The organism is Streptomyces sp. NPDC053076, assembly GCF_044546845.1.
Classification (GTDB): Bacteria; Actinomycetota; Actinomycetes; order Streptomycetales; family Streptomycetaceae; genus Streptomyces.
In genome coordinates this window covers 1,664,796-1,722,196 of record NZ_JBITZL010000001.1, presented here as the reverse complement: position 1 = coordinate 1,722,196, position 57,401 = coordinate 1,664,796, and the positions used below count along the sequence as shown (strand labels likewise).

The window sequence follows — 57,401 nt, the reverse complement described above, 5'->3', positions numbered from 1 at the left end:
ATGGTGGCCAGCACGGTCAGGCCCTCCACGGCGCGGTGGTGGCCGCCGTCGCCGGGCCAGGCCCGTACGACGGGCGTGAGCCGGCGCACGGTGTCGTCGTCGCCGAGCCAGCCGAGCGCGTGCAGCGCCCAGCTGTCCTTGGGTGGCATGCCGGCCAGCCGCCACTGCTCGAACAGGCCCCAGGCGAAGCCGGCGAGGGAGTCGGCGGTGCAGTGCGTGGTCAGTACGTCGAGGCCCGGGTAGATCTCGCCGGGCTTGGACAGTGCCAGCAGCATCAGGGCGTTGCGGACCGCGTCGGCGGGCAGGGCACCGCCTTCGGTGAGGAGGATCTGCGGCAGCAGTGCCGGGTCCGCCCAGGCGGCGACCGCCGGCAGGCGCGCGGGCAGGGCGCTGACCAGCGGGTCGACGGCCAGCGCCTCCTCGATGATGCCCGCGGCCTCCTCCCCGCACCCGGCGGCGGCCGCCAGGACCGCCTCGTCGCCATGGGTGCCCGTCAGGAGCCGCAGCGCCCTTTCCGCACCGCGCCGGACCGCGCCGGCCGGCCCCACCGCGTGCGGCGCCAGGTAGGGCACCGCGTCCAGGCCGTGCCGGGTCAGCCAGGCACGGGCGGTGGCGTCGGCGGACTTCAGGCGGGCCAGCCATTCGCACACCAGCGCGGCGACCTCACCGTCGCGGTACGGCAGCAGCAGCTGCCCCAGGGTGCCCGGGTGCCGGGCGGCGGCCCGCCGCATCAGCGGCAGCGCGGCCGCACCGTGTCCGGCGGCGACCGGCTTCAGCGCCGCCTCGCCGCCCCAGTAGTGCTCGGGGGCGCAGTCGGCGAGCAGCGGTCGTACGACGTCTTCGGGGCCGTCGACGAACAGGCGCACGTGCCGGAAGCTCCCGAGCCGCCCGGTCTGCCGGAGGTACACGATCTCGCGGGACCAGTCATAGTCGCCGCGCCGGCCGCTGTACCAGCTGTCGGCCTCGGCCCAGGACTCCTGCTCGCCCGGCTGCCACACCACCCGGGTCTCGGGGGTCGCGGGGATCTCGGCGGCGACGCGCGCCTTGCGGGCCTTGCGCTTGCCTGCCCACGGCGGGCTGACCAGCAGTGAGGGCAGCGCCTCGGCGGGTGCCTCGGCCGTCCGGTCGGTGCGGGTGAGATGCGGCGCCACGAGGTCGGCGACCTCGGCGGGCAGATCCGGCAGCACGGCCGTGGTGAGAGCGGGGTGCGCCAGGACGTGCGCGGTCAGCAGCTGCCCGGTCATCGACGCGTTCTTTCCGGAGCCGGCCGCCGTGGCGCCCAGCAGGCGCAGTGCGCACACCGGGTACCGGCGCATCGCCTCCAGCAGGTACGGACGGACGTGCTTGTCGTCGATGCGGTCCAGGAGAAGGCGGAACGCCTCGTCCGTCGGCAGTTCGACCAGGGCGTTGGCGAAGTTCCTGGTCTGCTCGGAGCCGTAGGCGCGGTCGAGGGCCTCGTCGAGAAGCGGGGCGAATGCCTTGCCGGTGCCCTCGGCGAGAGTGGCGACGAGCGCCGTCGTCCAGCCGTTCCACACGAGGCCGGCCCGGCGGCCGAAGTGCTTCAGCTGCTCCGGGGAGTTCAGCGAGCACAGCAGCATCGCCCGCAGCGTCTCGTCGGCCTGCGGAACGTCGACGCAGCACTCGTCGACCCACTCCTGTTCCGTGGGCAGGAGGTAGGAGACGACGATGCGGCGGCGTACATCGGTCCGGCAGCCGGCCAGTGCGGCGACGGCCTCCCGGTAGGTGTCCTCGTCGGTCACGCACAGCAGGGCGCGTACGCGGTCGGCGAACTTCGACCGCGCCCAGTCGCCGCCCGTCGCGGCACCGGCGCGGAAGCCGATCCAGGCGTTCTCACGCCGGTCGCCCGTCTGGTGGTAGTGCGGCTCCACATCGAAGTACTCCACCACCGCCTGAGCGGCGAACACCAGGCCGTGTGCACGGACCCAGGCGTCGACGAAGGTGCCGTCCGGGTACTGCCAGTGGAACGTCAGCGACGCCAGCACCGCGGCGCCCACGGGGTTGTGACGACCGCTCATGTGGGCGCGGGTGTCCTTGACGATCCGCGGGTCGCTCTTGGGGGCGGTGAGCATGGTCTCGACCCAGTCGGCCTCCTCGTGGAGCCGGAACGCCGCGCGCCGCTCGGCCTCGGGATGCAACTCGGCGACGCTCCGCTCGATCCCGCCGCGCCGCGGATACACCAGCCGCCGCCAGGCGGCCGGCATCCGGAACGTCTCCTCGTCGGGCAGCGCGACCGGCCCGTGCTCCACCGCCGGCTGTCCGACGACCGCGGAAGCCCCTCCCCCGGCGTCACCGTACGCCGAGCCCTCCCCGACCAGCTCCCTGCGCTGCACAGCCCCTCCTCCGCCGACCCCTGGACGGGATCGGTCACTTGATCAGATGGCCGTCACGGTATCCGGGCCCACTGACAACGCCATCAGCGCCGGGAGCGCGACCGGCCGGCGGCGGCAGGGGCACCCGGCCGCCCCCGCGACCGGCGCCGGCGGCATGCCGACGTCCACCGCCCGGCGGCGACGAGAACGACGTGCGCGGCCGGGCGGCGGCGTACGGGGAGAGCCTCTGGTTTCCATCCGCGTGGCACGGATGGTCAAGCCGTCTCCTTGGCCGCAGTGCCTGGGCGGACAACCGGACAGGCGCCCAGCCGGGATCAGCGTGACCGCGGCCGTCGGCAGGCCGAAGGACCGGCTCAGGAGGCGATGGGGGCGCTGGTGTCCGTCTCGGGAATCAGGCGACCGTCAGGACGATCTTGCCGGTGGTGCGGCCCTGTTCCCCGATCTCGTGCGCCTTCGCGGCCTCGGCCAGCGGCAGGACCGTGTCCACCACCGGCTTCAACGCGCCCCGCTCCACCAGGGCGGCGATCTCGCGCAGGCCCAGGTGGTCGGGCTCGACCAGGACCCAGACCGCCCGCACCCCGTCCTGGGCGGCGGGGACGTCGTCCGGACCGGGCAGAGTGATCAGCCGGCCGCCGGTCCGCAGCACCTTCAGGGAGCGCTCGGCCGTCTCCCCGCCGAGCCCGTCGAGCACCACGTCGACGTCGGTCACGACGTCCTCGAACCGCACCGAGCGGTAGTCGATCACCTCATCCGCCCCCAGCTGCCGCACCAGGTCGTGCTTGCCGGCGCTGGCCGTGCCGATGACGTACGCGCCGCGGGCCTTGGCGATCTGCACGGCGAAGTGACCGACGCCGCCGGCCGCCGCGTGCACCAGCACCCGCTCACCGGGACGCACGTCCGCCGCGTCGACCAGAGCCTGCCAGGCGGTGAGCGCGGCGAGCGGCAGCGCCGCCGCTTCCACATGTGTCAGGCCGGCCGGCTTCGGGGCGAGGTGCCGGGCCGGCGCCACCACGTACTCGGCGTACGCGCCCGCCTGGCGCGGGAAGAGCGGCATCCCGAAGACCTCGTCACCGGGGCGGAACATCCCCACACCGGGGCCCACCGCCTCGACCGTGCCGGACACGTCCCAGCCCACGGCCGGTACGGCGCCCCACTCGATGAGGCCACCGCTGGCCCGGGTCTTCCAGTCCACCGGGTTCACTCCGGCCGCGTGCACTCGCACCAGGACCTCGTTCAGGCCCGGCTCCGGGCGCTCGACCTCACGCTCGACCAGGTTCTCGGGTCCGCCCCACTGCTCCACGACCACGGCACGCATGCTGTTCCGCCTTGCTCTATGTTTCGATCGGTTCGCCGGACCGGGAGGTCCCCGGCGCGACACAGTCCACGATCCGCCGCCGTGACCCCGCATGGTGTTGGCCGTCTGGCCACTATGTGACAGGATTCGGCCATGAGTGGAACGCGGCAGGTGACGGACGAGGACGAGCGGGCCCGGAGCGCGGAGCCCCGGCGGCACCGGATCGCCGTGCTCGCCCTGCCCGGGGTGCCGCCCTTCGAGCTCGGCATCCCCTCGCGTGTCTTCGGCAGCGTGGAGGACGCGGAGGGCCGCCCGCTCTACGAGGTCACCGTGTGCACCGCCGACGGCGCCCCCGTGCTCAGCGACGCCGGCTTCACCGTGCAGCCGGCGGCCGGCCCCGAGGCCCTCACCGCCGCCGACACCGTGATCGTCCCGCCCACGCACGCCATGCCCGAGCTGGGCCGGGGCGGCCCGCTGCCGCCCGACGTCACCGCGGCCATCGCCGGCATCCGGCCCGGCACCCGGCTCGTCTCCATCTGCACCGGGTCCTATGTGCTCGCCGCGGCCGGACTGCTCGACGGACGGCCGGCCACCACCCACTGGAACCTGGCCCCGGAGTTCCGCCGTGCCTACCCCAGCGTCAAGGTCGACGAGGAAGTCCTGTTCGTCGACGACGGTGACGTGCTGACCTCCGCGGGCGTGGCCGCGGGCGTCGACCTGTGCCTGCACATGATCCGTCGCGACCATGGCGCTGCCGCTGCCAACCGTGCCGCCCGCATGTGCGTCGTGCCGCCCTGGCGGGACGGCGGGCAGGCCCAGTACATCGACCGCCCGGTCCCCGAGCCCACCGTCGCCAGCACCAGCGCCACCCGCGCCTGGGCCCTGGAGCACCTCGGCGAGGCGCTGTCCCTTCCCCGGCTCGCCGAGCATGCCCGGATGAGCCTGCGCTCCTTCACCCGGCGCTTCCGCGACGAGGTAGGCATCACCCCGGTGCAGTGGCTCACCGCGCAACGCCTGGAACTGGCCAAGCAGTTGCTGGAGACCACGGACCTGTCGATCGATCTGGTCGCCCACCGGTCCGGCTTCGGCTCCGCGAACTCCCTGCGCGCGCACATGCGCACGGCCTTCGGAGTCTCCCCCGCCGCCTACCGTCGTACCTTCAGTCCCAACGACCCCGTGGCCAGAGCGGATTGACCACGCGTCAGGCGCAGGCCGGCGTCTGGACGTGGCCCTGTGCCACACCCGGAGCGGTCAACCGGCGCTGACGCCCACCACCGCCGCGGTGCCGTCGGACAGGGCGGTGATGCGGACCTGCCCGCGGGGAACGGATCGATCCCGCTGCCACCCCGGCTCCCGGGTCGGCTCTGATGCCGGCGTACCGCCCGGTCGGATGTCCGAGCATGGTTCGGACAGGCCCCCGGGGGAACTCGGCCTGGCATGATCAAGAGCCTTGTGCGCGGTGGCGCGGCAGGCGCCGCCGGGACAACCGTGCTGAACGCGGTGACCTACGCCGACATGGCACTGCGGGGCAGGCCGTCGAGCGAGGCCCCGGCCCGGGTCGTGGAGAAGATCGCCGGCGGTGTCGGACATCCGGTTCCCGGCTCGGGGGACGCCCGGGACAACCGGCTCTCCGGCCTCGGCGCGCTGTCGGGCATCGCCGTCGGGTGCGGCACCGGTGCGGCTGTCGCCCTGCTCCGCCACGCCGGCGTTCGCATGCCCTGGTGGCTGGGCGGGGCGGCCACCGGTGCCCTGGCCATGGCCGCGACCGACCTGCCCATGGCGCGGCTGGGGGTGAGCGATCCGACCACCTGGTCGGTGACGGACTGGGTGTCGGACGTCGTGCCGCACCTGATGTACGGGCTGGTGACCTACGGTGTCGTGACAGCGTCCGAAGACCGGTCGTGACGCGGAGCCGGCGGAACGGAACCTGCCCGGCCTGCCCCACCGCCCGGGAGCGTCGCCGCATCACCGGAATCGCCACCGTCCCGACGCCCGCGGCCTCAGGCGCCATCCGCCGAGGTGAACTCGGCATCCGCCGAGGTGAACTCGGCCGCCCGGTACGCCACGGCCTCGTCGTGCGCCCGCTTCTCGCCGGCAACGCCGGCGTCGTCGTTCAGCCACTCGAGGGCCACCCCCGGTACCCCGGGCGCGCTCCGCGTGGGCGCACGTCCCGAGGGTGGCCCCTGCCGCGGTGCGTGGCAGGGGCCGGCGTGTCAGCGGGTGCCGACGAAACCGGGGCGGCCGGCGACGAGACCGACCAGGAGTTCGGGCACGGTGCAGGCGATCAGGAGCAAGATCGGCGTGTTCCAGCTGCCGGTGAGGGCGTGCAGGATGCCGAAGGCCGCGGGACCGCAGCCGGCGAGGAGATAACCGCCGGTCTGTGCCATGGCGGACAGGCGTGCGGCCGTGGCCGGGTCGGGTGAGCGGAGGCCGAGGATCGTCATGGCCAGCGGGAAGGCGGCGCCGATGGCGACACCGAGGACTCCGGTCCAGGCCCATGCCTGCTGGGGTGCGAGGAGGATCCCGGTGAGGCCGGCCGCCTTGAGGGCGATCACCGTGACGATGAGCGGGCGCTGGTCGGTGACCCGGGCGGCGGCGACGGGAACGGCCAGGCCGAGCGGGATTCCGACGGTGAGCATGACGGACGTCATCGCGCCGGCTTCGGCCGCCGGGTAGCCCGCGTCGCGCATGATCTGGGGTGTCCACGCCACCAGGACGTAGAAGCACAAGGAGACGATGCCGAGTAAGGCGGAGACGGCCCACGCGAGCGGGGAGCGCAGGACGGACGCCCGGGGCGCTGTCCGGGCTGCGGGTAGCGGGCTCGTGGCCTGCGGCTGGTGTGGGGCGCGGTGGGCGGCGAGGACGGTCCAGGCGGTGGCGGCGGCCAGCGCGGGGGCCGCCCAGACGGTGAGGGCGGTACGCCATCCGCCGGCCGTGGTGAGGGGGACGGCGAGGCCCGCGGCGAGGGCACCGGTGGCGGCCATGAGGGTCATCACGAGACCCGTCATGGTGCCGATGCGGTCGGGGAAGTCGCGTTTGATGACCGCGGGCATCAACACGTTGCCCAGGGCGATGCCCGCCCCGGCCAGGAGGGTGCCGGCGAAGAGGGCGGCCTGGGTGGGCAGGGTGCGTACGAGGATGCCGGCGAGGATGAGCCCGAGGGCGGCGGCGAGGACGGTTTCGGTGCCGACGCGCCGGGCCAAGGCGGGGGCGACGGGGGCGAAGACACCGAGGCAGAGCACGGGGAGCGTGGTCAGGACGCCGACCTGTGCGCCGGTGAGGTGGAGGGCGGATTGGAGGGTGGCGAGGACGGGCGGGATGCCGGTGATCGCCGCGCGTAGATTCAGGGCGAGGAGGATGAGGCCCACAAGGGTGAGAGCGTCGGCGCGGCGGCCGGAGCCCGGGGCGGTGGTGGTGCGGGTGCGTCTGGTCCTGGTGCTGGACGGCACGGGTCGTTCCCTGGGGTGAGGTGCTGAGTGGCTCGGTCGGTGACATCGAGAAACGGCTCCCTCCGGGGTGCCGGTGCGGGGTGTGGTCCGCGTCGGTGTCCGGAGGGAGCCGTGACGGGGTGTGGCTGTGTCAGCTCAGACGCCGACGGCGGCCTTGTGAGCCTGGTGCCAGGGGCAGGCGTCCTTGCCGGCCGCGACCGCGGCGGCCGTGGCCGCGGTGGCCGTGGCCGCGGTGGCGGCGCTGCCCTTGTACGAGACCGGGTCGGCGGTGCCGTTGGTGCCGATCTGGTTGAGGATCTCCTCGGACAGCAGATCCTGGCGGCCCTTGAGGGCGGTGGCGATCTCGGCGTCGCTCGCGAAGACCATCTCGGCGGCGATGTTGTCCTGCACGATCCGGGCGAGGTTGTCCCGGGCGACGGCGATGGGGTCGCTGAGGGGCTCGGCGGTGGGGACGTCGATCAGGTGCGAGTCGACCTTGGACTGGTCCATGCACCGCTTGATGATGATGGACGCCTGGTTGAGGACGCTGGTGGTCCAGATGGAGAACACGACCACGTACAGGTCGCTCCACGCCGCCTCACCGAGCTTGGTGCGCCACTTCTTCAACTGGCCTTCGATGCCGTCGATCTGGGCCTTGGCCGAGAAGACCATGTTGGTGCGGATCTTCGGGTAGACCTTGTGGGAGAAGACGTCGTAACCGGGGATGTCGAACGACTGGTCGTGCAGGACCCCGTCGATGTAGCGGACCGCCTCGTCCAGGATGAACTTGCAGCTGTCGTGCAGGTCCTTGGGAAGACTCGCGGCGGTGAGCTTGTCACGGGCTGCGGTGAGGGTCGTCCTCAAGTTGGTGAGCGGGGTGACCCAGGAGTGGTCCGACTGACCCTTGGCGGCGACCAGGTCGAGGTCGTGGGCGTCGATGCGGTCCCGGTTGGGGACGTTGGGGACCTGGTCGCTGAGGTACTGGGCGAGGACGGAGTAGATGCCCAGCGGGACGTGGGCGATCGACTTGGCCAGTTCGAAGTACTCGGGGACCGGCTGCGCGGTCTCCGTCGTGCCGTTGTACAGGAGGGTGAACTGACCGCCGGTGGCCGTGTTCGTGACGACGATCATCGGCGACAGCCGCTTGGACAGGTCCGCCTTGAGCGCCGCGTAGTTGCCGCGCATGTCGGCGTTGACCTTGCGTATCGCGTCCCGGGCCTCTTTCTGGGCCGCGTTCGACGTCGTGGGAGTGTCCGGCCCGTCGGCGGCTGAGGCCCCGGTGGCGGCGCCGAGTACAGCGGCGGTGCCGACCGCGGTCGCACCCGCGAGGACGGTTCTTCGTGTGGTCACGTGAGGTGTGTTCCTTCTGCTCGATGGGGGCGCGGATCGGTCCGCACCGCCACCACGTGACCGTATTTGTACGGGAGTTGACCGGGCTATTAGTGGATCACACCGTAGTTCTCGCCACACACTGTGCAATCACCGGCCATTTTTCACGAACGGAAGTTCCGCTTTCGTTTCGGGCAAACGGAACATTACGTACCGATGGCCGTCGCGGGGACCGGCGCGCCCGGGGAACGAGACACGCGGCCCTCCACAACGACCTCCAACCGGCGTCAGCCGAACCGAGCCGCAGGCTCAACGGACGTCAGCCGAGCCGCGGGCTCATAGAACGTCAGCCGAGCCGAGCCGTCGGCTCAACGGGTGTCAGCCGAGCTGAGCCGCCGACGGCACCACGACGCCGTACAGGTCACCGATCGTGGCAAGGGCACCGAGGTGGAGGGCCTCGGCGGTCACCCCGGCGACCGAGGTCTGAAGCGGCCGGGTCGCGGAGGCGTCCGCCACCACGGTCGGCTGGTTCCCGCGCAGGAACGCACCCTGAGCGGTGAAGGCGACACACATGTGGGTCATGAACCCGGCGATCACCACGTCTTTGTTCCCGGCCGCGTCCACCAGGTCCCCGAGGTCGGTGTCCAGGAAGGCGTTGGGCTTCGTCTTGACGACGGTCGCCTCACCCTCGACCGGCGCGACCTTCGGGTGAATCTGACCGATCTCCGCCCGGATGTCGTACGGGGTGCCCTCGCCGCCGTCGTTGATGACGTGAATGACCTTCGCGCCGGCCGCGCGGGCCTTCGCGAGCAGCGTGGCGCCGGCGTCGAGAGCGGCCTCCCAGCCGGACAGCTCCATGACGCCCTGGGTGTAGGTGTTCTGGTAGTCGATCAGGATCACCGTCGCGGACGCGAGCGACGCGGGGGTGTCGTCGAAAGCGTTCAGCTGGCGCAGGGTGGTCGTAGGCATGCCTGTACCTCAAGTCATCTGTCTGGCAGTGGATTCGGGCCGTGTGCCGGGGCCCGACTGGAACGCTACGGGAGCGGGCGACGTGTCAGCAATGTCGTCCGACTTGCAGAAACCGACATCGGCGCGCCGCGCGACGGCCACCGAGCCGCAAGCACCGTCGCCCTGTCAGATCCAGCGGTAGTTGCTGTCGTCCAGGGGCGGCAGGAGGGCCTGGGCCGCGTCGATCGGCGCGGTCGGGGTGGCGAGTTCGGCGATCGGGACCGGGGGGAACAGCGCCTTGCCGGCCGTGTCCTTGTAGTGGCTCCAGACCAGATGGCCGGCACCGGCCGTGTCGTCGTACTCGACGGTACGCAAACGGGCTGGATGGTTGGCGTCCGGGCAGGCACCACGCTCACCTGTTGACCGGACTCCGCTCCGCGAAAGGCTCAAGTTCCGCTCAAAGCCGTCGTGTTCGCCCGGCGGCAGGCACACACTTCCTGGCAGGCACACGCTTCCCGGCAGGCACACGCTTCCTGCCAGGCAGGCCAACACGAGGGGAACTCGCATGCGGACCTTGCTCACCCGAGGCACGAATCTCGTCCGGGACATCGTCTCCGGTCGCCGGCGTCTCAGGAAGTACGACCACCCCGAGGCCCACCGCCTCGGTCACCACAACCGCGATGCCCGCCTCGCCTACCACTACATCCCCACCGCGCAGCAGATCCCCGTGAGCGGGCCCGGTGGCCTGTAGACCCGTCCCTCAGTAGACCGCCAGGGAACACTCGCCCTCCGCCGTGGCCGAACCGGTGCCGTCAGTCACCTGAAGGGTGACGGTGGTGGTCCGGGTGTGCGAGCGAGGGTGGCCGGACGGGCGAGGCCCCCGGCTCAGGACCTCGTGGGCGGACCACGCCCCTGTGGCGTCGGTTCTCCGGCGCACGTCCCCGGTGGTCACCGCGCTCCCCAAGCCGTACGGACCCTCGCCGGTGACCTTGTCCGGCCCGTACTCGTCGACGGTACGGACGTCGATCCGCGTGGTCACCGTCGAACCGGGGGCGTGTCCGGTGCTGCCCGCGGTGTACTGCACGCGCCATGAGTCCGGGTCACAACCGAGTCGGACCTCCGCCTTGACCGGGCCGGAGGCCGCCGCCGTCGTACCGGTCGGCAGCAGGGCGAAAACCGGCGCGAGTACGACAGATCCCGCGCGAAAACCGATCCGATGGAGCGAGGAAAGGTGCATGTTGCTCAGCCTATGAAGCGAGATCGTTCAGCGTGTACCTCCGGACGGGTGGCATCGAGACCTCACTTCGGATGCCTGCGGCAAAAACAGTAGCCATGTACATAGTAGCTATGTACTGTATTTGCTGTGCGGCCGGCAGCCGAGCGCGCCACGGCCCGGCACACGGTGCCGGGCGTCGCCGGACGGCACGCAGTGCTCCGCGGCGGGCCGTCGTGTCCGCGGGCTAGCCCATCGGCCGCGACGAGCTCGCCGCCGATCCCGTCCATGACCAGCTCGAACCTGGCGCGGTCCGCCCTCTCGCGCACCACCGCGTCCCCGGGCTGACTGCGGCCGCTGGAAACCCAGGTGGCCTCAGCACCCCATCCGGGTAGAGTCGGGCAGTGCCTGAGCTGAAGCGGCTGCATGCCACCCACGCCCCGGCGGTCCTGGCGTTCGAGCTGGCGAACCGCACCTACTTCGCCGCCTCGGTCCCCGACCGCGGCGACGACTACTTCAACCAGTTCACCGAGCGGTACGACGCCCTGCTGGCCGAGCAGCAGGCCGGCGTCTGCGCCTTCTACGTGCTCCTCGCCGAGGACGGCTCGGTTCTCGGCAGGTTCAATCTGGTCAACATCGAGAACCGCACCGCGGAGCTCGGCTACCGGGTCGCGCAGCACGTCGCCGGCCACGGCGTGGCCACCGCGACCGTCCGGGAGCTGTGCCGTCTGGCGGCGCAGCGGCACGGACTGCGCACCCTGCGGGCGGCCACCTCCCATGACAACGCCGCGTCCCACAGGGTGCTGACCAAAGCGGGGTTCGTCCCGATCGGGCCGGCCGGACGCGCCGACCTGGGCGGTAAGCGCGGCACCTGGTACCAGTGCGACCTCGCATTCCTGCCGTAGCCCCTCGCGCCGCCGCTGCGGCGTGCCGTAGCCCCTCGCGCCGCGGCTGCGGCATCACGCCAACCCCGCCATCCGCGGAGGGGGATCCCGCCGACCGGCGGGGGTAGTCCGGCCGCATGCCGGATGGTTGAAGCAGCATCCTTCCCGGATTCTGGTGACCAGTGGGACACTCCTCTGCCCCACCAAGTGGTTCACGAGGGGTGTCGCCTCCACCAAGCCGTCGACAGTCGGGCACGGGGCGCAGCGGACGCCGGATGACCGGCTGCCGGTGCTCCCGGATCCGCCGTCGCGGCCGGGGCGGATCGCTCCGGTGGACCCGCCGCTTCCGGGGTCCGCCGAAGTACCTGCTCTGAGCGCCGCCGAACCCGCCACTGAGCGTTACCGGGCCGGCGGGGTGCCGCCCCATCGCAGAAGGAGGTCGGATCGTGAGGATGCGACTGACGATGCTGTGCGCGACCGCCGCCGAAGGCCGCCATGACCAGGTCTTCGGGGACGGTGCGCTGAGTCACCGCGACCGGCGTGAGCTCATGACCGCACGAGCGGCGCTTCCGCCGTACTCACTGGCCTTCCGGGCGCCCACTGTCCGCTGCGCGCAGATCGCGGAGGCCCTTGCCGTCGAAGCCACGCCCGAGTACGCACTGCGCGATCTGGACTACGGCACATGGGACGGCCGCCCGCTCCGGGAGATCGCGGCCGAAGACCCCTACGGGCTGTCCACCTGGCTGACGGATCCCGACGCCGCACCGCACGGGGGCGAGTCCGTCGGTCGGCTGTGTCGTCGGACAGCGGCGTGGATGGAGTCTCTGCCCGCCGGCATGGGATCCGTACTGGCGATCACCGAAGGCTCCGTCATCCGGGCCGCGCTGGTCCACGCCCTGTCCGTACCGGCCCGCTCCTTCTGGCATCTGGAGGTGCCACCGTTCTCCGCGGTCACACTGGCGCTGCACGACGGCCACTGGACCGCCCGGCTCGGCCGCCTGACCGCCCCGCAGCACCGGGAGCCGACCGACGGCTCCGCATCCGTCGCGGTGCTGACCATACGGGCCACCCCACGGCAGATGTGCCTCACCGGCCGCGCGTGACTCCCCTGGACCCTTCTCGTCTCCACCGCAGGATCACGGCGGTGGGGTGACCCCGGGCAGGAGGACGCGGCGCACCCGCACCGAGGACACGGACGGCGCCGTCCGGTTCCGGGGACGGACCGCGCCGTACACCCCCGGACCAGCCGTCCCGACCTCCCGTCCCAGGGCGCCCAGCGGCGGAGCAGCTCCCGGCGTGGTACGAATCGGACAGTGGTCCGATACAAGCTGGAGCACACGTGATCCGGGTACTGGTGGTCGACGACGAAGCCCTGATCCGCACGGGCTTCCGGAGCATCCTCGACGCCGCCGACGGCATCGAGGTCGTCGGGGCGGTCTCCGGCGGTCAGGCCCTCCAGGCGGCGCGCGAGACGCACCCCGATGTCGTCCTGCTCGACATCCGGATGCCGGACGTCGACGGGCTCACCGTCCTGGGCGAGATGCGCCGGCTGCCGGAACCTCCGGTGGTGGCCATGCTCACCACGTTCGACATGGACGAGTACGTGGAGACGGCCCTGCGGTCGGGCGCTGCCGGTTTTCTCCTCAAGGACACCGACCCCGAGGCGCTGCCGCTGGCGGTGCAGAGCCTGGTCGAGGGTGGCACCGTGCTGTCCGCCAAGGTCACGCGGACGGTGGTGGACGGATTCCTGAGCGCAGGTGCGCAGGAGCGCCCGCCGAAGTCTCTCGACCGACTGACCGACCGGGAGCGTGAGGTCCTCATCCTCGTCGCCGAGGGGCTGTCGAACTCCGACATCGCCACCCGGATGCACCTGAGCACCGGCACGGTCAAGGACCACGTCAGCGCGATCCTCACCAAGCTGGAGGTCAGCGGCCGAGTGCAGGCGGCCCTCTTCGCCCAGCGGGCCGGACTGCTCAGGGAGGGCACGGGATGACCCGCCGTCCTTCCCCGCTGCTCCTGGACGGTGTGGCGGTGGCCATGGCCCTCCTCGACGTGTGGGCTCACTGGGATGTCCACGAGCCGTTGCGGATGGCCTTCGGCCTGGCCGCCGCCCTTGCCCTGCTGCTGCGCCGGAGAAGGCCGCTGCTCACCTTCCTCGTCACCCTCCCGGCCGTACTGCTGTCGGACGCGGTCTTCGCCTGCCTGGCGGCGCTGTACACGCTCGCTTCCTTCAGGCGGCCGCGGACGCTGCTGGTCCTGGGCACGCTCATCTTCGCCTTCAGCGACATCACCTCCCTGCCGTCACCGAACCTGGACCTGACCCGGATTTCGACGGTGATCGCGTTCGGCTACAGCGCCGCCACGGCGGCCGCCGCCGTCTTCCTGGGGCAGCTCGTGCAGACCCGCCGCGACCTGTCGCTGAGACTGACCGAGATCTCGCAGGCGCGCGACCACCAGCAGCTGCTGACCGCCCAGGCCGCGCTGGCCAAGGAACGCGCCCAGCTCGCGCGGGAGATGCACGACGTCGTCTCCCACCAGGTCAGCCTGATCGCCGTGCACGCCGGAGCACTTCAGGTGGGCACGAGCGACCCGGACGCCAAGGAGGCCGCGGCGACGATCCGGCGGCTGAGCGTGCAGACGCTCGACGAGCTGCGCCACATGGTCGGCGTCCTGCGTGCCTCCGGTGGAAACCCGACGGATCTGACTCCGCAGCCGGCCCTCGTCGACATCCGGAGGCTGGCCGACAACTGCGGCATCGAGACCGAGCTGAAGATGGACCTGCCCGAAGACCTTCCGCCCACCGTCCAACGCGCGGTCTACCGCACCGTCCAGGAAGCGCTGACCAACACACGCAAACACGCACCCGGCGCCACCGCGCGCATCGACCTGTTCCAGGCCGGCGGTTCCGTCCACGCCAGGGTCACCAACACCGCACCGACCCGGCCGCCCCTTCCACTGCCCGGCGCGCACCATGGCTTGATCGGCCTTCGACAGCGCGCCGAGCTGCTCGGCGGCACCATGACCTCGGGTCCGACGACCGATGGTGGTTACGAGGTCCGCGTCGTGCTTCCGGCAGAAGCCGCGGGGTGAGGGACCGGCGGGCCGCCCCTCACCCGTAGGGGTCCGCGGAGGCGATCTCGCCGCCTCGTGATGGTCCACGCAAGCCGTTGCGCTCTGATGCGCGACTTCTGCAAAAACCTCGCTAGTTTACGCAATTTATCGATTGCCCCGAGACCGGCTGAGCTCCCCTTCATGCGCCGCAAACACGGACCGGTGGGCGACAGGAGAGGTGCAGAATCGCCTCCTCCACGGCGACGCCGACACAGCCGGGGAAACTCGTGCTGCCGTAACCGTGGACGTACTCGCGAAGCGTCTGCAATATTGCGATGAATCAATGCAAGAAGCTGCGCACGGCTGTGCTCGATGTCCGCGACGCGTGCCTCCACCGGCTTCTCGTGGTCCCGGGAGAGGCCGGAGCAGCGCCTCCGGACGGACGACCCGTGCCGTCCTGATCCACCGCGCCACCGCTCTGCCCCGAAATGAGCCGCCCTCGCGTGCCCTCAGCGGGTACGTGGGCCCTGTGCAGGGAGTGACCCCGCATGACCCGATACAAACCCAGCTCGTGGAGACGGCGCACCACCACCGTCGCGCTGGTCTCCACCGTCATGGTTCTAGGGCTGCCGGCCCTGGACGCGCACGCCGCCGGCGGCCCCGACGCCGCCGCGGGCGCCGCGGCCAGGTCCGGCAGCGCGCTCGGCACGCACCTGGCCGCCAACGTGAACGACGGCGACACCAGCACCTACTGGCAGGCCGCGAAGAAGTCGGCGCAGTGGGTGCAGACCGACCTCGGGCGGTCCGAGCGCGTCCGGCAGGTTGTGCTGCGCCTGCCCGCCCCATGGCAGACCCGCAAGCAGACCCTCGCGCTTCGAGGCAGCGCCGACGGCAAGAGCTTCGCCACGCTCAAGTCTTCGGCGTCGTACGTCTTCAGCCCCGGCAACGGCAACACGGTGAAGATCTCCCTCCCGCCGACCCTCGCCCGCTACGTGCGGGCCGACTTCAGCGGCAACTCGGTCGGCGGCACCGCCCAGCTCGCCGAGATGCAGGTGCTCACGACCGACGCCTCGACGCCGAACCTCGCCCTCGGAAAACCCTTCAGCGAGAGCGGGCACGCCGACGTGTACGGCGCGGCCAACGCCGGTGACGGCAACCGCGCGACGTACTGGGAGAGCAAGAACAACGCCTTCCCGCAATGGGTGCAGGTCGACCTCGGCTCCTCCGTCAAGGTGAACCAGGTGACGCTGAGGCTGCCGAGCGGATGGCCCAGCCGCACCCAGACGCTCAAGGTCCAGGGCTCGGCCGACAACCAGAACTTCACCGACCTGACGGCGTCGAAGGCGTACACCTTCGACAACGGCAACGACCAGTCGACGACGATCAGCTTCGACACGACCACGACGCGGTACGTGCGCGTCCAGTTCACCGCCAACACGGGCTGGCCCGCCGGGCAGCTCTCCGAGCTGGAGGTGTACGGGCCGGCGACCGGTGACACCCAGGCGCCCACCGCGCCGGCGAACCTGAGCTACACCGAGCCCGGCACCGGGCAGATCAAGCTCACCTGGAACGCGTCCGGCGACGACACGGGCGTCACCGGCTACGACATCTATGCCAACGGCCAACTCCGGGCGAGCGTGGCCGGGAACGTCCTGACGTACACCGACACCCAGCCCACCGGCAGCGACATCACCTACTTCGTCCGCGCCAAGGACGCCGCGGGCAACGTCTCCGCCAACAGCAACAGCGTCACCCGCAAGGGTGCCGGCGGCGACACCCAGGCTCCCACCGCGCCCGGCGGCCTCGCCTACACGCAGTCCGGCGGCGACGTGAAGCTCACATGGCAGGCGTCGAGCGACAACGTCAAGGTCACCGGGTACGACGTCTACGCCAACGGCCAACTCGTGAAGTCCGTCGCCGGGGACGTCACGACGTACACCGACAGCCCACCGGCGACCTCCACCGTCACGTACTACGTGAAGGCGAAGGACGCCGCCGGCAACGCATCGGCGGCGAGCAACAGCGTCACCCGGCCCGGATCCTCCGGCGGCAACCTCGCCCAGGGCAAGCCCATCGAGGCGTCCTCGGACACGTTCACCTACCTCGCCGCCAACGCCAACGACGGCCTCACCAGCACCTACTGGGAGAGCGCCGGCGGTGCCTACCCGGCCACCCTGACCACCGAGCTGGGCGCCAACGCCGACCTCGGCCAGGTCGTCGTCAAGCTCAGCCCGGACGCCGCCTGGTCCAACCGCACGCAGAACATCCAGGTGCTCGGCCGTGACCAGGACTCGGCCTCCTTCACCACCCTCGCGGCGGCGAAGGACTACGACTTCTCCCCCGGCACCGGCAACTCGGTGACCATCCCGGTATCCGGCTCCGCCGCCGACATCCAGCTCAAGTTCACCAAGAACACCGGCGCACCGGGCGCGCAGGTCGCCGAGTTCCAGGTGATCGGCACGCCGTCCGCCAACCCGGACCTCAAGGTCACCGGTGTCACCAGCACGCCCTCCGCCCCGGTCGAGTCGGACACGATCAGCCTCACGGCGACCGTCACCAACAGTGGCAGCAAGCCGGCGAAGGCCACCGACCTGAACTTCACACTCGGCGGCGCGAAGGCCGCCACCGCGGGCGTCCCGGCTCTCGCGGCCGGCGAGTCGACGCCCGTCACGGCGAGCATCGGAACCCGGGACGCGGGCAGCTACCCGGTCGGCGCCACCGTGGACCCGTCGAACGGTCTCCTGGACCCCCTCCAGTGCCTCGGCCGGTGACGAGGTCAAGTTCACCGTCGCGATCAAGAACCAGGGGACGGCGGACTCGGCTTCCGGCGCCCACAACGTGACGCTCACGATCCAGGACGCCGAGGGCGCCACCGTGAAGACCCTCAGCGGGGCCTACAACGGCACCGTCGCGGCGGGGCAGACGACCGCCCCGGTCGGCCTCGGTTCCTGGACCGCCGGCAACGGCAAGTACACGGTCAAGACGGTCATCGCCGACGACGCCAACGAACTGCCGGTCAAGCGGGCCAACAACACCACGACCCAGCCGCTGTTCGTCGGCCGCGGGGCGGACATGCCGTACGACATGTACGAAGCCGAGGACGGCACCCTCGGTGGCGGCGCCAAGGCCGTCGGCCCGAACCGGACCGTCGGCGACCTCGCCGGCGAGGCGAGCGGCCGCAAGGCCGTGACCCTCACGGGTACCGGCCAGTACGTCGAATGGACCACCCGCGCGGCGACCAACACCCTCGTCACCCGCTTCTCGATCCCGGACGGCACCACGACGACACTCGACGTCTACGTGGACGGTCAGTTCCTCAAGGCCATCGACCTCACCTCGAAGTACGCCTGGCTCTACGGCAACGAGACCTCGCCCGGGAACTCGCCCGGCTCCGGTGCGCCGCGGCACATCTACGACGAGGCGAACCTCCTGCTCGGCAAGACGGTCCCGGCGGGTTCGAAGATCCGGCTCCAGAAGGACGCGGCCAACGCCTCCGACTACGCCATCGACTTCGTCAACACCGAGCAGACGACGGCGGCCCCGAACCCGGATCCGGCCGCCTACACGGTCCCGGCCGGCTTCTCGCACCAGGACGTGCAGAACGCCCTCGACAAGGTCCGCATGGACACCACGGGCAAGCTCGTCGGCGTCTACCTGCCCGCCGGTGACTACGAGACCTCCAGCAAGTTCCAGGTCTACGGCAAGGCCGTCAAGGTGCTCGGGGCCGGGCCCTGGTTCACCCGCTTCCACGCGCCTTCCTCGCAGGAGAACACCGACGTGGGCTTCCGGGCCGAGGCGAGCGCCAAGGGCTCCACGTTCGCCGGATTCTCCTACTTCGGCAACTACACCTCCCGGATCGACGGTCCGGGCAAGGTGTTCGACTTCTCCAACGTCTCCGACATCACCATCGACAACATCTGGGTCGAGCACATGGTGTGCCTGTACTGGGGCGCCAACACCGACAACATGACCATCAGCAACTCCCGTATCCGGGACATGTTCGCCGACGGCATCAACATGACCAACGGTTCCACGGACAACCACGTCGTCAACAACGACGCCCGGGCCACGGGTGACGACAGCTTCGCCCTCTTCTCCGCCATCGACGCGGGCGGCGCCGACGAGAAGAACAACCTCTACGAGAACCTCACCTCGACGCTGACCTGGCGGGCGGCGGGCGTGGCCGTCTATGGCGGCTACAACAACACCTTCTGTAACATCCGCATCGCCGACACCTTGGTGTACTCGGGGATCACGATCTCCTCGCTGGACTTCGGCTACCCGATGAACGGCTTCGGGACCGAACCCACGACGATCGAGAACGTCTCCCTGGAACGGACGGGCGGCCACTTCTGGGGCTCGCAGGTCTTCCCGGCCATCTGGGCGTTCTCCGCCTCCAAGGTCTTCCAGGGCATCCGGGTCAACGACGTCGACATCGACGACTCCACCTACGGAGGCGTGATGTTCCAGACCAACTACGTCGGCGGCCAGCCGCAGTTCCCGGTGAAGGACACGATCTTCACCGACATCTCCATCACCAACTCCAAGAAGAGCGGGGACGCCTTCGACGCCAAGTCCGGCTTCGGCATCTGGGCCAACGAACTGCCGGAACCCGGTCAGGGCCCGGCAGTCGGCGAAGCGACGTTCCGCAACCTGCGGATGAGCGGTAACGCCGAGGACATCCGCAACAGGACCAGCACGTTCAGAATCAACGTCGAATAGGCCCCGCCCCGCACGGTTCCGTCCCGGACGGAACCGTGCGGTTTCCTCTGCGGCGCCATGCCGTCCCTCCCCCGGGAGAGGATCAGAGCGCGTCGACTTCCGTGCCCCGTGCGTCACGTCCACCGGGTGCGCAGGGTGCCGGTCGCGGAACCGTCGCGCAGGTCTTCATGCCTCAGGGAGCCGGTCGAGGAAGCCGAGGACGGAGGTGATCCGGCCGTCCTCGGCCAGCGTGATCACGTCCGAGCCGGCGACCGGCGCCGAACCGTCGGCGGTGGACACCAGCTCCCAGCTGAAGCGCGCGATGTGGTGGTTGCCGTCCGTGTCGCCGGTCAGCCTGAACTCGAAGCCGGGGAACTGCTCGTGCGCGGTCTGGATGACGGCGGCGATCTGCTCGTGGCCGCACACGTCGGCCAGCGGGTCGGTGTAGGTGCCGTCCTCGGTCCACGCCGCGGCGACGGCCTTGGCGAGCGCGTCGGCGTCGGTGGCGTTCCAAGCCTCGAAGTAGCGGGTGACGGCGGCAGCGTAGATCGACATGGTGGGGCTCCCGTTCTGGGCGAAGTGGTCCGGTGTGCGATCCGGTTGGGCCGGGTTCCGGGCCGGAGTGCGCCGGCCCGGAACCCGATGGCTTCACCTTGCCGCGTCCTGTCGCGCGGCGCGATTACCGCCCAGGTAAGGAGGGCCGGTCCGCAGCCTCGGAGTGGAGGCCGCGCCGTGGAACCGCCGGCCGACATCGTCGAGCGCACGCTGCATACCGGCATCGAGCCGCTCAGGGCCGTCGAACTCCCACCGCTCCCGTGGATCACGGATGGTGTCGCGCTGCTGGCACGCCGGAACGCGCAGCGAGAGCGACGCACACCATGTTCCGCGCCGGGGAGGAGGGAGAGGAAGAAATCCAGCTGCCCGGGATCGGAAAGCACCGGTCGATCACGGGCGTACGGCCGGCGTCGGAGAGTTCGATTGCCGCAGCCCGCTGACCGGTGTCGGTCGCGTCAGGCCGCACGGCGGGGAAGGTCGAGGGAACGGCTTTCCTCGACGACTCGGTAGCCCGCGCTCGTGTACAGATTCATGGCCACCTCGTTGCCGCCCCATACGGTGAACATCAGCATCGAGTCGCGGGCCGCGAGCGTGGCCTGCTCGCCGGCCACCATCGCGGCCCGCCCGTACCCCCTTCCGCGGTGCTGTTCATGGATGAACAGCGAGTAGCCGTAAGTGACTCCCGGGAGATACCCGTGCTTCAGCCAGCCGGTGCCGATCTGCTCACCCGCCGCCTCGAGGACCAGCAGGGTGTTGTCGGGTGTCGCCAGGCCGTCGGGAAGCAGCTTCGCGAAGTCGCGGTCGGACTTGCGCACGGCTTCCTCAGGGCTCATGGCTCCCGCCCGGACGATGTCACCGGCGTAGGCGACCTTCTCGGAGGCGAGCCACTCGGGATACTCACCCGGTGTCATCGGCCGCGCGGTGACGCCGTCGAGTGGCTCCGGCGGGGAGACCACCCGGCGCGCTCTGATCTGCCCGCGGATGCTGTAGTCGGCGAACAGCTGCCCGTCGGGTTCGGTGAGCCGTACGTCGAGGCGCTGTGCGCCGCGCTGCGTGCACCACGCCTCGGCCCAGTCCCGGGCGGCCCGCTCGTGCCCCCGGCCGGCATGGGGCTCCTCGACGTGGAGGTCGCTGATCCGGCCGGCGAGTGCGCCGTCGCTCTCGTCAGCCACGGCCACGGCGACATGTCCCACTCGGGTCCCGGCGTCCTTGATCTCGGCGACGGTCCAGTCACCTATGCCGGCGCTCGTTTCCTCGAACCTGCGCTCCGCCGCAGCCGAATCGAGTCCGGCCGCCGTGTACGAGGCGCGTATCCGCCGCTCGAAATCCTTCTGCCATTCCGTGCTGTCACCAAGAATGCCGAATTCTGTCATGTGATCAAACTAGAGTCCGCCGCGGAATTGGATCAAGGGAGTATGTTGATCGCCGGTCGTCAGCCCTGAGGAGCTTGGCCTATGCCCTACTACGACCTCGGCAGCCACGGTCGGCGCGTGACGACGTCGTCTCCCGAGGCGCAGACATGGTTCGACCGCGGGCTGGTCTGGACGTACGCCTTCAACCACGAGGAGGCCGTCCGTTGTTTCGAGGCCGCCGCCGCCGCGGATCCCGCCTGTGCCATGGCCGACTGGGGCCTGGCCTACGCGCTCGGGCCCAACTACAACAAGCCCTGGGCGGCCTTCGACGAGCAGGAGCTGGGGCGGTCGGTGGAGCGTGCGCATGCCGCCGTGCGCAGCGCACACGCGAAGGCGGCCGGTGCCACCCCTGTCGAGCAGGCACTCGTCGGCGCGTTGGCGGCGCGCTATCCACGCGCCCAGGCCCCGGACGCCGAGAGCTGCGGCATGTGGAACGCCGCCTATGCCGACAGCATGCGGGCCGTCCACCGGCTCGCTGCCGACGACCTCGACGTCGCCACCCTGTACGCCGACGCGCTGATGAACCTCACGCCCTGGCAGCTGTGGGACATCCGCACGGGCCGGCCGGCCCCGGGCGCGCGCACCGCCGAGGCCAAGTCGGTGCTCGAACGGGCGATCGCCACGGAGGCGGGTGCGCGGCACCCGGGCCTGCTCCACCTGTACATCCACCTGATGGAGATGTCCCCGACTCCCGAGGCCGCCCTGACCGTCGGTGAACGGCTGCGCGGTCTGGTGCCGGACGCGGGCCATCTCCAGCACATGCCCTCACACCTCGAAGTGCTCTGCGGCGACTACCGCCGCGTGATCTCCGACAACACCGACGCGGTCGCCGCGGACGAGAGGTTCCACGCCAAGGCGGGGGCGATGAATTTCTACACCCTCTACCGGTGCCACAACTACCACTTCAAGATCTACGGTGCGATGTTCCTCGGCCGCTACCAGGACGCGATCGAAACGGCGGACCGGCTCGAAGCGGCCGTGCCCGAGGAATTGCTGCGTGTGGAGAGCCCGCCCATGGCGGACTGGCTGGAGGGCTTCCTCGCCATGCGGGTGCACGTGCTCATCCGCTTCGGCCGCTGGCACGACATCCTGGATCTGCCGCTGCCCGCGGACCCGCGGCTGTACTGCGTGACCACGGCCATGCTGCGCTACGCGCGCGGCATCGCTCTCGCGGCCACCGGCCGGATCGACGAGGCCGAGCGGGAGCGCGCCCTCTTCCGTGCCGCGGTCGCCCGGGTACCGGAGACACGGACGCTGTTCAACAACACCTGCGCGGACATCCTGACGATCGCCGCGCACATGCTGGACGGGGAGCTGAACTACCGCAAGGGCGAGCACGACAGCGCGTTCGCTGCCCTGCGCAGGTCGATCGAGCTGGACGACGGCCTTCCGTACGACGAGCCGTGGGGGTGGATGCAGCCCACCCGGCACGCATACGGCGCACTGCTCCTCGAACAGGGCCTGGTGAGGGAGGCCGAAGCCGTCTACCGGGCCGACCTGGGGCTGGACGACACACTGCCACGCCCACTTCAGCACCCGGGCAACGTATGGGCCCTGCACGGCTTCCACGAATGCCTCGTACGGCTGGGCAAGAAGGACGAGGCCCGCATCGTGGCCCAGCAACTGAAGATCGCGGTGGCCATGGCGGACGTACCGATCGAGGCATCCTGCTTCTGCCGTCTGGAGAGCGTCGGGCACCTGGAGCCCGACGGCTGCTGTGCCGAAGACCGGTGAGGGACCGGAGCCGTCCCCGAGGAGTTCGCCGAGGCACTGTTCCGGCGTCGTCCGCCAGTGGCTGACGGCGAACTCCTCACCGCCGGGAGGCTCCACCCGCTCATCGGGGTACGGCCCGGCACACCGTGCGCCGGACGGTCAGCGGCTGCCCGTCCAGTTGTGTGCCACGTCGATCACGAGGCGGTCGGGCAGTTGGACCACCCGGAACGGCAGGCGGGCGCGGACGCCGAGACCGATCTGCGTCTCCCCCTCGAAGCTGCCGGCGAACCGAGTGTCCCTGAAGGTGCGGTATCCACGGACGTCCACGCCCGGAAGGGTGTGGCCCACCTGTCCGGGGTACGTGGGCGTGCCGCTGTCCGGGTCGTAACCGGGCGCACCGACACGGACGTCGAGCACGGCTCCGCCGCCCACCGGGATGTGGCGGCCGGTGGCGTTCTGGGAGAGCCGGTCGACGTATCTGACGTGGTAGCCGACGGACCCGCCGCCGGGGACGTCGAAGACCATGCGGTCGAAGCAGTCGTGCCGGCCGGTCCTGATGTTCTCCAGCGGCACGGCTCCCGTCGCGGCGCCGCCCTTGGCTCCGCTGCCCCAGCCGGTCGGACAGGCCGTGACACCGGCGGTAGCCGCTGGTGCGGCGTCCGCCGCGGTCGACGCCGTTACCAGCCCGGCTCCCGCCAGAACGAGCGCCGCCATTGTCGCCCTTATTCGTCGCATGATGTCCCCCTTGGTCGACTGTCATGCTGTTATGGGATAAGACACGCAGGTTTCGCGGATGGTTGCACGCCGGATTCAGCAGACCCTTCGTCTCCGCGCGGCCTTGCGGATTCATGAATAATCCTCAGGTTTCCATGGACTCCTCGGCGGGGCGCTCCTAGGGTCGCGGCGGCGCGACCACCCATGTACGCATCCCGAGGAGCCGCATGTCCCGCAGACGCTCAGCCGGACCCTGGCCTTCGTCCTGGCCCTGGCCGCCGGTACGGCCGTGGCCGGGCCTTCACCCGCGCCGGCCGACCCGATCCCCAGGGCGCCCGGCCATCGTCTGGCCGATGCCTCCTCCGGCGCCCCGGCCGCCGCGCAGCCGTTGCCGGGCTGCCGTGGCCGGCCCCTGCTCTCCGGGGCGACGACCGCTGCCGGCCCGCGCCCTCGAACGAGCGGCCGGGCCCGTCGCCACGGGGGAAGGCGACGGGCCCGGCCAAGCACCACAGTCCCACACCGCCACCGGCGCGCGCACTCGATCGCCGAAGTCGGCCTGGAGTCGGCACCCGCGGTCCGCGCGGCCGTCGCCGGTCTCCGCGGCCACCGCATCCTCGGGTGCCCCTTGTCGGTCCTGAGGCTGCTCGTCCATGGCGTCGCTGCTCACCGACCGGTGTGGAGCAGCGGCGGCCGAAGACGCCGGACACAAGTCGCCCTGATCGCGCCTCGTCCTGTGGCCGGCGAGCGGGTCAGCGGCTCGTCCGCTGGGCCGCCACGATCGCGTCGACGGTCTTCTCGGCCCCCGCGCGCCGCTGGACTCGTTCGGCGAACCCCGGGAACTGAGACGCGATCTTGGTGAGGAGGCGCAGTTCGATCGGTGCGACGTTGATCTCGGCGACGTCGCGTTCGATCGCCCGCGTGACGCCCTTGACGACCTGCTGCGGTGCGACCGTACGGACGCCGCCGGGCGTGGTCGACCCCGTGTTGGCGAACATGCCGAGTTCCCGTACGAAGCCGGGCTGGACGATGGAGACGCCGACGCCGGTGCCGTGCAGGTCCTGACGGAAGGCGAGGGAGAGGCCGCGGAGCCCGAACTTCGTCGCGTTGTACAGGGACGACGACTTGGTGGCCGCCATGCCCGACAGTGATCCGACGAAGCAGATGTGGCCTCGTCCACGGTCCACCATGCCGGGAGCGAGCAGTCGCGCGAGCATCGCGGGCGCGCGCAGGTTCACCGCGAGCGCTCGGTCGATCTGCGCGGGCGTGTAGTCGAGCAGGTCCCCGCTGGAAGGCAGGGCCGCGTTGGCGATGAGGATGTCCGTACCGGCGGCTTCCTCGGTGAGGCGCCGGACATCGTCGTCGTCGCCGAGATCGGCGAGGATCGTCCGCGCGCCGTAGCGGTCGGCGAGGGGTTCCAGAGCCTCGCGTCGCCGCCCGGTGAGGATCAGATGGGCGCCGCGTGCCGACATCTCCGCGGCGATCGCGCCGCCGATACCGCCTGTGACCCCGGTGAGCAGAACAGTCGCCCCTGCGATGTGCACGAGTACCCTCCCAATCTGTTCGTTCGAACGAACAATAGAGAGCGCAGGGTTTCCTGTCCACCGACAGGCGGAGGAACGGCAACCGCCCCGTCCGGGGGTTCCGACCGGGTGCCGTCCGCATCGGCCGCCGCCGGACACGGTCCGAGGTGAGGGGCAGTTGATGGAACAATGCCTGACATGCCGAACGCCGCGTCCTCCGCCTCGACACGCCAGCGCATCATCACCGCCGTCCTGCAGATCATCGGCGAGGACGGGGTCGCGGCGGTCACCAACAGGCGGATCGCCCGGCAAGCGGGAGTGTCGCTCGGCTCGGTGACGTACCACTTCGAGACCCAGCACGATCTGTTGCGCGAGAGCCTGCTGCACTTCGTGCGCGAGGAGGCACGGCACTTCACCGAGCTGGCCGACCAGTGCCAGACGGACGGCATCGGGGTGGAGGACGCGGCGTCCCTGGCCGGCCAGGTCGCGTGCGGCACGGCGCTGGACAGTGCCCATCTGGCCCCGTTCGAGCTGTACATCCACGCCGGCCGCGACGAGCGGCTGCGGGAGGCGGCGGCGGAGGCGTTCAATGCCTACGACCGGCTCGCCACCCGGATCCTCAGCGCCCTGGGCGTTCCGGGCGCGGAGCGCCTGGCGGCCACCACGGTCGCCGTGGTGATGGGTCTGCAACTCCGGCGCCTGGCCACCGGGAGCCCGGCGGAGGACCTGGTCGACGCCCTCCTGCTGCTCGCCCGCGGGGCCGCCGTCCAGCCGGCCGAGCAGGACCTGCCGGCGTAGGAGGCGGCCGACAGGCGCCGTCGTCCGGACGCCGCGGCACATGCCTTGAAGAAGGACCTGCGGAGAAGGACCTGGCCGAGAAGGACCCGGCCCAGCAGCACTGATCAATCGCCGATCCCGCCGCCCCCGGGACGCGGTGTCCCGTCCCGGTCTGGTCTGGCCTGGCCGCGCCGGGACGGGACGGGACGGGACGGGACGGGACGGAAGAAACGCTCCGCGAGTGACGGGCGGCGAGGCCCGTCAGCGGGGGCACTCCGCGAGTGTCGGGGCGGCGGGGTCCGTCAGAAGCGGGGCGCTCCCGGGGTCTGCCGAGGTGTCGGGGCGATGCGCTGGTGCACGCCCGTGCCAGGGTCGACGGGCGGCTTGCAGGTGACGTCTCGTGCCAGCAGCTTTCCGCTGTTCAGGTAGGCGTTGACGGCGCGGTCGGCGCAGGCGCGCGGGTCCCCCATGTAGACGCCGTGGCCCTCGCCGCCCTTGACGTACACCATGCGGGAGCCCGTCAGCGCGCGGTGCATGCCGAGGCCGCTGACGAGGGGGGTCTGGGAGTCCCACTGGTTCTGGACGGTGAGCAGGCCGACGTTGTTGTGCACCGCGGTGACCTGCTCGGCCGGCTTGTCCCAGAACGCGCAGGGCGTGATGTTGGAGCCGAAGTCACCGTAGAGCGGGTACTTGGCCTTGTCCCGGATCGCCTCACGCCGGTACTGCTCGGGGTCGTGCGACCAAGCCGCGGTGTCGCCGCAGACCACGGCCCAGAAGGCGGCGGTGCCGTTGTCGGCCGGCGTCTGCCCGGCGGCGGCCGTGGGCCGGCGCGGTTCCTGCGGACGGTCCGGCAGGGACGAACGACCGGGAGCCGTGGCATGACCGCCGGCGGCCTTCTTGAGTTCGACGACCGCCTCGGCCGCGTACTCGGGGCTGAAGAACGCGGGGCGCAGGCCGGCCCGGATGTCGTCCCCGGTGAGCTTTCGACCACCGTCGTTGATGGGCGTGCGGTCGGCCCGGGCGATCAGGTCCCAGAACGTCTTCTTCACCTTGGCCGGTGTGTCGCCGAGTTTGTAGGTGCGGTGTCGCTGCGCGGTCCACTTCGTCCAGCGGGTGAACGCCGGCTCCGAGCCCTCCGCCCAGACCTGGATCATGCCGCGCCAGACCCGTGCCGGGTCGACCGCGCTGTCCAGCACGAAGCGGTCGGTGCGCTGGGGGAACATCTGCGCGTAGACGGCACCGAGGTAGGTGCCGTACGAGTAGCCCAGGTAGGAGATCTTCTTCTCGCCCAGGACGGCGCGGATGACGTCCATGTCGCGGGCGGTGTTGCGGGTGGTGATGTACGGGAGCCTGTCACCGTTCTTGGCACGGCACTTGTCCGCGACCGTCCGGGCCCACTTGACGTCGCGGCTGAACGTCTCGGCTTTGTAGGGGTGTTCGGTGTTCTGCTCCGTGGTCGTGAGTCCGCAGGTGACCGGGGTGCTGCGCCCCACGCCGCGGGGGTCGAACCCGATGAGGTCGTATCTCTCACGGACCTTCTTGGGCAACACGTCCTTCATCATGAATGGCATGTCCAGGCCCTCGCCGCCCGGACCGCCGGGGTTGAAGAGGAGCACGCCGTGCCGCTTGCCCGGGACGCTGGTCTTCACGCGGGAGATGGCCAGCTTGATGGTTTGGGAGTCGGGGCGGTCGTAGTCGAGCGGGACCTTGATCGTCGCGCATTGGAACGCGGCGGGCTGCGAGGTGTCGCATCTGTGCCACGCGGGCTGCTGGTTCGCGAATCTTGTCAGCGGCTCCGCCGCCGACGCCTGTGCCGGGGCGAGGGCGGGAACCAGAGTTGCCGTGACTCCCACGGCGAGCAAGGGCGCCATGCGTCCTATCCGCACGATGGCTGTTCCTTTCGATCAACTGCCAGGACAGGACGAGACTTTCGTGTCCGCCGAGGTGGGCGAATCCTTCTACGGGGCGGACTTGCTACGACTCCCGGCGTACGCGGAAAAAGACCTGCGGAGGAGAACCCGAACGGGTTGATCACCATCCGCACCGACGGATCCCGGCGAGGCACACGCCACGTCAAGTGCCTACCGGCACCGGACCGTCCGGTTCTGTCCGGCTCGACCCACCATGCGCGGCCGCTCTCCGACTGTGGGACATCGGACGGTCACGGTCCACGGGTCTGGCATCAGCAGGGGCGGGTCGGGCGGCTGGGCGGTGTGCGGATTGGTGGCTGGGCGGTGTGCGGTTTGGTGGCTGGGCGATTGGGTGGCTGGGCGGTTTGGTGGCTGGGCGGCTGTAGCCGTACGGCCCGGTGTTCAGGGGGTCGAGGCGCTGTCGGCGCGCAGTGCGAGTACGAGCCGGTAGTGCAGTTGCCCGAGGGCCGGCTCGTCCGCCGGGAGCAGCGGGGCGGCCAGTTTCCAGTAACGCGTCATCACGGGCCCGTCGTCGGCGGCGAGCAGTTCCACGAGCCGCCGCCGGAAGGCCGCGCCGTCCCGGGTGCCGAGCGCCGCGGCGTAGGCGGCGACGAAGCAGTCCAGCGCTCCCCCGCCCTCGGGCGGGCGCCCGCCTCGCGCCTCCGCACCCGCCAGGCCGTACGCCTCCTCCAGCCCCTCGTACAGGACGGTCGGCCGGTAGGTCTGCCCCGGGAGCGGCGGCCCCGGTCGCAGGGCTGGGACGCGGTCGAGCCGCGGATCGCGGACGAACGCGTGCAGCTGGGCGAAGGCGAGGACCTGCTCCGGGGCGGGCGCCGGCGGGAGTGGGGGCACCACCGCGTCGAGCACCCGGGACACCAGCCGTCCCGGCAGCCGGACCGGCAGCACCCGACGCCAGAATCGGACCACGGCGTCCGTGCCGGGAGGCAGTGCCACCGCCCCGAGCAACAGCAGCCGCTCGACCCGCTCCTCGGCCTCGGACTCCGCGAGCAGCCGCAGCGATGCCTCCCGCCACCGCAGCGCGGTCAGCTCCCCTTCGACGTCCCGCAGGCGTCCGGCGAGCACCTGCTCCAGCGCCTCGTCCTGGTCCATGACCCGCTCGACGTCGGGCACGGGCAGGCCGAGCGCACGCAACGACCGGATGATGCGGATCCGGTCGAGCGCCTCGGGCCCGTACCGCCGGTGCCCGCCCCCGCTGCGGCCGGCCTCCGGCAGCAGCCCCCGGTCCGAGTAGAACCGCACGGTCTTGACGGTCACCCCGGCCCGCTCGGCGAGTTCCCCGATGCTCCACAGCCCGTCCGGCTGCACGACGCGTCCCTCCCCCGGTGTCCCGACGTCCGAACGCCCAGCCTATCGAGGGAGTCCGGGGCCGCTGCGAAGGCGCTTGAAGCTCCCCCTGGGGGAGTTCCTAGCCTGCCGACCACCGCGAAGCCGCGCGGTGACGGCGTAGGAGGAGGCGCAATGGCGGCGTTCGTTCTGGTGGGAGGTCCCTTCACCGGCGACTGGGTGTGGGACGGGCCGGCCGGGCGGCTACGGGAGGCGGGCCAGGAGGTGTGGCCGGTGACGCTCGACGGCGATCCGGGCGCCGGACTGGGCACCCATGTCACCCAGTTGCTGGAGCTTCTCGACCGGATCGAGGAACCGCAGGTCGTTCTCGTCGGGCACGACTACGGCATCCACCCCGTCCTCGGGGCCGCCGACCGGCGTCCGGAACGGATCTCGCGCGTCGTGTACGTCGCGGCCGGCCTGCCCCGGGACGGCGACCCCGCTCTGCTGCTCGTCCGGGACGAGACCGTACGGGCCCGGCTCGGGCATGACCAGGCACCGGTGCCGCCGCCCCGGGGACGGGCATGGGAGTGCTGGGGCAGCACCGACGGCCTGTCCGCCGAGGCGCTCGACCGGCTCGACCGGCTGGCCGTGCCGCAGCCCGCCGGTACCCTCACCGAGCCGCTGCGGCTCACGGGCGCAGCGCACCGGCTGCCCGCCACCGGTGTCCTGTGCACCGCCGACGGACCCGGCATCGACATGGTCGAGACGCTCGTCCGGTCCGGCCCCCCACAGTTCAAGGAGCTGGCCGGACCGCGCGTGACGTTCTTCGAACTCCCCACCGGGCACTGGCCGATGCTGTCCCGGCCCGATGAGCTCGCCGAGGTGCTGCTGCGGGCCGCCGCCGGGGAGGGCCACCGGATCGAGGCAACGGACGCGGAACGTCCCGGCGACCTCGGAACGTTCCTTCTCGATCCGCCCGAGGTGCCGCGCGAGCGCACCGGCCGCATCGACCTGCACCTCCCGCGGGCCGATGGACCCCGGCCCGCCGTCCTCTTCGTGCATGGCGGCCCGGTCGACGCGGCCCGACGGCCCACCCCACGGGACACGCCGTTCTACCTCGGCTACGGACGCTACGCGGCGAGTTTCGGGGCGGTCGGCGTCACCCTCGATCACCGGCTCCACGCCCTCACCGACTACGCGAAGGCCGCCGAGGACGTCGCGGAGGCCGTCGACCGGGTCCGCGCCGATCCCCGGGTCGACCCGGACCGGATCGCGCTCTGGTTCTTCTCCGCCGGCGGCCTGCTCGCGGCGGACTGGCTCGCCGTGCCCCCGCCGTGGCTGCGCTGCCTGGCCCTGACGTATCCGGTGCTCGCCCCACCGCCCGGCTGGGAGACCGTGGACGCTCGCTTCCGCCCTGTGGCCGCCGTACGCGGCGCCGGGCGGCTGGAGACCGTTCTCACCCGGGCCGGGCTCGAACACCCCTCCTTCGCCGCGACGGTCCAGCAGTTCCTGGATGCCTCCGCGGAGTGCGGGGCGGCCGTCGAGATCATCGACGTGCCGCACGGCCGGCACGGTTTCGAGGCACTCGATCGGACCGAGGAGTCCCGGGCCGCGGTGAAACGCGCGATGACCACCGTCCTGCGCCTGCTCGTCGACTGAGCCCGGGCGCGCCCGGGCCACCTCACCCGTGGGCGGTGGTGAGGCGCCGGTAGTCGGCCATCTCGGTGGCGAGGGCCTGTCGTTGCCGGTCGGTGGGGGGTGTGTGGGCGCGGTCGCGGACGGCGGCGGTGTCCTAGGGCGGCATGAGGGTGAGCACGCGCGGGTCGTCGGCGAGGGCGGGGCCGGTGCCGAGCAGGAACTGCGCGCTGAACGGGGTCATGATCACGGCGAAGCTGCCGTAGGCGTACTGGCGCCGGTCATGCGCCGGAGGCGCACACCGCGGGTCACGAGGAGCTTGCCGTCGGCTGCCGGCACGGGGCCGGGGACCGGATCGGCACCCTCACCGATAGCCGTTGATCACCCTTCCCACCACGGTTTCGTGCCCTCCACGGCCACGAACTCATGGAAGTCCATGTTGCCGATCTCCAGGTTGCACGCCAGCGATCCGACATCGCGGCACGGAAGGACGGTGGACCGCCCCGGGGTGTCGTACAGGTCGACGACGGTCAGCGGTCGGCCGCGCTCGGCGAAGGTTCTGGCGTCGGCGAGTGCGACCAGCGTGGTGTGTTCCTCGGACGGGACGAGCGCGGGCACCTGGCCCGGCTGGAGGCCCTCGAAGGCCGGGGCGTCGACGACCAGCGCGCCCAAGGGGTAGTGCTCCATGTCGATCTCGTCGGGGTCCAGGTCCGTCCCGACCCAGCCGTCCTCGTCCGTCCCGCCCAGTTCGTCGAGCAGGGCCCGCCAGCCCTCCTGGTCTCCGAAGGAGGTCCGGACCAGCAGGGCTCCAGCGGTGGCGGGCAGCGCAGGAAAGGACCGGCGCGGCGGGTGCGTCGGCGTGGGGAAGGCCGGCCGGCCGCCGTCGCCCTGGTACACGCCGTACGTGTCCATCTCGCGCACCAGGGCGTCGAACGTGAGCGCGCCGCCCAGCAGAGCGGCCAGGATCTCGCCGAGCCGGGCCGACGGGGCCCGGACGCCGCGCCCGGGTGCCGCCGCCAGGTCCACCAGCAGCGGCCCGCCGCCGTAGACCGCAGAGGTGTCCGCCAGGACGGCGACCGGCGGCACGGGGCCGCCTCCCGGGAGGAGCGCCGGTACGTCACCGCCGTGCAGGGCCTCCCAGCCGCCCCCTTCGACCAGGCGGAGCCGCACCCCGCCGTCCCCGAGGACGAACACGTCACCCTCCCGGCGTCCCGTGATCTCGCCGAGCAGCCCGCCCCAGAGGGCCTCGCCCTCCTCGTAGCATGTGCAGACCAACAGCGGTTGCCCCGGAGTGGGTCGGGGAAGCTCGGGAAAAGTCATGACGCTCCTTCGAAGGGGCCCGGCGCGGTGGGGAACGCCGATCGCCACACCGTCTTCGTCCACGTCGACAGGTGGGGCGACCTCGCACGCGCCGAGAAACTCGCCGCGTACCTCGGCGGCACCGTGCCGGGGGGACGCCGGGCTCGGCTGGTGAGGGGGGTGGCACCCGGCGGTCACCGGGACGGGCTCTCGGGGCGGCCGCCGAGCAGGTGACCGATGGCGGCGATGCCTTCGGTGATGGCTCGTTCGCCGACGTCACCGAAGCCGAGGACGATTTGTGCGGGCGTGGCGGCGGTGGAGGCGCGGCAGGCGCTCATGCCGTAGAGGCCGACGGACCGTTCTCGGGCGGTGCTGACGACGTGGTGTTCGTCGGCGTCGCCGGGCAGGTGGGCGACGGCGTGGAAGCCGGCCGCGAGGCCGGTGACCGGCACTTCGGGAGCGTGTTCGGCGAGCGCGCCGAGCAGGGCGGTGCGGCGGGTGGCGTAGGTGGCGCGCATACGGCGCAGGTGGCGGTCGAAGCGGCCGGACTCGATCAATCGGGCCAGGGCCAGCTGGTCGAGCGTGGACGTGCCTCGGTCACTGCGCAGCTTGTGCTCGGTGAGCACCGCGACCAGCTCGGGTGGGCAGATCATCCAGCCGATCCGCAGGCCGGGGGCGAGGGACTTGCTGACCGTGCCGAGGGAGATGACCCGGTCGGGTGCCAGACCCTGGAGTGCGCCCACGGGTTCGCGGTCGTAGCGGAATTCGGCGTCGTAGTCGTCCTCGATGATGATCGCGTCGTGGTCGCTCGCCCATGCGACGAGGGCCAGCCGGCGTTCCGGGGCGAGGGCGACACCGGTCGGCCATTGGTGGGCGGGGGTGACGACGACGGCACGGGCGTCGGTCGCTGCCAGTGCGGCAACGTCGATGCCGTGAGCGTCGACGGGCACGGGAACCGCACGCAGTCCCGCGGCGGCGGCGCACGCGCCGACGGTGGCGGGTGAGCCGGGATCCTCGAAGGCCACCGTCCGTACGCCACCGTCCGCGAGGGCCTGGAGGGCGAGGTTGACGCCCTGGGCGTAGCCGTTGCAGACCACGATGTGCTCCGGGTCGGCCGCCCCGGCGCGGACCCGGCGCAGGTATCCGGCGAGGACCTCGCGGAGGATCCGGCTGCCGCGCGGGTCGCCGTAGCCGAGGTCCGCGCTCGGCATGACGCGGGCGGCCTCGCGCGTGGCCCAGAGCCAGTCCTGGATCGGGAAGGCGCCCAAGTCGGGTACACCCCACCGGAAGTCGGCCAGCAGGCGGGAAGCGGTCCTGGGCGGCCGCGTCACCGCGGCCGGTGCCGCGGCACCGGCCGCCACGCGGGTGGCGGAGCCGTGACGGGTCACCAGGTAGCCCTCGGCCTGGAGTTGGGCGTAGCACTCCTGCACCAGCCCGCGTGAGACGCCGAGTGTGCGGGCCAGTTCCCGGGAGGACGGAAGCCGCTCACCGACCCGCACGCGGCCGGTGCGGATGGCGTCCCGCAGCCCGTGCTCCACCTGTGCCCGCAGCGGCGGGCCGCCGCTCCGGTCGATGACCAGCAGCAGTTCGGGCGGGCAACTGGACCACTCCAACGGCATGGAACTGGAGCTTACCGCGGTCCGGTCGGCCGCTTAGCGTCATGCCGTGAAGAGAACTTCCACTACGGACTCCCCGGTACACCCGTCGCGCCCGCCCCTGCTGACCCGGCCGTTGCTGCTGCGCTTCGTCTCCATACTGGGCGCCTCGACCAGCTTCTACGTGTTGCTGTCGGTCGTTCCCGGCTACGCCGCGACGGTCGGCCGGCTCCGTGGCGACACCGGACGCGTGCCGACGGGTGGGGTCGGATCAGCCGGCGGGGCGGGGGCGGGCGGTGACGGTGGCGGGGGCCGGATGCAGGTCCTCGGCCGTCGCGGTGGCGGCCTGCTCCGGTGGCCAGGTGGGGCGGAACCGCAGGATCTCGGCGGTGGCGGCGCCGCTGGTGACGAACGGGTCGGAGGCGACGGCGGCCTCGATCGCCGACCGTTCGCCCTCCGCCACGACCAATCCGCCCGTACGCGGCTCCAGGGGACCCGCGAAGCGGGCCAGTCCTTTGGCGAACACTCCGTGCGGATGGGAGTAGTGGGCATCCTTGAGCGCGTCGATGGTCTCCAGCGGCGCGCGGTACCTGAACACAATCACGAACATGCCTGAAGCCAACGGCAAGCCCGGCCGGGAACGCCAAGACCAGTTCGTGGTCGGCGCTATAGTCTGGCGCCTATGGGCGCAGCTGGGAGTCGGTGAACTGGGCATGGACGAGATCCCGAATGTGGAGCTGCGTCATCTGCGGTACTTCGCCGCCGTCGCCGAGGCGGGCACCGTCACCGAGGCGGCCAGGCGTCTGCGGATCGCCCAGCCGAGCCTCAGTCAGCAGATACGGCTGCTGGAACAGCGCGTCGGCACGCCTCTGTTCCGGCGTCTGCCGCAGGGCATGGAGCTCACCGAGGGCGGCCTTCTGCTGCTCGCCGGTGTCAACCGGGCGCTCGGCGAGCTGGGTTCGTCCATCGCGGCGGCGCGCGCCGCGGTTCCGGTGGCGACCGTGGGCGTGTGCCGGGGGGTGGCGCGATCGGTCCTGGCTCATGCGGAGCAGACCATCACACGCGGAAGCCGGTTCAGCGTCTCCTATCGACAGGTGGACTCCCAGCGCCAGGGGGATCTGCTCCGGTCCGGCGCCCTGGCCTTCGGGATCCTGCGTGCCCCGGTGGACACCGTGGGCCTGGAGCTGCGCACGATCAACGACGAGCCGCTGGGCCTCGTGCTGCACGATCGGCACCCGCTCGCCCATCGGCCGCAGCTTACCTGGTCCGACCTGTCCGGACAGCGGTTGTTGTGGTTTCCCCCGGAACGCGCCCCCGGCTATGCGACCGCCGTCCTCGCACACCTGCGTCAGCGGGGCTGGGTTCCGGAGACGGTTCCGGACGACAACACCAGTCACACCCTGTACCGCCACCGGCTCATCGGACGGGACGACCTGGTCGCGCTGCGGACCTCGAGCAGCTCGCAGGGGGACCCGGACCTCGTCTGGCGCTCGGTCGGGCCCCAGCCACCGCACGAACGTCTGGTCCTGGTCGCCCCCGCCCGCACTTCCTGGGGCCGGCACCTGAGGGACGACGACCAGTGAACGAGGCGAGCACCCATGGCCGGACCGCGTGGCGCACGCGCCGTGTGCACATGCCGTGTGCACATGCCGTGTGCACATGCCGTGTGCACATGCCGTGTTCACGCGCCGTGTGCACGCGCCGTGTCGAGAACGGTTCAGCGTGACCGTGAGGTTCGCGCACTTCCCTGACGAGGGCGACGCCGTCACATCCCTGCGGCCACCCGCCCGGGCCAAGCGTCGTCGCCTCCGCTGGCCGAACGACCCTCAGCCGCCGGCGAGGGCGACGAGCTAGCCCAAGGCGTCCTGCGGCATGCCGGGATGATGGCAGGGGGGACTGACCATGCGATCAAGCCCGGTGCCATCGGGAGCGGGCCGCCCTGAGGCCACACGGCAGGGCGCGTGTCGGGCGGCTGGAGTTCTACCGCGCCGGCGTACAGCATGGGCCAGGCCGCGCGTCTGTCGAGGGTGAGTCCGGGGACCGTCCGCCGGTGGGCGGACGCGGGATGCCGGCCACCGGGCGTTACATGGGGCTGCTGAACCTGGCGTGACGCCGTTGCCGGCAGCCGGGCGTCAGGTCCAGGGCTGTCTGAGCTCTCCCCCGCCTGTGTTTCCCGGCCCGTCGGCCTCCGGTCGCGCCCCCGCGGGCTGGGTGCCGCCGGTCCGGATCCGGGAGTCGTGGTCGTCGAGCGGACGTCGTACGGCGCCGGCCCCCCGGAGCCGCACGTACGCACGCAGATGACGGCGGACGCGGGCACGGGCACGGGTGATGAGCAGCAGGGCCTGGGCAGTGGTCGGGGTCGGGCCGGTCAGGCCGTCGGTCACGGCTATTTCGACACCGCCGCTGTACTGCGCCGAGAAGTTGTAAAGGAAGGCGCCCAGGGTCGCCAGACAGGTACCCAGGACGACTTCCAGGCTGACGACGCCGACAGCGATGCCCAGGACGGTGGTCAGCGCCGGCAAGACGTCCGGGGCCACGGCCTCCAGCATGATCCAGGCGACGCAGGCCGTGACGACCACGACCACGCCGAGGCCGCCCAGCATCAGGGAACTCGTCACCATCACCGACCAGGGATCGGCCTCTGTCAGACGCAGCCGTAGCGTCCGCCGACCGGGCGCGGTGGGTCCGCCGGAGGGGGCCGGGCTGATCCTGGAGCCGGCTGCCGGGCCGGACCGGCCGACACCGGTAGGTCTGAACGGGTGAACGGCGCTCGGGGCTGGCCCGGGACGGCCGGGACGCCCTGGCGCGGGCCTCGCACGATCGCGGAGGCCGGGCTGGTCCGGTGACCCGTACTCCGGGTCGTGGCCCGTCCCGGGTGCGGTTCGCGCCCTGGGCTCATCGGGGGGAAGTATGTGCTGGTGTCCGGCCGGCCCGATGTGCGGTGAAGAGCCGGAGCCGCCGTCCTGCTTGGGTGTCGCCCGTTCGCCGGGGGTGCCGCGGGGCCTGCGTTTGGCTCGGCTCATGCCTGTCTCCCTGACTGGCCTGGCGGCTTGGCCGTGCCCTCCACCATCGAACGGGCCTCCATCGACCGCCAGGCGGCCTCTGGGGCCTGCTGGTCCGTGAATCCGACGGTATCGGCCCTTTTGCGACCATGCACCGCGAACGGCGCCCAGGAGGTAGCGCACGAGCGGATGACGACGCCGTCCGCGTGGCGGGCGTGGGTGTTTCCGACGCGTGCCGGAAGGGCATGGACCGGGGCCCGTCAGTTCCGCTTGAGCCAGTCCTCGTAGCGGGTGGCCGCGGCATGCACGGTGTCGTCACCGACGAGAACGTCAGGCATGCCCGCGAACAGGCCGGCGGTCTCGTCGGTGACGACGGTGCGGCCGTCCGGCTTCACCGCCAGGGTGATCTCACCGAGTCGGTCGAGACCGTGGACCTCGGGGCCCCCGATGTCGCGCACGCCGTACGACGGTTCGGCCTGGGCCGCCTCGGCGACCGCGGAGGCCACATCCGCGGAGGCGATCGGGCGCAGCCGGACGGACGGCAGGCGCACCTGCTCGCCCTCGGTGGACATGTCCATCACCGGAGCGATGAACTCGAAGAACTGCGTGGCGCGCACGATGCTGTACGGCACGCCGCCGTCGCGCACGGCTTGCTCCTGGGCGACCTTGGCCCGGTAGTAGCCGTAGTCGGGCACCTGATCGACGCCGACGATGGAGAGCGTGACATGGTGCCGCACGCCCGCCTCCTTCTCGGCCTCGATCAGGTGCTGCGCCGAGCGGGTGAAGAAGTCCAGCGCCGGCTCGGTGTCGAAAGAGGGGGAGTTCGACACGTCCACGACCACGTCCGCGCCCTCCAGGGCCTGTGCCAGGCCCTCGCCGGTGAGGGTGTCGACGCCCGTGGACGGAGAGGCAGCCACCGCCTCATGACCGCGCTCGCGCACGAGCGCGACCACTTGCGAGCCGATGAGCCCCGTACCGCCGACCACCACGATCTTCATCGCTGTCTCCGTCCACTGATTCGCTTTCCGACGAACACCGGCGGGCGCCCCGCCGGACCCGTTGCGGCAAGCCGCACACCAGACAGACAGAGCAGCGGACACATCCGTGACAGCCGGTCCGGCACGCGGCCCACAGCCGGGACACCGGCGTCGCCCTGCGTCCACGCTCGCCCGGGACACGGGCCCCCGCAAGACGACGAGTCGGTGGACACCACGGTCAGCGGCCGGATCGCCAAGGGCCGGCCGGGTGGTTCGGACAAGCCCACGGCTCTTCCACCCAGCCGGCGGCGCCCGGCAGGTGGCGCCGGGAGGCGGCGCCCTGGTGACTCCCGGCAGTCCGGCAACCGTGCGGGTTGTGGTGGAGATCCGCTGGGGCGGTGCGGACACGGTCGCCCCGTACGCCATCGACACCAGGCCGTACGTGGATCACATCCCCTCGGCGAGCGGGCGGCGGAGTCGGCCGGCTTCGTCGTCAACCGTCCGCACGCCGGATGCGCTGTCGAGGGAATCTGCCGGTGGCACGGGAACCTCCGGCGCCGTCGTGTGTCAGGCTGCCGGCGAACGTCCCGCTTCAACCGACCGGGTCCGGTTCAGTGCTGGAGGCAGCGCCTTTGAGTGTCGACGAGAACCCCCTCGGCTGGGACAGCTCCGCCGCGGCCGACGCCTATCGGGACCGCGACATGCGGCTGGCCGAGCAGCTGATCTTCCCTGCCGTACGACGGCTGGCAGGGAGCGTGGGGCCTGACCGGCTGGCCCTGGACATCGGGTGCGGCACCGGCGCGGTCGCGGCCCAACTCGCGCACGCCGGGGGGTGGACGGTCCAGGCTCTGGATCCGTCGGCCGACATGCTGGGCATCGCCCGCTCCGACCGTCCCCACCCTCGCATCTCCTACCGGCTGTTCGACGGCCGTGGCCTGGACTGGCTCGGCGACGGCAGCGTCGATGCCGCGGTGTGCTGCCTGGTGTACTGCACCGACCCCGACGACGGCCGGCTGGCCGGCCTCACCGCCGAGATCCGCCGGGTCCTGCGCCCCGGTGCCCCGTACCTCCTGGCCGACCTCAATCCGGCGGCGACCGGCGTGGCCTTCTCCACCCTCCGCCACGGCGAGCCGAAGGCCGTGTACGGCGACGGCGACCCGGTGCCCACGCTGCTGCGCCTGCGCGACGGCACCACGATGACCAGCACCACCTGCTACCGCTCCGTCGAGCGGTACCGGTCCTTCCTGACCGAGGCCGGTTTCCCCTTCCCCACCATCGACCTGCCCACCCTCCCTGCCGACGGCACCGACGCAAAATCCCCGGCGGAGACGCGGACCGCGCCCTACATGATCTTGACGACCCACGCGTGACCCGACCGGACGCCCACACTGCGGCACGACGGGATCCCCGGCCGTGCGGGCGACAGGCGTTCTGCGCTCGACGTCCCGACGGGGGCGTTCGGCACGAGCGTTGTGCGTGACGCTGCCTGCTGCGTGATGCCTGCTGCGGCCTGTGCGCTGTGCGCTGTGTGCTCCTCGCAACGGGCGACCTTGACGCGTGGGTCGACGGCGGTGCTTGCGGTAGTGGCTGTTGGAGTGCGGCCGGCCACGCCGTCACGGCAGCCCGAGGTGATCACCCCAATGGCGGATGCAGCGGGCGGGTGCCAAATGGTGAGGTGGGCAGGCAAGTTGATCACATCGGCCGCACGGGCTGCCCCGAGACATGTGCATCCCGGCACCGGCTCAGCACCTCGACCGACGGGAGAGCCACGACCATGAAGCGTCTCACCACCCTCCTCACCGCGACCCTGATCACCGCCGGCGCCGTCTTCGCCACCTCGGCAGCGGCCCAGGCGGCGGACTGCCGTTCCGGATACTTCTGCGTCTGGACGAACGCGAACTTCGACGGCCTGAAGATCGAGCACAGCGGCGACGACCACTGGTGGGAGGGCGACATGTTCAAGCAGGACTCCTCGTGGGCGAACCACGGCGTCTCCGGCCCCGGAGTCAAGGACCACGTCAAGGTCTACGAGGGCCGTGAGCTGCTGGGACGTGTCACCCTCTGCCTGGCTCCGGGCCAGGAGGTCGGCTACGACGCGGGCGCGAACGACCACGGAGGCTCCCACACCTGGTCCGCGGGCTGCTGAGCCGGCCGCGGCGTTCGGGTGAGCGACCGGCGGTGCGCGGAGCCCTCCTCCCGCCGCCGGTCGTCGTCACGCCGACTCCCTCACCACCAGCTCCGGGCCGAACACGATCGACGTGGGCTCGGTTCGGGTGCCGTGGATGTGTTCGTCGAGGAGGCGGGCCATCTCGGCGGCCATGTCCTCCACCGGCTGGCGCACCGTCGTCAGGTGGGGTCGCCGGGAGACGGCGGCCGTCGAGTCGTCGAAGCCGACGACCGCCACGTCCTCGGGTATCCGCCGCCCGTGTTCCCGCAGTACCTGGCAGGCACCGCGGGCCATGAGGTCGTTGGCCACGAACACACCGTCCACGTCGGGGTGTTCGGCGAGCAGACCGGTCATGGCCGTGAGACCGCTGTCCAGCGTGAAGCCGCCCTCGGCGACCGGGACGTGGGGAAGACCCCGGCGGGCGACGGCGTCACGGAAGCCGGCCAGCCGCTCCTGGCTGGCGGCGACCGCCAAGGGCCCGCAGATCGTGGCCGGTTTGCGGCAGCCTCGGTCGAGCAGGTGCTCGGCGGCGAGCCGGCCGCCGTCCCGGTGGGCCAGATCGACGTAGCTGAGCGGGACGGGGCGAAAGGGGCGGGCGAAGAGAACCGCGGGCAGCCGGGCTTCGGCGAGGAGCGCGGGGAGCGGGTCGTCGGCATGGCTGGACACCACCAGCGCGCCGTCGGCCCGTCCCTGCCTCAGGTAGGTCACCACCTCGTGGCGGGAGGCGGCCGACTCGGCGAACATCAGCACCGGGTGGACCGAGCGCGGACGGAGGTAGCCGACGATCCCGGCGACCACCCGGCCGAAGAACGGGTCGGCGAACACACGGGCGGCGAAGGCGGCCTGGGCCTCGCCGGAGGTCTCCCCCGCGCCGGAGACCACCAGCGCCACGGTCTCGGCCCGCCGGGTGACCAGCGAGCGGGCGGCTCGGTTGGGTGCGTAGCCGGTACGTTCGATGGCCTGGCGGACCAGTTCCTGGATCGCCGGGTCCACGTTGCGGACGCCGTTGACAACCCGGGAAACGGTGGCCCGGGAGACGCCGGCCTCCCGGGCGACGTCCTCCAGGGTCGGGGCCTGTCTGCTCATGTCCCGCACCCTAACGGCCCGGCGGCCTGCGCGGATAGAGCGCTCTCCGGTGCGGGGGGGCGCCCGCTCAGGCGGCCTCGCTCGCGAGGATGTCGAGGGTCAGGGGCAGCTCGCCCACCGAGGGGCCGGCCAGCACGCGGTACGGACCCGGCTCCGTGCGCCAGCCGCCCGAGTGGATGTCCCAGTGGCTCAGCGCGCGTGCCGGGATGTGTACCTGGGCGACGACCGTCTCACCGGGCTGTGCCCGCACCGCGGTCCACCCGGCGAGCCATCGCTCGGGGTAGTCGACGGTGGCGGAGTGCGGGCGGGAGAGGTAGACCTGGACGACCTCTCGCCCCGGGCGCGGCCCGGTGTTGCGCAGCCGGACGCGGACGGTGAGGTGCTCGCCCGCCGCGGTGCGGGCGGGGCCGGAGAGTTCGTCGTAGGCCCAGGTCGTGTAGCCCAGTCCGTGACCGAACCAGTAGGCGGGGGTGCGCCGTGCGCGCAGCCAGCCGCGGTGGCCGAGGTGTAGGCCCTCGTCGTAGGGCAGGCGGCCGGCGGCCGGGCGGGTACCGGTGACAGGGGCGTCGGTGAGGCGGGCGGGCCAGGTGGTGGGCAGCCGTCCGCCGGGCTCGGCGCGGCCGAGGAGGACGTCGGCCAGTCCGCCGCCGGCCTCCTGGCCGGGGAACCAGGCCAGCAGGAGTGCGCCGACGTCGTCGCGCCAGGGCAGTTCGACCGGGCCGCCGCTGTTGACGACCGCGACGGTGCGCACGTTGGCCCGGGCGACGGCGCGTACCAGGGCGTCCTGTTCGGCTCCGAGTGCGAGGTGGGTGCGGTCGCGTCCCTCGGATTCGTGCTGTTCCCCGGTGCCGACGACCACCACGGCCACGTCCGCCTCGCGTGCCGCGCGGGAGGCGGACGCCAGGGTCCGGGCCGGGCTGGGGCCGGGGGGTCGGAGGCCGACGACGGTGGCGCGGCCGGTGCCGGGGGCGAGTTCCCGGCGGGCGACGAGCAACGGGGTCGAACCCGCGTTCAGTCGGGCGGTGACGGTCTGGGTGGGCGGGGTCACGTGGAGCACGGCGGGGTCGTCGGTGGTGGCGGCGAACTCGCCGTCCAGCAGTGGGCGCCCGTCGAGGTGGAGGCTGAGGCGACCGAATCCGGCGATGCCGATCCGCCAGGTGCCCGAGATGCGGGGGTGCAGACGTGCGCTGATCTCCACGGTGTGCGCGCCGGGTGGCAGCGGAGGCTCCAACTGCCGTCCACTGCGGCAATGTTGTGCGTGCAGCTCGGCGCCGTCGGCGTCCAGGACACGCAGCAGCACGCCGGGGGTGGTGGTGCGCGGATCGGAGCCGATGGCCATGTCCAGGGGTGGTGGCGGCCCGTCCGGGGCGGGGCCGGGTATGTGCACGACGCGTGCCCGGCCACGCAGGGCCGCCCTGATGCCGTCCAGGAGCGACACCTCGTCCTGGGGGAACACCCCGGCGCTGCCGCCGCCCTGAGTGCGGGGACGGGTGGCCGCCGCGCCGATGACGGCGACCGTGCTCAGCCGTGCGGGGTCCAGGGGGAGCACGCCCCGGTTGGCCAGCAGGACGGCTCCGGCCGCGACGGTCCGCCGGGCCAGAGCGCGCGCCTGCCGGGGCCGCAGGTGCGGGCGGCCCCGGCGGCGGGGTCTGCCCAGGGCGCCGGCCCAGGCGGCCAGCCGGAGCAGCCGGAGCACCTTGTCGTCCACGGCCGACTCCTCGACCTCGCCCGCCTCCACGGCCCGTACCAGCAGCTCGCCCCACTGTCCGGCGGGTCCCGGCATCTCCAGGTCGAGCCCGGCACGGGCGGTGTCATGGGTGCCGCGGACGGCGCCCCAGTCGGAGACGACGACGCCGTCGAATCCCCATTCGCTCTTCAACGGTGCGGTCAGCAGTTCATGGGCGGTCATGGTGGTGCCGTTGACCTGGTTGTATCCGGCCATCACCAGCCGGACGCCGGCTGCCACGGCCGCCTCGAACGGTGCCAGGTGGACTTCACGCAGTGTGCGTTCGTCGATGCGTACATCGACCGTGAGCCGTTCGGTCTCGGCGTCATTGGCCACGAAGTGCTTGGCCGTCGCGGCGACGCCGTGCGCCTGGATGCCCCGGATCAGTGCGGCCCCGATCCGGCCGGTCAGCACGGGGTCCTCGGAGAAGCACTCGAAGTGCCGCCCGGCCAGGGGGGTGCGGTGCAGGTTGAGGTTGGGGGCGAGGACCACGTCCACGTTCTTGCGCCGGGCTTCGGAGGCGAGGAGGCCGCCGAGTTCCTCGATCAGCTGCTCGTCCCAGGTGGCTGCCAGCGCGGAGGCCGACGGCAGCAGCACGGAGGTGCGGCGTTCGTCCCAGCCTTCCCCGCGGACCCCCGCCGGGCCGTCCGACAGCACCAATTCGCCCAGCTCCACGTCGCGTTCGGCCGCGGTGCGCCAGGTGGTGGCGCCGGTGAGCAGCCGCACCTTGGTGCGCAGGGTCAACTTGTCGAGCAGCCGGTCGAGTTCGTCCTCGTCGGCCATCCCCACCCCCTCGGATGTCGTCGGTGGTCGTCAGCTGTAGACGCCGAACTCGTACAGCGAGTAGCCATAGCCCGTGCCGCGGGCGGTGCCGTTGATCCGGACGTACCGGCCGGTTCCGGAGACGTCGAAGTCGTCGACACCGCCGTTTCCGTCCGTCACGGTGCGTACGGTCTGCCAGGTGCGGCCGTCGTCGGAGGTCTGGACGGTGTACGTCTTGGCGTAGGACGCCTCCCAGAGCAGCTGGACGTGGCGGAAGGCGGTGCGGGTGCCGAGGTCGACCTGTATCCACTGGGGGTCGCTCCAGTCGCTGGCCCAGCGGGTGTTCTGGTTGCCGTCGACGGCGTTGCCGGCGGTGCAGGGGCAGTCGCCGTAGCTCGCCTGGTAGGAGGAGGCGGTGGCCGGCTTGCCGAGGGCGAGGTTGGTGCCGCTCGGCGCGGGCGGGACGACCCTGACGGACCGGGTCTCGACGCCGACGTTGCCGTGGCCGTCGGTCACCTTGACGTAGAGCTTCCAGACGCCCGGCCGGTCCGGTGCGGTGATCTTCAGGCGGCCGCCACCGAGGTCGGTGAAGGGCAGCGGGGTGAGGTTCTTGCTCTGGTCGATGTACATGCTGTTGTCGAGGACCTCGTAGGAGACCGCGTCCCCGTCCGGGTCGGTGGCCCTGACCGCGAGGGTCAGGTCCCGGCCGGCCTGGACCTTGCTCACGTCGCCCTCGACGGTCAGGTCGGAGATGACGGGCGGGGTGTTGTCGTGCGAGGTGTCCCCGCCGTAGGCGCGTTTCACCGCGTAGTACGACAGCCGTTTCTGACCGGCGGGCAGCAGGTTGAACCAGATGCCGCCGAAGTCGTACTCGGTGCCGTAGTGGAACATCGTGGCGCCGAGCGCCACGCCCTTGTGCCCGGTGACGCAGCCCCAGGCGCGGGTGTACCCGTCGGCCTTGGACCGGTCACTCGGCTCCAGCGGCACGCCGTTGGCGTCGTCGGGCACCTCCCACTCACCGGCCGGACCCGTCTCGGTGACGATGTACGGCTTGTGGTAACCGCCCTGCTGCCAGGCGGCCTTGACGTCGCAGACGGCGTTGTAGGAGTTGACGGCGTACAGGTCGAGGTCGGGGGCGTTCTTCTTGAAGTAGGGCCACGCGCCGACCCAGGCGTCCGTGGAGGTGACCGGGTGGTCGGGGTCGACGGCGTGGATCTTCTTCGTGATGTCGTTGACGAGGGTGGTGTAGGCGTCGCGCTGGCGTTCCAGCTCGGTTCCGCTGTAGCAGTTCTGCAGTCCGAGGACCGATTCGTTGCCCACGTCCCACATCAGGACACCGGGGTTGTCCTTGTAGGTCTGGACCCACTTGGGGAACTCGTCCAGCACCTGGTTCCGGTAGGCGGTGTCGGTCAGGTAGTTCACGCAGCCGCCGCTGCCGGGGCCGCCGCCGGGCTGGAGCCAGAACCCGGCGATCACCTTGATGCCGTGCGCGGCGGCGGAGTCGAACAGCGGTTTGCTGGTGGCGTCGGTGCCCCAGGTGCGGATGGTGTTGACGCCCATCGACTTCAGGTCGGGCAGGTACCTGTCGGCGTCGGCCACGGACGGGCCCCAGGTCAGGCCCTTGATCTGGTACGGCTGTCCGTCCACTGCGAGCTGCCAGTTGCCCTGGGCGCCGGTGACCTTGACGACGCTGCCGGCCGCGTGGGCCTGGGCGGCCGGCAGGGCGGTGAGGGCGCCGACGGTCAGTACGCCGGCGGTGAGGGGCGCGGCGAGGCGGCGCGCCCTGGTGCGGGGTGGTGGGGTCATGGTGAGTCCGGTTCTCCGCGGGGAGTGCGGGTGACGTGGGGAAGCGAGTGCCGTCGGCGGTGTCAGGGCAGCCGGTAGTCGGAGTTCAGGGCGGCGCCCGCCTCGGGGTGGGTCTCGTCGTAGCCGCGGGCGTCGCACTGCAGTCCGCCGACGACGCAGTGGTCGACCAGCGCCTTGAGCGTGCGGTCGTCCCAGGCGTTGAAGAAGTCGTAGTGGAAGCCGTGACCGGTACCGCTGGACAGCCGTACCTGTGACATGTCGCCGTTGACCGGGAACGCCATCTTGAACTCGATCATCGGCAGCGCCACCGGATGGTCGGCGGGGCAGACATTGTCGTTCGTGCCGGGTTTGACCACGGGGTAGGCCATGTGACTCTTGTGGTCGGGCGTGTCGAGGTACTTGCCGTCCCAGCAACTGGGAGCCTGGAAGCGGATGTTGAGCTGCACGTCGGCGCGGTTCGGGCAGGTCGCCGGGAACTCGGTGTTGAAGTAGCTGTCGCCGCACTCCCAGCCCTCGACGAAGCCGGGGTGATGGCGGAACTCGTCGGCGCTCTGCATCGGGCTGCCGACGACGAACCTCAGGCCCTTGGGGAAGGGCCGGACGCTGGTGTAGTCGGTGACGCCGGCCTTGTAGTAGATGACCTGCGGGCCGACCGGCAGGATCTGCTTGTCGCCGTTGTACAGGGTGGGCATCCAGTAGCCGGACAGATCTCCCGGGGCCTTGCAGGTGGTGCCGCCCGCACTCAGTGAGGCGGTCGTGCTGCGCGCGTCGGTGGTGGTGTTGCCCATGAACGTGTGGTCGTGGGACTTGCCGGGCTGCTGCGGATAGACGATCGGGTCGTCGGGCCTGGTGTGGGAGACCGCGCAGTTGGCCTGGAACTCGTGGAAGTAGCGGTGCGGCGGGTCCTGCGTGGACGGGGTGGCGCCGGTGACGGGCGGGTTGGCGGGGATGTAGCCGTCGCCGTCGGGGTCCTCGGGCGAAGCGGCCGTCGACAACGCCATGCCGTGGCCCGTGTGCGCGGCCGTCACCGTGGCTGCGGGAGTGGACGACGCGGCGACTTCGGTGACGCCGAACGAGGCCAGTACCAGGGCGGAGGTGATCAGCGCGCCCGAGAGGATCTTCGATCTCCGTGACATGGGGGCTCCTCGACGGGAGGGGAAGGAGAGGTCGTACGGAGGCGGGAGAGCGCTCTCCCATCGCTGGAGTGTTGAGGCGGCGGCGGGAGGGTGTCAAGGGAATCGACCAAAGAATCAGTGGACCGGTTTCGCTCACTACTCGAAGACATAGACACGGACATGACGTCTCGTCAGGCGGGGGAGGGCGTGAGAATTCGGTCGCAACTCTTGACGCACCGTTCACGTCAATGAAACATCCAACGTCGAGAGAGCGCTCCCCCACCCCACTTCGTTCATTTCCTGAACAAGGAGAGCCGCGCATGCCCCCCTCCTCCCCCACCTCCCCCAACTCCTCCTCCGCGTCTGCCGTCGGCCGCCGGACCGTTCTCGGTGCGGCGGCTGCCGCGCTCCCCGTGCTGGCCGGTGTGTCCACGCCCGCCCGCGCGGCCGGCTCCTCGCGCGTGTCTCCCACCGCCCTGCCCGGCGGGGGCGACCTCGGCCCGAACGTCCTCGTGTTCGACCCGTCCACGCCCGGCATCCAGGCCAAGCTGGACCAGGTCTTCCACCAGCAGGAGTCCGCGCAGTTCGGCACCGGCCGCTACGCCCTGCTCTTCAAACCCGGCACCTACAGCGGGCTGAACGCCCAGATAGGCTTCTACACCTCCATCGCGGGCCTCGGCCTCTCCCCCGACGACACCACGATCAACGGGGACGTCACGGTCGACGCCGGCTGGTTCAACGGCAACGCCACGCAGAACTTCTGGCGTTCGGCCGAGAACCTGGCCCTGGTGCCCGCGGGCGGCACCGACCGGTGGGCGGTGGCCCAGGCCGCCCCGTTCCGCCGGATGCACGTGCGCGGCGGCCTCAACCTCGCCCCTTCCGGCTACGGTTGGGCGAGCGGCGGCTACATCGCGGACAGCCGGATCGACGGCCAGGTCGGCCCCTACTCGCAGCAGCAGTGGTACACCCGGGACAGCGCCATCGGCGGCTGGGGCAACGGCGTGTGGAACATGGTGTTCTCCGGCGTCCAGGGAGCCCCCGCGCAGAGCTTCCCGAACCCGCCGTACACCACCCTCGACACCACCCCCGTCTCCCGCGAGAAGCCGTTCCTGTACGTCAGCGGCAGTGAGTTCCGGGTCTTCCTGCCGGAGAAGCGGACCGACGCCCGTGGCGTCAGCTGGGGCAGCGGCACGCCGCGGGGCACGTCCCTGCCGCTGTCGCAGTTCTACGTCGCCAAGCCGGGCGTCAGCGCGGCGACCCTCAACCAGGCGCTGGCACAGGGGCTCCACCTGCTGCTGACGCCGGGGATCTACCACGTGGAGCAGCCCATCCAGGTCAACCGTGCGGGCACTGTGGTGCTGGGGCTGGGGTACGCGACTCTCGTGCCCGACAACGGGACCACGGTGCTGAAGGTCGCCGACGTGGACGGGGTGCGGCTCGCCGGCTTCCTCGTCGACGCCGGGCCCGTCAACTCCGCGACCCTGCTGGAGGTCGGCCCGGCGGGCGCGTCGGCGGACCACTCGGCCAACCCGACCACCGTGCAGGACGTCTTCGTCCGGATCGGCGGCGCGGGCGCGGGCAAGGCGACCACCAGCATGGTGATCAACAGTCGGCACACCATCGTCGACCACACCTGGGTCTGGCGCGCCGACCACGGCACCGGCGTCGGCTGGGAGACCAACCGGGCCGACTACGGCATCGTCGTCAACGGCGACGACGTGCTGTGCACCGGCCTGTTCGTGGAGCACTTCAACAAGTACGACGTGCAGTGGAACGGCCAACGGGGACGCACGATCTTCTTCCAGAACGAGAAGGCGTACGACGCCCCGAACCAGGCCGCGATCCAGAACGGCTCCGTCAAGGGCTACGCGGCCTACAAGGTCGGCGACAACGTCACCGCCCACGAGGGCTGGGGCCTGGGCAGTTACTGCTACTACAACGTCGCCCCGTCCATCGTGCAGCACCACGGCTTCGCCGCCCCGAACCGGCCGGGCGTGAAGTTCCACGACCTGCTGGTGGTCTCGCTCGGCGGCAACGGCCAGTACGAGCACGTGATCAACGAGACGGGGTCGCCGACGTCGGGGACGTCCACGACCCCCTCCACGGTGGTGGCTTACCCCTGAGGCAGCTGCCGGGCGCGGCCCCGCACAGCCGGGCCGCGCCCGCGGCGCATCCGGACGGTGCGGTCTCCCAGGTGCACGACGTGTTACGGCGGCCGACTTCGGTAACGTGGGCACTCGGCCGAAGGAGGCACATCAATGTCAGGGAGTGACGCCCGTATTGCCGAAGCAGTGCAGGTCGAGGCGTGCCCGGTCACCGAGGTACTCGACCACGTGGCGGGCAAGTGGAGCATCGGAATCCTGATCGCCGCCGCCCACGGCCCCCTTCGGTTCACCGAGATCGAACGTGCCATCAGCGGCATCAGCAGGCGGATGCTCACCCTCAACCTGCGCAGGCTGGAGCGCGACGGGCTGCTCGTCCGCACCGTGTACCCGACCGTCCCGCCCAAGGTCGAGTACGACCTCACGCCCATGGCCCGCGAGCTCCACAGCTCGCTCACCGGCCTGGTGGACTGGGCCGAACGTCACCGCACCGCCATCGCCGAGGCGCGCGCCGCCTACGACGCCGGCGCGGCACAGACGAGCGACGCCCTCTGAGGCGACCGTAGGCAGCCGGGTCGTGACCGTGCCGGTCGTACCGGTCGTACCGGTCGTACCGGTCGTACCGCTCCTGGGCCTGCCTGAACGTGGTCGTCGCCGTCGTGTACGCCTCCCCCGGCCCCGGCGGTCCGATCCACCGGCGGGTCGGCAGTGTGGGCCGACCGTGCCGATCGCGAGCGACGCGTCGGAAAGCCGGGGCCGGTCCGCCGGACAGGCCCCGGTCGGCTGCCGATAGCCCTGGGCTATCCCCGAATGCCATCATCCGCCGACCCATTGGCCTGCCCGAGACTCACTGGCAACCGATCGTTCAACCCCACAGGACGTGAAGGAGCCTCCCCATGGCGTCGTTCCGCAGGAGCAGCGGGTCGAAGAGCACCAGACGTTTCCTGGCCGTCGCGCTCGGACTCGGTCTGGCCACCGCCGCACTGGGCACCTCGAGCCCGGCGACCGCCCAGAGCACCGCCGCAGCCCCCACCCACACCGCCGCCGCCTACATGGGCGCGACGGAGAACTCCGGCAACAAGGCGTTCTTCGACGCCGTACTGAAGTCGGTCGCCGAGCGGCAGGCCGCACAGCCCTCCCTGAAGGTGGTGACCGTCTACTACAACGCCGCGCAGGCGCCGAGCTTCCGCTCCCAGATATCGAGCGCGGCCTCCATATGGAACAGCTCGGTGTCGAACGTGAAGCTCCAGGCGACCTCTGGCACGGGCGACTTCGCCTACTACGAGGGCAACGACCCGAGCGGGTCCTACGCCTCCACCAACGGCCACGGCCGCGGCTACATCTTCCTGGACTACGCGCAGAACCAGCAGTACGACTCCATTCGAGTCGCCGCCCACGAGACCGGCCATGTGCTCGGACTGCCCGACCACTACAGCGGCCCGTGCAGCGAGCTGATGTCCGGCGGCGGCCCCGGCACGTCCTGCACCAACCGGTACCCGAACGCCACCGAGCGCTCGCGCGTCAACCAGTTGTGGGTCAACGGCCTCGCCAAGGCCCTGGCGCGGGTGAACAAGGCGGGCTGACGCCGTTGGACGAGACGGGCTGACCTCCCCACAGCGCAGCCCGTCACCAGTACGGACCGCGGCGCCGACCCGCGGTCCGTTACCATTCCCGCCGCGCGACGGCAGGGTGCCGGACCTCCCTCCGGTACCCCGTCGCCTCCGCCGTCGATAGGCTCGGCATCGTGACGGGCACACGAGAGCACACCCCGCCGGCGACGGACGCGAGGACCGCGGCTTCGGCGGCGGCGTTCCTGGAAGGCCAGGAGATCACGACGACGGGATGCGGGCGCTGCGGTACGGAGATCTCCGGGGTCAACGGCCGCTACGCCTGCGGGAACTGCGGCTGGGTCAACCACTGGTCCGAAGGGCATACGGAGCTACCGGCCTATGACCCGGTCGGCGATCTCCAGGCGAGCGACCACCCGACGTCGTGACTTCGGCGATCTCCGGACGAGGGAACACCCAACGTCGGGGTTTCGCCTTGACGTTGCCCACAGCCGGTGTCACCTGCCGACGCCGCGCCGGATCACTCCGGGTGAGCCACCGCCTCCTTCTGCAGCTGAACAGCCGTCCCCAGGCTCAGCCTCGGCTCCGCCTGACGTAGCGCCTTCAGGGCCGTGATCGAGGCGATGTCCCCGGTGAAGCCGACGGCGGACAGCCGGGAACGCACCCAGCGGGCGCGCAGCTGGTTCTCGGTGGCGGCGGCCGTGGACTCGACGAGCGCAACGGCGCGTTCGAGACCGGGGCGTTCCTCGGGCGAGGCATCGGCCAGAGCCGTCCGCAGTGCCGCCGCGACCAGATCCGCGTCCCGGATGACGAGCACGGATTCGTACTTTCTGGTCAGTCCCGCGATTGCTTTCATGCGGATCACTATGACCTCCATGATCCAACCCCGCCAAGCGACTTGAGGAGCCTCAGAGGATCCACGATCGCCACCTGGGCGACAGGGCCGTATGTGGCATCAGCCCCCGTGACACACCGAGGAGCGCCGCCACGGATATCACCGGTGGTCGCTCGGAGAACCCGCCGCCGCCAAGGAGGCCGTACGCCCGAAGGAGGCGGCTGCTCTTTCGCGTGACGTGCTCGCGGTCGACGAGTTCGAATCGGATCCCATTCCTTTGGGGAACCGACCGAGCCGCACATCAGCGGACGATGGGGTGTGGCCGAACACTCCGGGGCCGCCCTCGTGCTGGCCCTGGAGGACCAAGCCGGCAGCACGGTCACGTTCCCGGTCGATCAGACCTGCGCCGACGGTGCCTTCCGCGTCATCGTGCCGGTCGAAAGCCTCCCGGCCGGAGTCTGGGCGGCAGAACTGCGGCTCGGACCGTGGGCCGTACCGCTGCCCGCGCTTCCCGCGAAGCTGCCCCGCGCCAAGTGGCGACGGCGAGCACTCCCCACCACGGGCGGCGCCTGGTCACCGCACGGCCGGCTGCCCCTGCGGCGGAGGGGCTGCACGGTGGTGCGCCGACCGGTCCAGCAGAGCACGGGCCCGTTCGAGTGCTCGGGAGCGCATCCGTCTCCAGTCGGCGAGCTCGGTGCGGTGCATACGGCGGACGGACGCCGGCCCGACCCCTCGGTAAGCGGCCTCGGGTTCCAGGTTGTTGACGATGGTCGAGGCGCGGAACCAGGCCCGCTGATCGCCGTAGAGGGTGCGCTGGGCGGCGGCGAGGCAGCCGTCCGTGTGAGCGCGTACCTGGTAGCCGGTGGGCAGCGAAAGGGACAGTTCGGCGGGCCCGGAGCCGAAGAGCGCCTCGCTGACGCGCCGCTGTTCGGCCTCGCCGCGCGGTTGCCCACCGGGTCTCGGCGGGGTCAGCCCCTGGCGGGCAAGGCATCGGTCGGTGAGGTAGAGCTGCGCGGCCTTGATCGTGTCGTCCGCGGACGGCTCGATCCGGTCGGGCCGGTCCGCGCATCCCGCCGCGCCACCCAGCAGGCAGAGTGTGGCGAGCACCGCGGACACCGATCGGGCCATGAAGGCGGGACGGGACGGCATCGGATGGTCAGCCCCGCCCACAGGCCGTCCCGGTGGTACCGGCCGTGCCAGGGGTCGCCGCCCGGGCGGACCAGTGCTGGGTGGTGGTGCGTCGCATGCGGGGAGTCCCTGAACGGTCGGTCGGGCTGAGGCGAGATCAACGTGCCACAGCCACATCTCCCACCGGGAGCTCCGCCACCCGAAGCGGTGATAAGTCGTACCGGTGGGCGGGCCCGACCGACTGTGGCCGCGCGGCCCGGCCCTGGGTCCGGTCCCCGTCGGCGTGATCACCGACCGGGACCGCACTCCCCAGGGGTGTGATCGTGCAGGACGGGCGGCGGGTTCACTTCCGCACGGTGCGCTCCAGCGCGGCGAGCCCGTCGGTGTAGATGCCGTGGAAGAGTTCCTCGGCTTCGCCGTCGCCGACCCCGGCCGGGGTGAACGTCCCGGACCACTCCACGCGGGAGACCCCGGGTGCGCCGGGCAGCTCGTGCACGGTGAGGGTGGACAGGTAGCCGGTGACCGGGAACGGGGCCAGTTCGATGGCGTAGGAGTAGCTGCGGGCGGCGTGGCCGAAGGACTGGAGGCGTTCGACGATGGTGCCGTCGTCCTGGTTCGTCAGACGGCGGACTCGGCCGCCCTCGCCCAGTTCGCTCTGCGTGATGTAGGGGAGCCAGTCGGGCAGCGACCCGAAGCCGCCGATCAGCTACCAGACGGCGTCGGGAGGCAGGGGCAGGTGGGTGGAGGCGGTGGTGGAAGCGATGGCGCTGTTCCTCGGATGCGGTGGGGGAACCCTCCACCTGCCTGCCAAGGCCGATTGGTCCGCGTGCTGGGAGGTGAGCGCAGGGTGGCCCGCACGGTGGTGGAGTCCAGGGCCGTACTCGCCGATCGGCAGGTACGACTCAAAGAAGCTTCATCGGAATACCCGATCCTCCCAGGTCGGAGGAGCGCTCCTGCTTTTTGATCGCGAACAGACGTCGCACTCTGCTGAAAGCGCGAGGCTAGGGCGTACTGATGAAGGCCCGGCGGTAGGAGCGGGGCGGGATGCCTCGGCGCCGTACGAACTGTTCGCGCAGCACGGCGGCGCTCGCGTAGCCGACCCGGTGGGCGATCTCCTCGACGGGCAGATCCGTGGTTTCCAGGAGTTCCTCGGCTCTGCTCAGCCGCAGGCTGCGCAGCCAGGCGTGGGGGGTGGTGCCGGTCGCGGCGGTGAAGCGGCGGGCGAAGGAGCGTTTGCTCATCATGGCGCGGCGAGCCAGTTCCGTGACGGGCAGCGGCTCGTGAAGGTGCTCGCGGGCCCAGCCGAGGACCTCGGCGAGCCGCTCGTCCTCGCCGTCCTGGGGGACGGGCGCGGCCAGGTACTGGGCCTGTCCTCCCTCGCGGTGGGAGGGCAGCACCATGTCCCGGGCGACGGCGTTGGCCATTGCGGCGCCGTACTCCCGCCTCAGCAGGTGGAGGCAGAGGTCGAAGCCCGCGGCAGCTCCGGCGCCCGTGACGATGCTCCTCTCGTCGATGTAGAGCGCGTCGGGTTCGACGGTGACTTCCGGGTGGCGGTCGGCGAGGAGTTCGGCGAATCGCCAGTGCGTGGTCGCCCGTAGGCCGTCGAGCAGTCCTGCGGCTGCGAGCGTGAACGTGCCGACGCAGTGGGCCGCGACCACGGAACCGCGTCGGTGTGCGGTCCTCAGCGCGTCGAGTACGGCGGGTGCGGGCGGGGTGCGGAATCCGGCCCCGGGCAGGGCGATGAGCAGATCGGCGCGGGCGAGCCCGTCCAGTCCGTGCGCGATGGACAGCGGTACGCCGCAGTCCGTGGGCACCGGTCCGGGCCGGTCGGCGCACAGGGCGAAGTCAAAACCGGGCAGCGCCGCTCCGTGGGGACCGAACACTTCGGTGACGATGCCGACGGCGAGCATGCCGACGCCGGGAGGGACGTAGGCGGCGACGGTCGTGAAAGGCGACATGGCGCAGTGTGGCACACGGTTGGCATGAATCCTGCGATAAGAGGCATCAGTGCCACTCGTCGCTCACGGTCGTACTCGGAAGGATGGAGGCCATGACAGACGCACCGGCCGGCCGCAGCGCCGCATACAAGATCCTGACCACCGGCTACGTGGGTTCCACCGGCCCCGGGGTCGCCGCCACGGTCTCCTACATCTACGACGGGGGACGGCATGTGATCTTTGACCCGGGCATGGTGGCGAGCCACGACCACATCCTCGCCCCACTCGCAGAACTGGGACTGGGCCCCGACGACATCACCGATGTGGTGCTCAGCCACCACCACCCGGACAACACCATGAACGTGGGCCTCTTCGGTCGTGCCCGGGTGCACGACCACAAGGTGGAGTACCAGGGCGACAGTTGGACGAACCGGGACGCGGAGGGCTACGAACTGACCCCGTCGCTACGCCTGATCCGCACCCCGGGCCACAGCCCCGAGGACATCACGCTGCTGGCCGGCACCGACTCGGGCGTGGTGGCCTTCGCCGGCGACCTGTGGTGGCACGCGAACGGCCCGGCGGACGACCCGGTGGCCCCCGACCGCGAGGTGCTGCGCGCATCCCGGCAGCGGGTACTGGCCACGGCGGACCTGATCGTGCCCGGCCACGGCGGCCCGTTCAAGGGCGACGACACCACTCCGCGCTAATACTCCAGCCGCGCTTCTCCACTCCTTCTGGTCAACGCTCTGGGAGTGAGGAGTGTAGTGGTGCGGAGGAGGGTGCGGGACGGTCGTGGCCGGATTCCCCCCATTACCAGGTGACCGCGCCGCATGTGATGTGGGTGCTCGCTGTGGACGGTCAACGGGAAACCCCACCCCGCGCGGAAAGTGCTCGCCTAACCCGCCATGGGCGGCTGCGCCTGGAGGAGCGGGAGCTGCTGGTGGACACCTGCCGGCGCACCAGCTCGACACCTCGGCAGGTCGAAGCCGGGTACGGGTGGGTTACACGCGGGCGGCGTCAGAAGTGCAGGACGCCGATGTCTCGGACGGTCTGGGCGAGGGCCCGGACGAGTTCGTTCTCTCCGTCTTTGCGCCACACCAGGGCGTAGGGAATCGTCCCCATGTCGGGGACGGGGATGAAGCGGACGTGGGACATGGACCAGTAGCGGGTGACGTGGGAGGGGAAGGGGTGGACGATCTCGCCGGTGCTGACGAGGTGGATCAGTTCGTCGGCGTTGGTGACCTGTTCGACGCGTTCGATCGGCTTTCCCCGGGCCGTGTGGAACGACAGGTAGGCGTCTTCCCAGTAGTCGGGCATGTCGGGTGGCATGGCATGGGCGAAGTCGGCCAGGGCCTCGAACGGGACGGAGTGCCGTTCGGCGAGTTCGTGGCCTGCGGCGACGGCCAGGACGCGGGGGTCGCGGAAGAGGATGGGGCCGACGGTGAGATCGGGCTCGTCGACCGGCAGCCAGGTGAGGAAGACGTCCATGTCGCCCTCGCGCAGCCTGGCGAACGGGTCGAGGTAAGGCGCCCGGCGCAGCTGCAGTTCCCACTGGGGATGACGGGAGCGGAAGGTCTCCCAGTAGGGGTACATGTCGGGCACGTTGAACGGCAGCATGCCGACGCGCAGGCGTGCGGTCTTGCCGCGGGTCGCCATCCGGGCGCGTTCGAGGCTGTCGCGCAGGTTCGCGTAGACCGGCCGCAGGTCGCCGCGGAGCTGCTGGCCGAGCGGGGTCAGGCGGATCTGGCGGCGGTTGGAACGGTCGAACAACAAGCCGCCCAGTCTTCGCTCCTGGCGTCCGATCACCTGGCTGACGCGAGCCTGCGTGAGGTGCAACCGGGCGGCCGCCCTGCCGAAGTGCAGTTCCTCGGCCAACGTCAGAAAGATCTCGATGTCGCGTATTTCCACCTGTGCCGACCCCCGTCATAAGCCTCAGTTATCGGATCTTACTGATCTTCGACGTTGATGGGCGCGGTGGGGAGTTGGAAGATCGACAGCGGCCGGAACCGCCGCGCGGTGGTCCGTGGGCGGTGCGGCGCCCGTACCGGTGACACCGCACCGCCCGGTGGCCCGCCTGCGGCCGCCGACAGCGTGCCGGACGGGAGACCAGCCGTTGTCCCGGGGCGCCAGCACACCGCACAGCCAGGAAGGACACCCTCATGGAGCCCCTCGTCGCCGGCGTCACCGGTTCGCAGGAGGAGGTGCGCGCCGTCGTCACCCTCGTTGCCCAGGTCGAGCACGCCCAGCGAAACGGCCTGCCGGACGCGTTCACGGAGCTGTTCCGCCAGGACGCCTTCTGGACGATGCCCTACGGTGACCCGCTGACCGGCCTGGAGGAGATCAGCGCCTTCGCCCACCGCGCTCTGCCCGGCACGGCCCGTCAGCCGCTGACCGTCACCTACGAAGCCGAGTCCATCGTGTTCATCCGGCCCGACCTCGCCGTGATCAAGATCCGTCAGCGGCCGATCACCCGGGACGGACGACGCCTGCACGAGGTGCTCCGCGCTCACGGCGATCCGGCCCGGCGAAGAAGCTGCGGCAGACCTGGCGCGGCCGAGCGCCGATGGGCGTCCGCAGTGGCCGCCCACCCCGAAGCCGCCCCCGGCACGCTGCTGTACGTCCTCGCCAAGGACGACGGCCGATGGCGCATCGCCGTCGCCCAGAACACCACGGTCATCGACCACGGCGCCCTCGCCGCAAGCTGAGCCCTACAGACCGGAGTTCCACCATGACCATCGTCGATTCCGCGACGAAGCCCACCGCCTCCGCTGGTGAGCGAACACCCCTCATCAGGTGGCTCGCCGTCGTCGCGATGGCGGTCGGAACGTTCGCGCTGGTGACCGTCGAGTCCCTGCCCGTCGGGCTGCTCCCCTTCATCGGCAGCGCGATGGACGTCTCCGAGGGGACCGCTGGACTGATGGTGACCGTGCCCGGCCTGGTCGCCTCCGCCACGGCGCCGCTGCTCCCGGTGGCGATCCGGCACCTCGACCGGCGGGTCGCCCTGATCGGCCTGATCACCCTCATGGTGCTGGCCAACGGCCTGACAGCACTGGCACCCAACTTCGCCGTCCTGCTGGGTTCGCGCTTCCTCGTCGGCATCAGCATCGGCGGTTTCTGGGCACTCGCCGCAGGCCTCGCCGTGCGGTTGGTGCCGGAGCGGTCCATCCCCCGGGCCCTTTCGATCGTCTTCGGCGGCGCGACGGCCGCCAACGTCCTGGGCATACCGGCCGGGACGCTGATCGGCGGGCTCGCGGACTGGCGGACGGCGTTCGTTGCCGCCGGCGCACTGGGCCTCCTCGTGCTGGTGGCCCTGCTCCTCCTGCTGCCTCCCATGCCCGCCCAGCAGGTCGTTCAGCTGCGCACGCTGCCGCAGCAGTTCCGCCACCCCGTGGTACGAGCCGGCGTTCTCGCCACCTTTCTCCTGGTCGGCGGTCACTTCGCCGCCTTCACCTTCGTCAGCCCGATCCTCCAGACCACCTCCGGGGTCGACGAGGCGATGATCGGCCCGCTGCTGCTCGGCTTCGGCGTCGCCGGCATTCTCGGCAACTTCCTCGCCGGCGCGGCTGCGGAGCGG

The 57,401-nt window shown here is 71.3% G+C and carries 48 protein-coding genes and 1 pseudogene (2 of these 49 cut by a window edge); 21 read left to right on the top strand and 28 right to left on the bottom strand.

The annotated features are described in order from the left end of the window. Positions 1-2,351, bottom strand: the 5' portion of a protein-coding gene (locus ACIGYR_RS07020; RefSeq protein WP_399602069.1) for a DUF4132 domain-containing protein. Its footprint begins 1,066 nt before the window's first position; only the first 2,351 of its 3,417 coding nucleotides appear in the window; its start codon is at positions 2,349-2,351; its stop codon lies off the left edge, out of view. 391 nt (positions 2,352-2,742) lie between these two features. Beyond that, positions 2,743-3,666, bottom strand: a complete 924-nt coding sequence (locus ACIGYR_RS07015) for an NADP-dependent oxidoreductase (protein ID WP_391837030.1) — start codon at positions 3,664-3,666, stop codon at positions 2,743-2,745. A gap of 132 nt (positions 3,667-3,798) precedes the next feature. Between ACIGYR_RS07015 and ACIGYR_RS07010 the strand changes: the two genes are divergently transcribed. Both ACIGYR_RS07010 and ACIGYR_RS07005 read left to right on the top strand, forming a co-directional pair. Beyond that, complete coding sequence (locus ACIGYR_RS07010) at positions 3,799-4,839, top strand: GlxA family transcriptional regulator (protein WP_399602066.1); 1,041 nt, start codon at positions 3,799-3,801, stop codon at positions 4,837-4,839. 243 nt (positions 4,840-5,082) lie between these two features. Continuing rightward, on the top strand, positions 5,083-5,550 hold the full coding sequence (locus ACIGYR_RS07005; protein ID WP_399602065.1) for a hypothetical protein: 468 nt from the start codon (positions 5,083-5,085) through the stop codon (positions 5,548-5,550). A gap of 95 nt (positions 5,551-5,645) precedes the next feature. On the opposite strand, the gene ACIGYR_RS07000 is transcribed toward ACIGYR_RS07005, so the two are convergent. The 5 genes from ACIGYR_RS07000 to ACIGYR_RS06980 all read right to left on the bottom strand — a co-directional run bounded on the left by ACIGYR_RS07000 (position 5,646) and on the right by ACIGYR_RS06980 (position 9,725). After that, positions 5,646-5,777 carry a hypothetical protein gene (locus ACIGYR_RS07000; RefSeq protein WP_399602062.1) on the bottom strand — a complete coding sequence of 44 codons (132 nt, stop codon included), beginning with the start codon at positions 5,775-5,777 and terminating at the stop codon, positions 5,646-5,648. A gap of 81 nt (positions 5,778-5,858) precedes the next feature. Then, positions 5,859-7,094: a CynX/NimT family MFS transporter gene (locus ACIGYR_RS06995; protein WP_399602059.1), complete on the bottom strand. Its 1,236-nt coding sequence runs from the start codon at positions 7,092-7,094 to the stop codon at positions 5,859-5,861. Positions 7,095-7,229: 135 nt separating this feature from the next. Then, on the bottom strand, positions 7,230-8,423 hold the full coding sequence (locus ACIGYR_RS06990; RefSeq protein ID WP_399602058.1) for a hypothetical protein: 1,194 nt from the start codon (positions 8,421-8,423) through the stop codon (positions 7,230-7,232). A gap of 357 nt (positions 8,424-8,780) precedes the next feature. Continuing rightward, entirely contained in the window at positions 8,781-9,371 is a 591-nt protein-coding gene (locus tag ACIGYR_RS06985; RefSeq protein ID WP_399602055.1) for a cysteine hydrolase family protein, read from the bottom strand. Between the two features lie 165 nt (positions 9,372-9,536). After that, on the bottom strand, positions 9,537-9,725 hold the full coding sequence (locus ACIGYR_RS06980; RefSeq protein WP_391837042.1) for a hypothetical protein: 189 nt from the start codon (positions 9,723-9,725) through the stop codon (positions 9,537-9,539). Positions 9,726-9,915: 190 nt separating this feature from the next. Here ACIGYR_RS06980 and ACIGYR_RS06975 point away from each other — a divergent pair, with 190 nt between their 5' ends. Beyond that, positions 9,916-10,101, top strand: coding sequence for a hypothetical protein (locus ACIGYR_RS06975; protein ID WP_391837044.1), 186 nt, complete (start codon positions 9,916-9,918; stop codon positions 10,099-10,101). A 9-nt stretch (positions 10,102-10,110) separates the two neighbouring features. Here ACIGYR_RS06975 and ACIGYR_RS06970 read toward each other — a convergent pair whose 3' ends face one another. Beyond that, the gene (locus ACIGYR_RS06970; RefSeq protein ID WP_399602052.1) at positions 10,111-10,587 is read right to left on the bottom strand and encodes a hypothetical protein; all 477 of its coding nucleotides are present in this window, start codon (positions 10,585-10,587) and stop codon (positions 10,111-10,113) included. A gap of 380 nt (positions 10,588-10,967) precedes the next feature. Between ACIGYR_RS06970 and ACIGYR_RS06965 the strand changes: the two genes are divergently transcribed. The 5 genes and pseudogenes from ACIGYR_RS06965 to ACIGYR_RS06945 all read left to right on the top strand — a co-directional run bounded on the left by ACIGYR_RS06965 (position 10,968) and on the right by ACIGYR_RS06945 (position 19,220). After that, positions 10,968-11,468 (top strand): GNAT family N-acetyltransferase, encoded by a 501-nt coding sequence (locus ACIGYR_RS06965; protein WP_399602049.1) that lies wholly within the window; start codon positions 10,968-10,970, stop codon positions 11,466-11,468. Positions 11,469-11,899: 431 nt separating this feature from the next. Beyond that, on the top strand, positions 11,900-12,550 hold the full coding sequence (locus tag ACIGYR_RS06960; RefSeq protein ID WP_399602361.1) for a histidine phosphatase family protein: 651 nt from the start codon (positions 11,900-11,902) through the stop codon (positions 12,548-12,550). A 236-nt stretch (positions 12,551-12,786) separates the two neighbouring features. Further along, positions 12,787-13,440 (top strand): response regulator, encoded by a 654-nt coding sequence (locus ACIGYR_RS06955; RefSeq protein ID WP_391837050.1) that lies wholly within the window; start codon positions 12,787-12,789, stop codon positions 13,438-13,440. Next, positions 13,437-14,537: a sensor histidine kinase gene (locus ACIGYR_RS06950; RefSeq protein WP_399602045.1), complete on the top strand. Its 1,101-nt coding sequence runs from the start codon at positions 13,437-13,439 to the stop codon at positions 14,535-14,537. The genes ACIGYR_RS06955 and ACIGYR_RS06950 overlap by 4 nt, the downstream gene beginning before the upstream one ends. 509 nt (positions 14,538-15,046) lie before the next feature. Further along, a pseudogene (locus ACIGYR_RS06945) lies at positions 15,047-19,220 on the top strand (discoidin domain-containing protein). Positions 19,221-19,385: 165 nt separating this feature from the next. Here the strand turns inward: ACIGYR_RS06945 and ACIGYR_RS06940 are convergent. Together ACIGYR_RS06940 and ACIGYR_RS06935 are read right to left on the bottom strand one after the other, a co-directional pair. After that, complete coding sequence (locus tag ACIGYR_RS06940; protein ID WP_399602042.1) at positions 19,386-19,754, bottom strand: nuclear transport factor 2 family protein; 369 nt, start codon at positions 19,752-19,754, stop codon at positions 19,386-19,388. Between the two features lie 455 nt (positions 19,755-20,209). Continuing rightward, complete coding sequence (locus tag ACIGYR_RS06935) at positions 20,210-21,127, bottom strand: GNAT family N-acetyltransferase (RefSeq protein ID WP_399602040.1); 918 nt, start codon at positions 21,125-21,127, stop codon at positions 20,210-20,212. Positions 21,128-21,208: 81 nt separating this feature from the next. On the opposite strand from ACIGYR_RS06935, the gene ACIGYR_RS06930 reads away from it, so the two are divergent. Then, entirely contained in the window at positions 21,209-22,900 is a 1,692-nt protein-coding gene (locus ACIGYR_RS06930; protein WP_399602038.1) for a hypothetical protein, read from the top strand. 138 nt (positions 22,901-23,038) lie between these two features. Here the strand turns inward: ACIGYR_RS06930 and ACIGYR_RS06925 are convergent, their stop codons facing one another. Together ACIGYR_RS06925 and ACIGYR_RS06920 are read right to left on the bottom strand one after the other, a co-directional pair. Then, positions 23,039-23,614 carry a hypothetical protein gene (locus ACIGYR_RS06925; protein WP_399602036.1) on the bottom strand — a complete coding sequence of 192 codons (576 nt, stop codon included), beginning with the start codon at positions 23,612-23,614 and terminating at the stop codon, positions 23,039-23,041. A 728-nt stretch (positions 23,615-24,342) separates the two neighbouring features. Further along, entirely contained in the window at positions 24,343-25,134 is a 792-nt protein-coding gene (locus ACIGYR_RS06920; RefSeq protein WP_391837062.1) for an SDR family NAD(P)-dependent oxidoreductase, read from the bottom strand. Between the two features lie 177 nt (positions 25,135-25,311). Between ACIGYR_RS06920 and ACIGYR_RS06915 the strand changes: the two genes are divergently transcribed. Next, positions 25,312-25,911 (top strand): TetR/AcrR family transcriptional regulator, encoded by a 600-nt coding sequence (locus ACIGYR_RS06915; protein WP_391837064.1) that lies wholly within the window; start codon positions 25,312-25,314, stop codon positions 25,909-25,911. A 281-nt stretch (positions 25,912-26,192) separates the two neighbouring features. Here the strand turns inward: ACIGYR_RS06915 and ACIGYR_RS06910 are convergent, their stop codons facing one another. Then, entirely contained in the window at positions 26,193-27,776 is a 1,584-nt protein-coding gene (locus tag ACIGYR_RS06910; RefSeq protein WP_399602032.1) for an alpha/beta fold hydrolase, read from the bottom strand. A 426-nt stretch (positions 27,777-28,202) separates the two neighbouring features. Next, positions 28,203-29,126: a MerR family transcriptional regulator gene (locus ACIGYR_RS06905; protein WP_399602030.1), complete on the bottom strand. Its 924-nt coding sequence runs from the start codon at positions 29,124-29,126 to the stop codon at positions 28,203-28,205. 153 nt (positions 29,127-29,279) lie between these two features. Between ACIGYR_RS06905 and ACIGYR_RS06900 the strand changes: the two genes are divergently transcribed. Next, positions 29,280-30,746 (top strand): alpha/beta hydrolase, encoded by a 1,467-nt coding sequence (locus ACIGYR_RS06900; RefSeq protein ID WP_399602027.1) that lies wholly within the window; start codon positions 29,280-29,282, stop codon positions 30,744-30,746. A 357-nt stretch (positions 30,747-31,103) separates the two neighbouring features. Here the strand turns inward: ACIGYR_RS06900 and ACIGYR_RS06895 are convergent, their stop codons facing one another. The 3 genes from ACIGYR_RS06895 to ACIGYR_RS06885 form a co-directional block, all read right to left on the bottom strand. Then, on the bottom strand, positions 31,104-32,042 hold the full coding sequence (locus ACIGYR_RS06895) for a DUF6924 domain-containing protein (RefSeq protein WP_399602024.1): 939 nt from the start codon (positions 32,040-32,042) through the stop codon (positions 31,104-31,106). Positions 32,043-32,215: 173 nt separating this feature from the next. Beyond that, positions 32,216-33,640 (bottom strand): PLP-dependent aminotransferase family protein, encoded by a 1,425-nt coding sequence (locus ACIGYR_RS06890; protein ID WP_399602022.1) that lies wholly within the window; start codon positions 33,638-33,640, stop codon positions 32,216-32,218. Between the two features lie 247 nt (positions 33,641-33,887). Beyond that, positions 33,888-34,226, bottom strand: a complete 339-nt coding sequence (locus ACIGYR_RS06885; protein WP_399602020.1) for a YciI family protein — start codon at positions 34,224-34,226, stop codon at positions 33,888-33,890. Here ACIGYR_RS06885 and ACIGYR_RS06880 point away from each other — a divergent pair. Then, the gene (locus tag ACIGYR_RS06880; RefSeq protein ID WP_391837080.1) at positions 34,225-35,199 is read left to right on the top strand and encodes a LysR family transcriptional regulator; all 975 of its coding nucleotides are present in this window, start codon (positions 34,225-34,227) and stop codon (positions 35,197-35,199) included. The two genes, ACIGYR_RS06885 and ACIGYR_RS06880, sit on opposite strands and share 2 nt — an antisense overlap. Positions 35,200-35,748: 549 nt before the next feature. Here ACIGYR_RS06880 and ACIGYR_RS06875 read toward each other — a convergent pair. Then, positions 35,749-36,237, bottom strand: a complete 489-nt coding sequence (locus ACIGYR_RS06875) for a DUF3566 domain-containing protein (RefSeq protein WP_399602017.1) — start codon at positions 36,235-36,237, stop codon at positions 35,749-35,751. A 641-nt stretch (positions 36,238-36,878) separates the two neighbouring features. Next, a complete protein-coding gene (locus ACIGYR_RS06870; RefSeq protein ID WP_391837085.1) occupies positions 36,879-37,616 on the bottom strand; it encodes an SDR family oxidoreductase in 738 nt (245 codons plus the stop codon). Positions 37,617-38,227: 611 nt separating this feature from the next. On the opposite strand from ACIGYR_RS06870, the gene ACIGYR_RS06865 reads away from it, so the two are divergent. Together ACIGYR_RS06865 and ACIGYR_RS06860 are read left to right on the top strand one after the other, a co-directional pair. Beyond that, on the top strand, positions 38,228-38,965 hold the full coding sequence (locus ACIGYR_RS06865; RefSeq protein ID WP_399602015.1) for a class I SAM-dependent methyltransferase: 738 nt from the start codon (positions 38,228-38,230) through the stop codon (positions 38,963-38,965). 404 nt (positions 38,966-39,369) lie between these two features. After that, positions 39,370-39,741, top strand: coding sequence for a peptidase inhibitor family I36 protein (locus tag ACIGYR_RS06860; RefSeq protein ID WP_391837088.1), 372 nt, complete (start codon positions 39,370-39,372; stop codon positions 39,739-39,741). Between the two features lie 66 nt (positions 39,742-39,807). Here ACIGYR_RS06860 and ACIGYR_RS06855 read toward each other — a convergent pair whose 3' ends face one another. The 4 genes from ACIGYR_RS06855 to ACIGYR_RS06840 form a co-directional block, all read right to left on the bottom strand. Continuing rightward, complete coding sequence (locus ACIGYR_RS06855; protein ID WP_391837090.1) at positions 39,808-40,848, bottom strand: LacI family DNA-binding transcriptional regulator; 1,041 nt, start codon at positions 40,846-40,848, stop codon at positions 39,808-39,810. A 67-nt stretch (positions 40,849-40,915) separates the two neighbouring features. Continuing rightward, the gene (locus ACIGYR_RS06850) at positions 40,916-43,357 is read right to left on the bottom strand and encodes a glycoside hydrolase family 3 C-terminal domain-containing protein (protein ID WP_399602012.1); all 2,442 of its coding nucleotides are present in this window, start codon (positions 43,355-43,357) and stop codon (positions 40,916-40,918) included. A 30-nt stretch (positions 43,358-43,387) separates the two neighbouring features. Beyond that, on the bottom strand, positions 43,388-45,142 hold the full coding sequence (locus ACIGYR_RS06845; protein WP_399602010.1) for a discoidin domain-containing protein: 1,755 nt from the start codon (positions 45,140-45,142) through the stop codon (positions 43,388-43,390). Between the two features lie 62 nt (positions 45,143-45,204). After that, complete coding sequence (locus tag ACIGYR_RS06840; protein WP_399602008.1) at positions 45,205-46,278, bottom strand: DUF1996 domain-containing protein; 1,074 nt, start codon at positions 46,276-46,278, stop codon at positions 45,205-45,207. A 299-nt stretch (positions 46,279-46,577) separates the two neighbouring features. On the opposite strand from ACIGYR_RS06840, the gene ACIGYR_RS06835 reads away from it, so the two are divergent. The 4 genes from ACIGYR_RS06835 (at position 46,578) to ACIGYR_RS06820 (ending at position 50,355) form a co-directional block, all read left to right on the top strand. Further along, a complete protein-coding gene (locus tag ACIGYR_RS06835; RefSeq protein ID WP_399602005.1) occupies positions 46,578-48,380 on the top strand; it encodes a coagulation factor 5/8 type domain-containing protein in 1,803 nt (600 codons plus the stop codon). 135 nt (positions 48,381-48,515) lie between these two features. Then, positions 48,516-48,914 (top strand): winged helix-turn-helix transcriptional regulator, encoded by a 399-nt coding sequence (locus tag ACIGYR_RS06830; RefSeq protein ID WP_391837100.1) that lies wholly within the window; start codon positions 48,516-48,518, stop codon positions 48,912-48,914. 341 nt (positions 48,915-49,255) lie between these two features. Further along, on the top strand, positions 49,256-49,942 hold the full coding sequence (gene snpA, locus ACIGYR_RS06825; protein ID WP_399602002.1) for a snapalysin: 687 nt from the start codon (positions 49,256-49,258) through the stop codon (positions 49,940-49,942). Positions 49,943-50,103: 161 nt separating this feature from the next. Further along, positions 50,104-50,355 (top strand): hypothetical protein, encoded by a 252-nt coding sequence (locus ACIGYR_RS06820; protein WP_391837104.1) that lies wholly within the window; start codon positions 50,104-50,106, stop codon positions 50,353-50,355. 92 nt (positions 50,356-50,447) lie between these two features. On the opposite strand, the gene ACIGYR_RS06815 is transcribed toward ACIGYR_RS06820, so the two are convergent. The 4 genes from ACIGYR_RS06815 to ACIGYR_RS06800 form a co-directional block, all read right to left on the bottom strand. After that, positions 50,448-50,783, bottom strand: coding sequence for a hypothetical protein (locus tag ACIGYR_RS06815; protein ID WP_399602000.1), 336 nt, complete (start codon positions 50,781-50,783; stop codon positions 50,448-50,450). A gap of 552 nt (positions 50,784-51,335) precedes the next feature. Beyond that, a complete protein-coding gene (locus tag ACIGYR_RS06810) occupies positions 51,336-51,890 on the bottom strand; it encodes a hypothetical protein (protein ID WP_399601998.1) in 555 nt (184 codons plus the stop codon). 343 nt (positions 51,891-52,233) lie between these two features. Further along, positions 52,234-52,596 (bottom strand): SRPBCC family protein, encoded by a 363-nt coding sequence (locus tag ACIGYR_RS06805; protein ID WP_399602358.1) that lies wholly within the window; start codon positions 52,594-52,596, stop codon positions 52,234-52,236. Between the two features lie 295 nt (positions 52,597-52,891). Then, positions 52,892-53,848 (bottom strand): GlxA family transcriptional regulator, encoded by a 957-nt coding sequence (locus tag ACIGYR_RS06800; RefSeq protein ID WP_399601995.1) that lies wholly within the window; start codon positions 53,846-53,848, stop codon positions 52,892-52,894. A 92-nt stretch (positions 53,849-53,940) separates the two neighbouring features. Between ACIGYR_RS06800 and ACIGYR_RS06795 the strand changes: the two genes are divergently transcribed. Further along, complete coding sequence (locus ACIGYR_RS06795) at positions 53,941-54,534, top strand: MBL fold metallo-hydrolase (RefSeq protein ID WP_391836728.1); 594 nt, start codon at positions 53,941-53,943, stop codon at positions 54,532-54,534. 310 nt (positions 54,535-54,844) lie between these two features. Here the strand turns inward: ACIGYR_RS06795 and ACIGYR_RS06790 are convergent, their stop codons facing one another. Then, the gene (locus ACIGYR_RS06790; protein WP_399601993.1) at positions 54,845-55,735 is read right to left on the bottom strand and encodes a LysR substrate-binding domain-containing protein; all 891 of its coding nucleotides are present in this window, start codon (positions 55,733-55,735) and stop codon (positions 54,845-54,847) included. Positions 55,736-55,986: 251 nt separating this feature from the next. Between ACIGYR_RS06790 and ACIGYR_RS06785 the strand changes: the two genes are divergently transcribed. Further along, on the top strand, positions 55,987-56,532 hold the full coding sequence (locus ACIGYR_RS06785; protein WP_399601989.1) for an SgcJ/EcaC family oxidoreductase: 546 nt from the start codon (positions 55,987-55,989) through the stop codon (positions 56,530-56,532). Positions 56,533-56,555: 23 nt separating this feature from the next. Further along, positions 56,556-57,401 carry the 5' portion of an MFS transporter gene (locus tag ACIGYR_RS06780; protein ID WP_399601986.1) on the top strand. It continues 348 nt past the right edge of the window, so the window shows 846 of its 1,194 coding nt (coding positions 1-846); its start codon is at positions 56,556-56,558; its stop codon lies beyond the right edge, outside the window.

Coding starts and splice junctions, on each gene's coding strand:
- ACIGYR_RS07015 (WP_391837030.1), bottom strand. CDS start 3,666: ATGCGTGCCGTGGTCGTGGAGCAGTGGGGCGGACCCGAGAACCTGGTC.
- ACIGYR_RS07010 (WP_399602066.1), top strand. CDS start 3,799: ATGAGTGGAACGCGGCAGGTGACGGACGAGGACGAGCGGGCCCGGAGC.
- ACIGYR_RS07005 (WP_399602065.1), top strand. CDS start 5,083: ATGATCAAGAGCCTTGTGCGCGGTGGCGCGGCAGGCGCCGCCGGGACA.
- ACIGYR_RS06985 (WP_399602055.1), bottom strand. CDS start 9,371: ATGCCTACGACCACCCTGCGCCAGCTGAACGCTTTCGACGACACCCCC.
- ACIGYR_RS06975 (WP_391837044.1), top strand. CDS start 9,916: ATGCGGACCTTGCTCACCCGAGGCACGAATCTCGTCCGGGACATCGTC.
- ACIGYR_RS06970 (WP_399602052.1), bottom strand. CDS start 10,587: ATGCACCTTTCCTCGCTCCATCGGATCGGTTTTCGCGCGGGATCTGTC.
- ACIGYR_RS06960 (WP_399602361.1), top strand. CDS start 11,900: ATGCGACTGACGATGCTGTGCGCGACCGCCGCCGAAGGCCGCCATGAC.
- ACIGYR_RS06950 (WP_399602045.1), top strand. CDS start 13,437: ATGACCCGCCGTCCTTCCCCGCTGCTCCTGGACGGTGTGGCGGTGGCC.
- ACIGYR_RS06940 (WP_399602042.1), bottom strand. CDS start 19,754: ATGTCGATCTACGCTGCCGCCGTCACCCGCTACTTCGAGGCTTGGAAC.
- ACIGYR_RS06935 (WP_399602040.1), bottom strand. CDS start 21,127: ATGACAGAATTCGGCATTCTTGGTGACAGCACGGAATGGCAGAAGGAT.
- ACIGYR_RS06930 (WP_399602038.1), top strand. CDS start 21,209: ATGCCCTACTACGACCTCGGCAGCCACGGTCGGCGCGTGACGACGTCG.
- ACIGYR_RS06925 (WP_399602036.1), bottom strand. CDS start 23,614: ATGCGACGAATAAGGGCGACAATGGCGGCGCTCGTTCTGGCGGGAGCC.
- ACIGYR_RS06915 (WP_391837064.1), top strand. CDS start 25,312: ATGCCGAACGCCGCGTCCTCCGCCTCGACACGCCAGCGCATCATCACC.
- ACIGYR_RS06900 (WP_399602027.1), top strand. CDS start 29,280: ATGGCGGCGTTCGTTCTGGTGGGAGGTCCCTTCACCGGCGACTGGGTG.
- ACIGYR_RS06895 (WP_399602024.1), bottom strand. CDS start 32,042: ATGACTTTTCCCGAGCTTCCCCGACCCACTCCGGGGCAACCGCTGTTG.
- ACIGYR_RS06890 (WP_399602022.1), bottom strand. CDS start 33,640: ATGCCGTTGGAGTGGTCCAGTTGCCCGCCCGAACTGCTGCTGGTCATC.
- ACIGYR_RS06880 (WP_391837080.1), top strand. CDS start 34,225: ATGCCTGAAGCCAACGGCAAGCCCGGCCGGGAACGCCAAGACCAGTTC.
- ACIGYR_RS06885 (WP_399602020.1), bottom strand. CDS start 34,226: ATGTTCGTGATTGTGTTCAGGTACCGCGCGCCGCTGGAGACCATCGAC.
- ACIGYR_RS06875 (WP_399602017.1), bottom strand. CDS start 36,237: ATGGTGACGAGTTCCCTGATGCTGGGCGGCCTCGGCGTGGTCGTGGTC.
- ACIGYR_RS06870 (WP_391837085.1), bottom strand. CDS start 37,616: ATGAAGATCGTGGTGGTCGGCGGTACGGGGCTCATCGGCTCGCAAGTG.
- ACIGYR_RS06860 (WP_391837088.1), top strand. CDS start 39,370: ATGAAGCGTCTCACCACCCTCCTCACCGCGACCCTGATCACCGCCGGC.
- ACIGYR_RS06855 (WP_391837090.1), bottom strand. CDS start 40,848: ATGAGCAGACAGGCCCCGACCCTGGAGGACGTCGCCCGGGAGGCCGGC.
- ACIGYR_RS06850 (WP_399602012.1), bottom strand. CDS start 43,357: ATGGCCGACGAGGACGAACTCGACCGGCTGCTCGACAAGTTGACCCTG.
- ACIGYR_RS06845 (WP_399602010.1), bottom strand. CDS start 45,142: ATGACCCCACCACCCCGCACCAGGGCGCGCCGCCTCGCCGCGCCCCTC.
- ACIGYR_RS06840 (WP_399602008.1), bottom strand. CDS start 46,278: ATGTCACGGAGATCGAAGATCCTCTCGGGCGCGCTGATCACCTCCGCC.
- ACIGYR_RS06835 (WP_399602005.1), top strand. CDS start 46,578: ATGCCCCCCTCCTCCCCCACCTCCCCCAACTCCTCCTCCGCGTCTGCC.
- ACIGYR_RS06830 (WP_391837100.1), top strand. CDS start 48,516: ATGTCAGGGAGTGACGCCCGTATTGCCGAAGCAGTGCAGGTCGAGGCG.
- snpA (WP_399602002.1), top strand. CDS start 49,256: ATGGCGTCGTTCCGCAGGAGCAGCGGGTCGAAGAGCACCAGACGTTTC.
- ACIGYR_RS06815 (WP_399602000.1), bottom strand. CDS start 50,783: ATGAAAGCAATCGCGGGACTGACCAGAAAGTACGAATCCGTGCTCGTC.
- ACIGYR_RS06810 (WP_399601998.1), bottom strand. CDS start 51,890: ATGGCCCGATCGGTGTCCGCGGTGCTCGCCACACTCTGCCTGCTGGGT.
- ACIGYR_RS06800 (WP_399601995.1), bottom strand. CDS start 53,848: ATGTCGCCTTTCACGACCGTCGCCGCCTACGTCCCTCCCGGCGTCGGC.
- ACIGYR_RS06795 (WP_391836728.1), top strand. CDS start 53,941: ATGACAGACGCACCGGCCGGCCGCAGCGCCGCATACAAGATCCTGACC.
- ACIGYR_RS06785 (WP_399601989.1), top strand. CDS start 55,987: ATGGAGCCCCTCGTCGCCGGCGTCACCGGTTCGCAGGAGGAGGTGCGC.